The organism is Rhizobium oryziradicis, from assembly GCF_001939045.1.
In the GTDB taxonomy this organism is placed as follows: Bacteria; Pseudomonadota; Alphaproteobacteria; order Rhizobiales; family Rhizobiaceae; genus Allorhizobium; species Allorhizobium oryziradicis.
Window position 1 is genome coordinate 630,488 of sequence record NZ_MKIM01000027.1, and the last position, 57,671, is coordinate 688,158.

Here is a 57,671-nt window from a genome sequence, read left to right on the forward strand (position 1 = left end):
AACGCAAAAAAGGCGACATCATTGATGTCGCCTTTCTTCTTCGATCAGGTTTCCCTGATCACCCGCGAGCCTTGGGAGGATAGCTCAAGCGGGTCCCGTATCTTTAAAAATGGAGTGTTTGTGCGTTCAGATCGCAGAGCGAACAGATGTGTTGCGCACTGTGCCGGGGCGGCCTGCGCCAGCAAGAATATCGCGAGACAGCGACGACACACCGTTCAGCCCAATCTGGCGGCCGTGCGGCATGGCGCGGGTCGGAGATGTTGTGCGGATAGGGCTGGTCATCGTTTTTCTCTTGATTTCATTTTGATTGATATGTTGCGCTGCTTCTAACGTGTTGCATTGCATTATCCTAGAGGTTTGATGGAATGGTAGCTATGCATTCAGTGCATACTTAAAAACAAGTCTGGTCTATTTTTGGTCAAAAATCTGTCACAATCTGTCATCGCTCTCGGCTGAGGCATAGATGTTATGCAAATTTCTCAATGGGCTGTTCGCAACCGGCACTTCAATGGAATTGGCGCGTGGATTTTCGTGCAGTCTGTTATAGGCTGTTTTCAGTTTTGATTGTGTCGAGCAGGTATCATGTTTCAATCTTTTGACGTCACCTCCACCCCGCAGTTTGGCAAGGCGCGGGTCGCTGCCTTGCGTGAGCGGTTTGCAGCCCTTGGCATTGACGGGTTTCTTGTGCCACGCGCTGACGAGTATCAGGGCGAATACGTGCCTGCCTGTGCCGAGCGCATCTCATGGCTGACGGGCTTTACCGGTTCTGCTGGCGAGGTGTTGGTAACCGCCCAGCAGGCAGTGGTGTTTGTCGATGGTCGCTATGTGACACAAGTGCGCCAACAGGTGGATCTCGAGGTATTCACCCCCGGTGATCTGATTGATGAACCACCGGCAAAATGGATTCCGGCCCATGCGCCCAAGGGTTTCCGTCTTGGTCTTGATCCATGGATGCACACAGCGGCACAGGTGACACGGCTTGAAAAGGCGGTCGCGTCTCTTGGCGGCACGTTGGTTATGGTCGCGGAAAACCCGCTCGACGCCGTCTGGACAGATCAGCCAGAGCCACCGCTTGGGGCTGTCAGTATTCAGCCTCTGTCAGCGGCAGGTGTTGAAGCCTCGGATAAAATTGCAAAAATTGCGCAGGACTTGCGCAACAATAAACAGGATGCCGTGCTGATTACCGATCCGTCGTCAGTGGCGTGGATTTTCAATATCCGTGGCGAGGATGTGCCGCACACCCCCCATCCCTTGGCGCGGGCGATTATTCACGCGAACGGCAAGGTTGATCTGTTTCTGGATAAGCGCAAGACAAATCTGGAGGTTGCGGCCTATCTGGCCCCTCTCGCCACACAGCACGACCCCAAGGACTTCATTGCTGTTTTGGGTACCCTTGCCAAGAGCGGGGCATCGATTGTTATGGACCCGGATTTGGCCCCATCCGCGCTTCATCTTCTGGTATCGAGCCAGGGCGGCAAGGTGGTGGATGGGAGCGATCCGGCCAAACTGGGCCGGGCTGTGAAGAACATGGTGGAGTTGAACGGCTCGGCAGCAGCCCATCTGCAAGATGGCGTGGCTGTGGTGGAGTTTCTGAGCTGGCTGGATCAGCAGCCAGCGGGCAGCGTGACGGAGATTGGTGCCACCAAGGCGTTGGAAGCGGCGAGAGCGCGGGTGGGTGAGCGCATGCAAAACCCCTTGCGCGATATTTCGTTTGATACCATTGCCGGTGCCGGTGAGCATGCCGCGATCATGCATTATCGGGTGACAACGGACAGTGACCGCCCGCTCAACGCCAGCGAAATGTTTCTGATTGATTCCGGTGCGCAATATGTCAACGGCACCACGGATATTACCCGCACCGTGGCCGTGGGCACCATTGGGCCGGAAGAGAAACGCTTCTTCACGCTCGTTTTGAAGGGCATGATTGCCATCAGCACGGCAAAATTCCCCAAGGGTGCGCGCGGATGCGATCTTGATCCCTTGGCACGCATTGCCTTGTGGAAGGCCGGTGCCGATTTTGCCCACGGTACGGGCCACGGTGTCGGCTCCTTCCTGTCGGTGCACGAAGGACCGCAGCGGATTTCACGCCTGTCGACGCAAGAATTGCTGCCTGGCATGATTCTGTCGAATGAACCGGGTTATTACCGCCCCGGCTTTTTTGGCATCCGCATTGAAAATCTGGTGTATGTGCGCGATCTGGAACCCGTTGAGGGCGGAGATCAGGACATGATGAGCTTTGAAACGCTCACCTTTGTGCCGATTGATCGTCAATTGATTGTCGAGGCGTTGTTGACCCGCGAGGAAGTGCGTTGGCTGGATGACTATCACGCCCGCACGCGCGAAGAACTCATGCCACTGTTGGCAGATGAAGATGCCCGCCAATGGCTGATCAAGGCTACTGAGCCGCTTAACCGCGCGTAATACGCTTGCGCAACGTCAGGCATTGTCTGGCGTTGCGCGGTGATTACCGCAGCGTTTACCTTATATGTAGAGGCACACGACGCATCAAAACGTTTGTGTCGTGTATTCCGATGTCAGGAATTATGCAGGCATCAACGCGGGTGCAGGCTGCGCTCTTTGCTTTCACGCATCGCTTCATCAAGGGCAATTTCCAGCAAATAGCTCAGCATGTCATAGCGTCCTTGTGTGGATGCTTTGATCAGCATTTGCAGATCCTCGGCGATCTGGTGAATTGGATCGGACGCATTTTCCGCATCCTTTCCGCCTTGGATAACGGCCAGTTTATGGCTCTGATGATTCATCGTGCATGCCCCTTCCATCAGTCTCAAACAGTAGATTTTCAACTGTTTGATTCTACTTTAGGTTTTTAATATTAAGTGTAGCTGATTAACAATGTAACCCTCTAAATGGAGGGCTATCGCGCTTTGATGGGTGATTAGGGCGCTTTATCACACTGCGTTGCAACAATGACACGTCAACAGGACACGTAAAAAGTGAACATGTCTAAAGAAACAGGTGGCGCAGCAGCACTGCCATGCCCCAGCCGCATAAGAGCATGGGAATGAGCGAAAACCGCAAACCCACCAAAAGCCCAACCACCATGGCGATTTTAACTTCCAGTCCGCCTGCATAAAAGGCGGGGGCGACCAAGGTTGTGAGAACGGCAGCAGGCACGGCATTGAGGGCGGCATCGACGCGCGGCGGAATGGATTTGAGGCGGCTGATGATGAGGTGGCCGCCAGCGCGTGTGGCATAGGTGGCAACGGCTGCTGCCAGAATAATCATCATCATATGGGTGTCGATGTTCAACATTATTCGACAACCTCCGCTGCAGTTGGAATGCCTGTGGGCTTTTGCGGTGGGAGCAGGGCGGCGGTGATAATGCCCGCCAGCGCACCGAGGCTGACATGCCAGGGTGAACCAACAATCTGGATGGCGACAATGGAGGCGACAGCGCTGACCGCAACTGTGATGACAAAATTGGGCCTGCGGCGAAAGCCGAGCACGCTGCCCATGAAGTAAACCGGCAACAACACATCAAGGCCCAGATTTTTGGGATCGCCCACCATGCTGCTGAACACGGCTCCAATGGCGCTAAAACCAACCCATGGAAAGTAGATCGCCAGCGCAAAACCCATATACCAGCCGAATGAAACGGTTTTGCCATTTTCGCTATGCTTGATGGTTTCGGCAAATTGCGGGTCTGTCATAAAGAAGAAGGCGATGGCTTTCTGTGTGCTGCTGAACGCCTTGAAATAAGGCCCGATTGCTGCCGAATAGAGAATATGGCGAAAGTTGACAGCAAAGACCGACAGCACAATCAGCCATGCGGGCACATTATGACCAAACAGCTCAATGCCCACCAATTGGCTGGCACCTGCGAAAATGGTGGCGCTGGTGAGCGCGGCCTCAAGCACAGTCTGTCCATTGGCCGCTGCCACCGCACCAAACAGGGCCGCAAACGGCAAGGATGAAAGTGTCACGGGCAAGCTCTGGCGTGCGCCGCTGAAAAAGTCTGACATGGCGTGGTCCTGAAGTATTTTCGTGGTGGCTTATGACACCTGACGTTGATAGGCAAACCAATTAAGATGATGTTTCGGCTGAATTTCGCTGAACGGCAGGCAGCCTTTCAACGTCAAATTATCCGGAGGCTGCACGCAGCGCTTGAACAAAAGGAACGCCGTTTATGACAAAACCGATGTTTTCCAAAGAGGAACTGGCCATCATGGTTGCCCGTGTTCAACAGCATTTGTTAGCTGAACACGATTTGCAACTTGGTCGTTTTGAAGCGGAAAGCCTGATTGATTTCATGGCAGGCACCGTTGGGGTGCAGTGCTACAATCGCGGCCTGCATGATGCGCAGGCGCTGATGGCGGAGCAAATGGAACGGTTTAACGATGGCATCTTCCAGCTTGAACGGGTGATGCCGAAATAGACGACCCCGTTGCGCCTGCTGGTTCAGCTCTTCGCGCGGGGCTTAAACGTGTGTTCTGGTCCGGGAAAGCGTCGAGCCTTGACCTCTGCGGCATAGGTTTCCACAGCCGTGGAGATCACGCCCGCCAATTCGGCATAATGTTTGACAAAGCGCGGCTTGAACTCATTAAACAGCCCCAGCATGTCATCGGACACGAGGATCTGACCATCGCAGGCGGGCGATGCGCCAATGCCAATGGTGGGAACCGTGAGGCTTTCAGAAATTTCCCGCGCCAAGGGCTCAACCGTGCCTTCAACGACAATGGCAAAGGCACCTGCGTCTGCAATGGCTTTGGCATCGCGGCGGATGGTTTGCGCTTCTGCATCGCTATGGCCCTTGGAGCGATAGCCGCCAGATGTGTTGACCTGCTGCGGCATAAGACCAACATGGCCGAGGACCGGCACGCCGCGCTGAGTGAGAAACTGCACGGTTTCTGCCATTTCCATCCCGCCTTCCAGCTTGATGCCATCGCAGCCGGTTTCTTTCATCAACCTTGCAGCATTGCGAAACGCCTGCTCCTTGGATTCCTGATAGGAACCAAACGGCATATCCACAATGACGCAGGCGTGCGTGACTCCGCGTAATACCGCTTGCCCATGGGCAATCATCATCTCCATGGTAACGCCCACGGTGCTGTCCAAACCATACAGCACCATGCCGAGGCTATCGCCCACCAACAGCAGATCGCAATGGCTATCGAGCAGCCGCGCCATCGGCGTTGTGTAGGCGGTCAGAGACACAATTGGTTGTTGACCCTTGAGTGCGGCAACGTCGTTGGGTGTCAGGCGCTTTTGGCGGGTTGGCGTGCTCATTCGTCATTGTCTTTCTTATGGAGCATCAAAAGTGATGACGCGATTATCCAGCAATTTTGTTGTGCCAAGCCGCACATAGAGCAGCACCAGAAATGGCTGGTCGAGTCTGTCCAGCTTTTCCAGCGTGTCTGGATGGCGCACCGCCACCACGTAGGCATGGGCCAGAGGTTGCTGGGCAATAAAAGCGGTGATTGCCGCTTCCATCGCTTCAGGATCGGTTATGCCAGCGCGATGAAGCCGCGCTGCTTCATCCAGCGCCTGGGGTACGATAACGGCTGCTGCGCGCTCAGAGGCGCTGAGATAGACATTGCGCGATGAGCAGGCCAGCCCATCGGCCTCGCGCACGGTGGCAACCGGAACAATGCGCACGCTTTGCGCCAAATCCTCAACCATGCGGCGGATAATGGCCACTTGCTGATAGTCTTTTTCGCCAAAATAGGCCGCATCCGGCTGCACGATGTTGAAAAGCTTGGTCACGACGGTGGCAACACCAGCAAAATGGCCGGGGCGTGCTTCGCCCTCCAGCTCGCTTCCCAGCTTTGGCAGGTCCACCACGGTGTCCATGGGCCGGGGATACATATCCTCAACACCGGGCGCAAAGAGATAGTCCACGCCTGCAGCCACCAGCATGGCACTATCGCGGGCCAAGTCGCGTGGATAGGCGGCCAGATCTTCGTTTTTGCCAAATTGCAGCGGGTTTACAAAGATGGAAACAACCGTGATGGCGTTCTCGGCACGGGCCTTGGCCACCAGCGTCAGATGCCCCTCGTGCAGATAGCCCATGGTGGGCACAAAGCCGATTGTGCCGCCCTCACGCCGGTGGGTCGCAAGCTTTTGCCGCAGCGCGGCAATGCTGGTGATGGTTTCCATATCGGTTCCTCCCGATCATTATCACGCGCTGACATAATCGTTGAGGAACCGTAAATCAATCTCCCAAGGGTTTCTGTGTCTCATATCGACGATTGGCGAGCGTTAGCCCACAATTGTGCTGCTGGTGATAACGTGAACGCCATGGGATTGCATTTCTGCAATGGCCGCTTCCACCGTTTGCGGATCAATGCCGAGGCTTGCGTCTTGAACAAAGCGCGTCGTCACACCGGGCAGCAGTTCGATTGCATCGAGAGCCGAAAACTTCACGCAAAAATCGGTCGCCAAGCCGGCAATATCCAGCTGGGTCACGCCTTTTTCAAAAAGATAAGTGTGAAGGCCGGTGCTGCTGGTTTGGTCATTGTCGCGAAAGGCCGAGTAGCTGTCCACGTCAGGATTTTCACCTTTTTTCTGAATATAATCAATGCGGCTGATATCGAGGTTGGGGTGAAAATCGGCATCATGCGTGCCTTGCACACAATGGTCCGGCCACATCACTTGCTGCTTGCCAGACAGCATGCCCATTTCAAAAGGCTGTTTGCCGGGATGCATTGAGGCAAAGCTGCCGTGGTTGGCAGGGTGCCAATCCTGTGATGCCACAATTAGATCGTAATGGCCGCTTGCCATCAGCGCATTGACCACCGGCACAATCGTATCGCCAGCCGGTACAGGCAGGTTTCCGCCCGGGCAAAAGCCGTTTTGGATATCAATCAGCAAGAGGGCTTTCGTCATGCAATGGGTCTCCTTTGTCATGGCATCAACATGGCAATGAAGCACGGTGCAGGCAAGGGCAAAGCGTAAAAACCGGCTTTTTGAGCCTTTATCAATATAGCTCTGATTTTTATGGAACCTTTGCGCCGCCACTGCGTTGGTCCAAGGTGTATGCCTCATTTTGAGGCATGATTTTCAATCTGCATGATGTGTGAAGTGGGGCAACCTTGCTTTGGATATTGTGCGGAGCATTTGCGCGTTGCAATGAAGCCAGAGGGCAATTTCACGCCACTATCCTTCGTTGGCAGCGCATATCATGGGATTTTATCAATGGTTCTTATCCTCACAGCGATCGTCTTTGCCGCGATGGGGCTGGTGTTGGGCGGTGGCGGTGCATATCTGCTGTCGCTGGGCGGTAGCCCGTTTTTTGTGGTAGCGGGTGTTTTCTTTTTGCTCACAGCCCTGCTCCTGGTGATGCGCAAGGCCAGCGCGCTTGCCGTGTATGGCCTGTTTATTCTGGGCTGCCTTGGTTGGGCAATTTGGGATGTCGGGTTTGATTGGTGGCAGTTGGCATCGCGCGGCGGCCTTGTGATCGTCCTTGGCTTCTTGCTGCTTTTGCCCGCCGTGCGCCGCAAGCTTGGACCATTGCATCGACGCGAAAGCGGCATTGCGGCCAGCGTGTGGCCGGTGGCGTTGCCAGTTTTGGTGTCGCTTTGCGTGGCTGGCTATTCCATGACCCACGACCCTTACGACAAATCCGGCACGCTGCCGATGGAGGTTACCGACGCGAACCCCGCCTATGGCGGCACGATGCAGGATGGCGAGTGGCACCAATATGGCCGCACACCCTTTGGTCAGCGCTATTCGCCACTGACGCAGATTACGCCTGACAATGTCGCCACCTTGAAAACCGCATGGACGTTTGAGACTGGCGACGTGAAACAGCCCGGCGATGTCGGCGAAACCACCTATCAGGTGACACCTTTGAAGGTGGGAGACACGCTTTATCTCTGCACGCCCCACAATTGGGCCATTGCCATTGATGCTGCAACCGGCAAGCAAAAATGGAAATACGACCCCAATGTGGGCCTTAACCCCGATCGCCAGCACCAGACCTGCCGTGGCGTGACCTATTATGCCGATCCGCAGGCGACAGCGGGCGCGCCTTGCGCCACCCGCGTTTACCTGCCAACATCCGATGCGCGCCTGATTGCGCTGGATGCTGCCGATGGCAAGGTGTGTGAAAGCTTTGCCGACAAGGGCACGCTGCACCTTGAACAGGGCATGAAATACAATCCGGCTGGCTATTATTATTCCACCTCGCCACCGGTTATCGCGGCTGGCAAGATCATCATCGGCGGTGCCGTCAACGATAACTATTCCACGATGGAGCAATCCGGCGTTATTCGCGCCTTCGATGTGCACACCGGTGCTCTGATCTGGAATTGGGATAGCGGCAACCCGGACCAAACCACGCCCCTGCCAGCAGGCCAAACCTATACGGTCAATTCGCCCAACAGCTGGTCGGTGTTCTCGGTGGATGAGCAACTTGGCCTCGTCTATCTGCCGATGGGCAATCAGGTGCCCGACCAATTGGGCATGAACCGCAGCGCCAATGTGGAGAAATATTCTTCCTCAGTTGTTGCGCTGGACATCAACACCGGCAAAGACCGCTGGGTGCAGCAATTTGTGCACCATGACCTTTGGGACATGGATGTGCCAGCCCAACCCGTGCTGCTCGATTTGAAGCGCGACGGTGCAATAATTCCAGCGCTGGTGGCTCCCACCAAGCAGGGCGATATCTATGTGCTGGACCGCCGCACTGGCCAGCCGATCATTCCGGTGAAAGAACTGCCAGCGCCCGGCGGCACCATTCCCGAAGATCATGCATCGCCAACCCAGCCGATTTCGGAGCTGACCTTCCGCCCCGAAAAGCTGCAAGAGCGCAATATGTGGGGCATCACCCTGCTGGACCAGCTCGCCTGCCGCATTCAATTCCACGAGTTGCGCTATGACGGCCAATATACGCCGCCATCGCTCCAAGGCTCGATCATCTATCCCGGCAATTTCGGCACCTTCAATTGGGGCTCCGTTGCGGTTGATCCAGAGCGTGGCCTGATGTTTGGCATGCCAACCTATCTGGCCTTCACCTCTCAGCTGGTGCCACGCGATCAGGTGCCACCGAAAAAGCAGGATGATAAGGGGTCGGAGCAGGGCCTGAACCGCAATGATGGCGCACCCTATGCCGTGAAAATGGGTCCGTTCCTGTCGCCAATTGGCATTCCGTGTCAGGCTCCGCCATGGGGCACGGTTGCGGGCGTTGATCTCAACACTGGCAAGATTGCCTATCAGCATCGCAACGGCACAGTCCGGGATATGACCCCGCTGCCACTGCCTTTTGCCGTGGGTGTGCCGGGCATTGGTGGTCCAATGATTACCAAGAGCGGCGTGGTTTTCTTAGGTGCTGCTGTTGATAATTACGTGCGCGCCTATGATCTCGCCACCGGCAAAGTGCTGTGGAAAGGCCGCCTGCCTGCAGGCGGACAGGCAACGCCGATGAGCTATGACCTGAATGGCAAGCAATATGTGGTGCAGGTGGCCGGTGGCCATGGCTCGATTGGCACCAAGCCCGGCGATTATGTTATTGCCTATACGCTGCCATAGCAAAATATCGCTAAATTATTGATATAAAAACAGATCCCTCCGGTATTACGCCGGGGGGATCTTCTTTTGATACAGGTTGAAAAAATCCAACACGGCCACGGCAACCAAACTTTAACCATGATGGGGTTAAAACGAATCACTCACGTAAAGGATGGTTCGAATGCCCAACACTGCCGCCCAACTCCAGCCCACCCCATCATCGCTCGCGTTTTTTCCGCTGGCGAGCCGTCGTGATCTGGTGCGCAGTGCAGCTGTGACCCTCGACCGCCTTCAGGGCGACAACGCCACCGTTTTTTGGCGCACCACCTGCCGCCAGCTCGGTGCCGAACTTCTCGACCTTGGCTGCCCGGAAGAAGACATGCGCGCTGAGATCATGGAATTTCAAGACGCCGTGCAAATGGAACTGATGTGGCTGCATCAGGGCGATGAAGCCAAGGCGTAATCTGCCGCAAGCTTGATCCTTTTGACCTAGCGTAGCACTTTTTCTAAAGCGGAAATAAACGCGTCTTGATTATCCAGCATCATGTTGTGACCGGCATCGGGAATGGTGATGATGGGAATGTCGGCTGCAACAATTCTATCTTTGTCATGTGGAGCAGGAGATCGTTCTCCCTGGATAAATGCGTGTGGCATTGGTAAGTTGATAAAGCGGTCTGATAGATCGGTTGGCATGTTTTTACCAAGCGACTGTTCGCTGCGATACATAGCGACAGGATCTGCGAGACGCATGGTTACTGACCAAATGTTTCCGATGTTTTTCAACGTGCTTGCAAAACCCTCTGCAATATAAAGATCTTCGCTATACGCATCGATCCGTGGGCGCGGTGTTGGCAAAAGATTGGCCTCGCAAACGACCAGACGCCCAACCAAGTCCGGTCGGGTAGAGGCCAGCATGATTGCGATTGCCCCTCCCATGCTATGGGCGATCACATCAGCCTTGGAAATTTCCAGCTTATCCATAAAGCTAGCTAACGCGGCTGCCTGTTCGCTTAATGAATAGCCAAAATCCTGCTGGCGATCACTGATGCCGAAACCCAGCAAATCAATAAGCAGTGTGCGTTGTCCTGCAATCTTTGGATCGGTTGCTACAGATGTGTAATAAGCCAGCGAAGAGCTTCCTAATCCGTGCACGAAAATACGAACCGGCTCATTACCTGGCAATTCGACATAGCCAATGCGCGAACCGTCATTCAGAACTTCAACATGTTTCATAGTCTTCAAGCCCGCTCGACAAACCCGTCCAGCACGCGCTTTTGCCCGGCGCGGTCAAAATCAATCGTCAACTTGTTGCCCTCCACAGCCGACACATTGCCATTGCCGAATTTGATGTGGAACACGCGATCGCCAACGGCAAATTTTGATGGCTCAGAGGCGGTGGATTTGGCCACCAACTGGCCGTCGATGGTTTTGCCGCGTGGGCCGCTTTCACCGTAGCCGATGCGCTCGACCGCGTGGCCGGAGCGGCTGCCCCAGTTTTCGCGGGTCGCGTCGGTTTTGTTGGCTTGGGCGCGTTTCCAGCCGGGGGTGGAATAGTTGTTCTGAAACGGTTCCTGCTTGTCAAAGCGCGATTGGCCATAGCCACCGCCGCGGCCATAGCCGCCATAGCTGGACTCGGCTTCGGCCACTTCCACATGGGCGGGTGGCAGCTCATCCAAAAAGCGCGAGGGCAGGGTGGATTGCCAGAGGCCGTGAATGCGGCGATTGGAGACGAACCACAGGTGGCAGCGGCGCTTGGCGCGGGTGATACCGACATAGGCAAGGCGGCGTTCTTCCTCCAAGCCAGCGCGGCCGCTTTCATCGAGGGCGCGCTGGTGTGGAAACAGGCCTTCTTCCCAGCCGGGCAGAAACACCGTTTCAAACTCCAGCCCTTTGGCCGAATGCAGCGTCATGATGGAGATGGCGTCCATATTTTCGTTTTGCTCAACATCCATCACCAGCGAGACATGTTCCAGAAAGCCGCGCAGGCTTTCAAAACTTTCCATCGAGCGGATCAGTTCTTTCAGGTTGTCGAGCCTGCCGGGAGCTTCCGCCGATTTGTCGTTTTGCCACATGGCGGTGTAGCCGCTCTCGTCGAGAATTTTTTCGGCGAGTTCGGTGTGCGGTGTGTTGTCGAGCATGTCCTGCCAGCGGCTGAAATCAGCCACCACGTCCAGCAGCGATTTACGTGCCTTGGGCTTCAACTCATCGGTCAGCACAATGTCGCTGGCTGCCTGCAACATCGGAATATTGCGGGCGCGGGCATAGTCATGCAAATTGCGAATGGTGGTATCGCCCAAGCCACGTTTGGGCGTGTTGACGATGCGCTCAAACGCCAGATCATCCGCAGCCTGACACACTACCCGGAAATAGGCCATGGCATCGCGGATTTCCAAACGCTCATAAAAGCGCGGGCCGCCGATAACCCGATAATTAATGCCCAGCGTTACAAACCGGTCTTCAAACTCGCGCATTTGAAAGGATGCGCGCACCAGAATGGCCATGTCGTTGAGCAGGTGCTGATTGCGCTGCAGCTGCTCGATTTCCTCGCCAACGGCGCGGGCTTCCTCTTCCGAATCCCAAGCCGCGTGCACCACCACTTTTTCGTCATTGGGGTCTACGCGGTCTGTAAACAGCGTCTTACCCAGACGGCCTTCGTTGTGGGCAATCAAATGACCAGCAGCCCCAAGGATATGCTCGGTGGAGCGATAATTACGCTCCAGCTTGATGACTTTTGCGCCGGGAAAATCCTTCTCGAATCGCAAAATGTTATCAACCTCGGCACCACGCCAGCCATAAATCGACTGGTCGTCGTCACCAACGCAACAGATGTTGACCGTGCCGTTGACGGTTTTGCCCTCTGCGTTTTTGCTGCTTGGCCGCTGCGCCAGCAAACGCAGCCACATATATTGTGCCGTATTGGTATCTTGATACTCGTCCACCAGAATATAGCGAAAGCGCTGGTGGTAATCACGCAGCACATCGGGATTGGCGCGAAACATGCGGATGGGATGCAGCAGCAGATCGCCAAAATCACAGGCGTTCAGGCTTTTCAGCCTGTTTTGATAGGCGGCGTAAAGCTCGCGGCCCCGGCCATTGGCAAAGGCGCGGGCATCACCCTCGGGGATTTGCGATGGGTCCAGCCCCTTGTTTTTCCAGCCATCGATCATGGCGGCAAATTGTTTGGCGGGCCAGCGCTTGTCGTCCAGCCCTTCGGCCTGAATGATCTGCTTGATCAGCCGCACCACATCATCGGTATCGAGAATGGTGAAATCAGACGATAGCCCCACCAGCTCGGCATGGCGGCGCAAGAGCTTGACGCCAATGGAGTGGAAGGTGCCAAGCCATGGCATGCCCTCAACAGCACCGCCCACCAGAACGCCAATACGCTCCTTCATTTCGCGGGCGGCTTTGTTGGTAAAGGTCACGGCCAGGATCTGGCTGGGGAAGGCGCGGTTTGTGGCCAGCACATGGGCGATGCGGGTGGTGAGCACGCGGGTCTTGCCGGTTCCTGCACCGGCCAGCACCAGCACGGGACCATCCAGCGTTTCCACGGCTTCGCGCTGCTCGGGGTTTAACCCTGAGAGATAATCGGGTGCACGGGCCTGATCGCGGGCAGCAATGGCGCGGGCCGCAATGCCCATGGTGCCTGGAGCGTCAACAGGGCGCGCCGCATCCATATCTACCTTGCCATCGGACTTGCCAATTGCAGGCTTTCGAGGCGCGGGTTCTTCATCAAAGAAGGGTATATCATCAAAACCGGTGTTCATACCGCTCAATGTAGTGATTCGGGGCCGAAAGGCTAGTCGGATGTTCCGGTTTTATTCTTATTTTCAAGAGAAGTTTTGAAATCGCCCTGCGTTTTCGCCCTGTTTCGCCTTTGAAACGTGTTTTGCGCGGTTGTGGGTGAGTGTTCCAATGGCTTTCCCTGCATCTATCTTTTTCTTCGATCTTCCTGCTCAATCACAGAATTGTTACTGCCCTGTTCCAGTATAAAATTGTCACAAAACCTTTGTGAAAGAGGCGTAGGTCGATCCCGGACAATAAAACTTGTGACGACAACAGGGATTGCTTCAATGACTCTGATCAGAAAAATCACCATGGGTGCGACAGTTGCAGCACTGAGCCTGACATTTGCCAGCGCAACATTTGCCGCTGACATTGCCGGCGCGGGCTCCAGCTTTATTTACCCTGTTTTCGCCAAATGGGGTGAAGCCTACAAAGCGAAAACCGGTATCAACCTGAATTATCAGTCGATTGGCTCCGGCGGCGGCATCAAGCAGGTTGAAGCCAAGACTGTTACCTTCGGCGCAACCGACAAGCCTTTGAGCGATGAAGAACTTGAAAAGAACGGCCTGACCCAGTTTCCGATGATCATGGGCGGCATTGTGCCTATGTATAATGTTGAAGGCGTCAAGCCCGGCGAACTGGTGCTGGATGGCAAGGCACTTGAAGAAATCTACATGGGCAAGATCACCAAGTGGAATGATCCTGCGATTGCTGCGCTGAACAAGGGCATCAAGCTCCCTGAGCAGGCCATTGTTGTTGTTCACCGCGCTGACGGCTCTGGCACCACCTTTAACTTCACCGATTACCTCAGCAAGATTTCGCCTGAGTGGAAGAGCAAGATTGGTTCGGACACCGCTGTTGAATGGCCGGTTGGCGTTGGTGCCAAGGGTTCTGAAGGTGTTGCCAACACTGTCAAGCAGACGGCTGGCTCTATCGGCTACAATGAATATGCCTATGTGATCCAGAACCACCTCGGCTATGCCAAGATGGTCAATGCGGCTGGCAAGACTGTTGAGCCTTCGCTGGATAGCTTTGCCTCTGCGGCTGCAAATGCCGATTGGGCAAAGGCCAAGAACTTCCACGTGGTCATCACCAATCAGCCTGGCGACAAGAGCTGGCCGATTGCTGCCTCCACATGGGTTCTGATCCACAAGACCCCTGTTGATAAGGCTGCAACCGAAGCTGCTTTGAAGTTCTTCGCCTGGGCTTACAAGGATGGCACTGCTGAAGCCAAGGCTTTGCAATATGTTGCCATTCCAAAGTCGGTTGTAACCCTGATTGAAAAGTCCTGGGAAGAAAACATCAAGGCTGACGGCAAGCCTGTTTTTAAGGCCATGTAATCTTTTGGCTTCCTGTTGAACGTCCTGTGGCAGCGGGTGTGTAGGCGCCCGCTGCTTCTTGCTTAAATATTCTCTGTTCTGGGGTATCAGATGTCGATTGAGGGCCAGTCACTAGGGCACGATGGGGGTGCAGGGGCAAAGAGTCAGCGCATTCAGGATATTATTTTCATCAGAGTGACGTGGCTGTGTGCCATGCTGGTGATGGTGGTTTTGCTGGGCGTTTTTCTGTCGCTGTTCATCGATTCCATGCCAACCTGGCGCGAGTTTGGTCTCAGCTTCATCTGGAACGAGCGCTGGAGCCCTGCCAAGGATATTTATGGTGCGGCAGCGCCAATTTTTGGTACGCTGATCACATCGGTGATTGCTCTGGTCATCGGGGTGCCGATCAGCTTTGGCATTGCCATTTTCCTCAATGAAATTTGCCCGGTGGTTTTGCAAAGGCCCATCGGTGTTGCCATCGAGTTGTTGGCAGGCATTCCCAGCATTATTTACGGGCTGTGGGGCTTTTTTGTTCTTGCTCCGATCATGCAGACCTCGGTGCAGCCCTTTTTGCTGGACACGCTCGGCCATGTGCCGGGGCTCGATATTTTGTTCAGCGGTGCGCCTTACGGCATTGGTATGCTGACGGCGGGCGTTGTGCTGGCCATCATGATCCTGCCTTTCATCACCTCCATTACCCGCGATGTGTTCAGCACCGTGCCGGTGCTTTTGCGTGAATCCGCCTACGGCATGGGCATGACCACGTGGGAAGTGGTGTTCAACATCATCATTCCCTACACGCGCCGGGGCCTTATTGGCGGCGTTATGCTTGGTCTTGGTCGCGCCTTGGGCGAGACCATGGCGGTGACCTTTGTGATCGGCAATTCGCACCGTATTGCCGCCTCGCTACTGGCACCGGCCACCACGATTTCGGCATCAATTGCCAATGAATTCAGCGAGGCGACATCGGATCTCTACTCTTCCAGCCTGATTGCGCTGGGGCTGATCTTGTTCTTCATCACCTTCGGGGTGCTGGCGATTGCAAAGTGGCTTATTGGCCGCAGCGAAACCTATTGAGGAGCATGGCATGTCGATCATTTCACGGCGTTATCTTGTTAACCGCATCGCCATGACCCTTTCGGTCATCTCGGCGGTGATTGGTTTGGGTTTTCTGGCCTCCATTTTGTGGACCTTGCTCTATAATGGCCTTGGTGCCATCAACCTTGATATCTTTACCCAGATGACACCGCCGCCCGGCTCTAAAGGCGGTCTGGCCAATGCTATCTACGGCTCATTCATGATGACGCTGATTGCCACGGTGATTGCAACGCCCGTGGGCATTCTGGCGGGAACCTATCTGGCCGAATATGGCCGTGGCTCGAAGATCGCGGCCGTTGCCATCTTCATCAACGATATTTTGCTGGCGGCACCATCGATTATTGTCGGCCTGTTTATCTATGCGCTGCTGGTTGTGCCGTTCAAGCATTTCTCCGGCTATTCCGGCGCAATTGCTTTGGCGGTGATTGCCATTCCGGTCATCAACCGCACCACGCAGGATATGCTGGCGCTGGTGCCCGATGCCGTGCGTGAAGCGGCGGCAGCCCTTGGTGCGCCGCGCTGGAAGGTGATGACCGCTGTTGTCTGGCGCAGTGCCCGCAGCGGCATTTTGACCGGGGTTTTGCTGGCGGTGGCCCGTATCAGTGGCGAGACGGCACCCTTGCTGTTTACCGCTCTCAACAACCAATTCTGGACGGCTGATCTCAGCCAGCCGATTGCCAATCTGCCGGTGGTGATTTTCCAATTTGCCATGAGCCCTTACGATGACTGGCAGCGCCTTGCCTGGGGCGGTGCGCTGATTATCACGGTCACAATTTTGGTGCTGAACATTGTCGCACGGAGCCTGGCTTCCGGATCACTCTTTTCGAGGGAGAAATAAAATGAGCACATATAGTGCGGGAATCGAGATGGCGTCTGCGAAAGCCCATTCTGAAGCGTTCAACCCCTCTGATATTGGTCGCAAGATCAAGCTTGAGGCCAAGGGTGTGTCCTTCTCCTATAAGCCTGGCCATCAGGTTTTGAAAAACGTTAATTTGCCCCTGCGTGACAACACCGTCACCGCCTTCATCGGCCCATCGGGCTGTGGCAAATCCACGCTTTTGCGGGTGTTCAACCGTATGTATGATCTTTACCCCGGCCAGAAGGCAACGGGCGAGGTCTTGCTGGATGGTCGCGATATTTTGAAGCCTTCCGAGGATTTGAACCGCTTGCGCTCCAAAATCGGCATGGTGTTTCAAAAGCCCACGCCCTTTCCCATGACGATTTATGAAAACATCGCTTTTGGCATTCGCCTGTCGGAGAAAATCTCCAAGGCCGAGATGAACGAGCGGGTGGAATCGGCCCTGCAAGAGGCAGCCCTTTGGAGCGAAGTGAAAGACAAGCTGCACCAGAGCGGCCTTGGCCTTTCCGGCGGTCAGCAGCAGCGTTTGTGCATTGCCCGTGCCATTGCCGTGAAGCCTTCGGTGCTGTTGCTGGATGAGCCGACATCGGCGCTTGATCCGATTTCGACCAGCAAGCTGGAAGAGTTGATCGAGGTGCTGCGCGCCAACTATTGCATTGCTATCGTTACCCACAATCTGCATCAGGCGGCGCGCATTTCGCAATATACGGCCTTTATGTATCTGGGCGAGATGGTGGAATTTGACACCACCGAGAAGATTTTCAGCGCCCCGAAAGAGCAGAAAACCAGCGACTATGTGACGGGTCGTTTCGGCTAAAACATGCCTTTCAAAATGACGCCTGCGCTTTGAGACGGCGTCGTGACCCGCGACGATGGGTGACGCCGCTGCCAGCAGGCATCATCCGCATCGCACTGGACAAGTTGCAGCTGCGGGGGCATATCTGCGCCTTGAAACAATAGGTGTTTGATAGGCAGGACTTGATATGAGCAGGAAGGATGTTGTGGCGGGGCCGCGCAACGAAGACGGCATTGCAGCGGTTATTGGCCTTCTCAAGCAGCGCTTTGGCGAGAAGTTTCAAACCGGCCAGTCCTTTCGTGAGCAGCACGCCCACACCACAACTTATATTCCGGCGCAATTGCCCGATGGCGTTGTTTTTGTCGAAAGCACCGAGGATGTGCAGGCGGTGGTCAAGCTCTGTGCGGCCCACAAGGTGCCGATGATTGCCTTTGGTGTTGGCTCTTCGCTGGAAGGGCAGGTCAATGCCGCATCGGGCGGTATTTCCATCGATTGCAGCCGGATGGACAAGGTGCTTGAGGTGAATGCCGAAGACCTCGATTGCACCGTGCAACCGGGTGTGACGCGCGAGGCCCTCAACACGTATTTGCGTGATACGGGCCTGTTTTTTCCCATTGATCCGGGTGCCAATGCCTCCCTTGGCGGCATGGCCGCCACACGGGCATCGGGCACCAATGCGGTGCGCTATGGCACGATGAAAGACAATGTGCTGGCGCTGACAGCCGTGACTGCTGATGGCGAAGAAATTCGCACCGCCCATCGCGCCCGCAAATCTTCGGCGGGTTATGATTTGACCCGGCTGTTTGTCGGCTCTGAAGGCACGCTTGGCATTATCACCTCTATCACGCTGAAGTTGCAGGGTATTCCTGAGAGTATTGGCGGTGGCATCTGCACCTTTGTGGATGTGAAATCGGCGTGTGATGCGGTGATCATGACCATTCAAATGGGCATTCCTGTTGCCCGTATTGAGCTTTTGGATGCCATGCAGGTGCGTGCTTGCAACGCCTATTCCAACCTCAGCTTGCCAGAGAAACCAACGTTGTTTCTGGAATTCCACGGCTCCGAGCAGACGGTTGCCTTGCAGACAGCGCAATTTGCTGAGATTGCCTCGGAATTTGGAGCCGATGGCCTGCGTTTTACCTCCGATCCGCAAGAGCGCAATCAGATTTGGAAAGCCCGCCATAATGCCTATTGGGCGGGCCGGGCGCTGGCACCGCATTTGAACGGCTTGTCCACCGATGTGTGTGTGCCAATCTCAAGGCTTGCCGATTGTGTGGCGGCAACCCAGGCCGATATTGCTGAAACCGGCATTCTTGCCCCGATTGTTGGCCACGTTGGTGATGGCAATTTCCATCTTCTGATCCTGTTCGATGATAAAAACGACGCCGATGTTGAAAAAGTGGAAGCCTTCATGGCGCGCTTGACCGAGCGCGCGCTTTCCATGGATGGCACCTGCACCGGCGAACATGGCGTGGGGCAGGGCAAGATGGGCTATATGCAAGCCGAGCTTGGCGGTGCGCTGGAGCTGATGCGGCAGGTGAAACGCGGGCTTGATCCCGATAACCTGTTCAATCCGGGCAAGATTTTCCGTATGTAGCGTCATGCACCGCACGAACTGCTTGTTCCGTATGGCTAAGTGGCTAGAGTTTGTTAGGGAAAAGTGGAATCCGGTTTTCCCGAAGAGACAAACGAAAACAAAGAATGTTAGAGTCTGTCTGGTTCAATCTGAACCTGACAGACTCTAGTGTAGGCTGTGATCATACTGGAGTTGGATTACGTGCTCAGCAGGCTTTTTATTGCTCTTGGCGGGTTGGTGGTGGTGGCGCTGTTTGCGGCGCTTCTGGCTCCGCTCTTCGTGAACTGGACGGATTTTCGCCATCAATTCGAAGATCAGGCCAGCCGAATCCTGGGCAAGAAGGTTGTTGTGCATGGCAGCTTGGAAGCGCGCCTTTTGCCGTTTCCCTCTGTGACCATGAATGACGTGACGGTTGGTCCCGGCGAAGATGGCAAGACGCTGGCCCATGTGGCGCGCTTTTCCATGGATGTTGAGCTGGCACCGTTTCTCTCTGGCGAAGCGCGCATTTTCGCCATGCGGATTGAAAAGCCCAAGGTGCGATTGCGGGTCTTGCCCAATGGTTCGCTGGATTGGCTGCTGGGCAGCCGCCCCAGCCTGCCGGCGCGCAATGTTGTTTTGGAAAATGTCACGGTCAGCGATGGTGTCATTGATGTGATTGATGAGCAAACCGGCCGCAACCGTGTTGTTCAAAACCTCAATGCGAATTTGAAAGCCGGATCGCTGGCAGGCCCGTGGACCATCGCTGGCAGCGCTGCGCTGGATGGGCAGATGGGGCGTTTTTCCCTTTCAAGCCTGCAGCCTGAAGCAGGACGTCAGGTCATTCCGCTGAAAATTCACTTGGCACCTACGGCAACGTCGGTGGATATTGATCTGTCGGGCGACCTTGATATGGCCGATAACCACCCGATGCTGAAAGGCACGTTTCTCGCAACCATCCGCGCGGCACAGCTGGGTGGCGAGGCAGGCAAAAAGAGCCGCAGTGAGGCCATCCTGCCAGAGCCGAGAATGCGGGGCAAATTCGAGCTTGCCAATGACCGTATCCGGGTGCCGGAATATCGGCTGGAGGTTGGCGCTCTGGATCAGCCCTATGTGATTACCGGAGAGGCAACGCTAGACAGCGGCAAGGCACCGGAATTTTTGCTGACCGCCGAAGGGCAGCAGATTGACGTTGATCGGCTGACCATGCCTGTCACCGCCGGTAAAACCGGGCGCAACGTAGAAAGTTCTGCGCGTCAGCGCATTCGCGCGCTGATTGCGCTGGCAGATCAAATCCCTATTCCGGATGTGCCGGGCCGGGCCAGCGTGAAGCTGCCTGCCATTGTCGCAGGCGATACTGTTTTGCGCGATATTACCTTGAATTTGCGCCCTGCCGGCAGCGGATGGACCGTGGAAAAGACCGTTGCGACCTTGCCGGGGCGCACGCAGGTGGAAGCCGCTGGTCGGCTTCAGCTGAAAGGGGCCGCCTCTTTCGCGGGTTCGTTGCTGATTGCCTCCAACCAGCCCTCGGGCCTTGCGACATGGCTTTCGGGCAATGTGGACCCTGCCATTCGCAAATTGCGGGCGGTTGGGTTATCCGCCAATGTCAATCTGACAGCGGATGTGCAGCAATTTGACAAGCTGGAACTTGCCATTGGCTCCGCCAGTCTGCGCGGGCGGCTGGAGCGCCATTCCGGTGACAATCAGGAGCCAAGCCTGTCTTTTGATGTGTCAGGTGATGCCTTTGATTATGATGCGGTCAAGGCTTTGGCCTCGCTGGTGTCTGGCGATACCAGCGGTGACTCTGTGCTCAATCAGCAGATTTCCGGGAAGATCAAAGTGGGTGCTTTTTCCGCGCTGGGCGTCACGGCACAGGATGTGGATGGCTTGTTCACCTATGACAATGGCGGGTTTTCTATTCGCACACTGGATATCGGCAATCTTGCCGGTGCCAGTATCAAGGCAACGGGTGAAGCCTCCGGCTCGCTTGCTGACTATAATGGCAAAGCGCAGATTGTTTTGAATGCGGGCAATATGGCGGGTTTCCTGACGATGTTGCAGCAGCAATTGCCTGTGCATCCGCTGTTGAACCGGCTTGCCAAAAGCGGCGACTGGTATGGCAATAGCAATCTCGTGCTGGATGCACGCTTTGGTGATGTGCAATATGGCGGTGTGCAACTGGATCTGCATGGTCAAGCCAATGGCACAAAGCTCAATGTAGCGCTGCGCCAAAGCAATCTGTTTGATGTGTTTGGCGATGCGCAAAAGACGCTGTCAGTGCAGGCGGATAATCCTGATCCATCCATTCTTCTCGGTCAGTTAGGATTCGAACCCCTGCCACTCCCCGTGGACGGCGCTGCGAGTCTCGATCTTGATCTCAAAGAGGAGGGCGACGCCCCGGCGACAGGGAAAATGAACCTGACGGTGGGGTCTACCCATCTGGCAGCCGACGGCACGGTCAATCTGGACTCTGCAATTTTCCTCGAAGGGCAGGGGAATGTGACGCTGACCAGCGATGACATTGCGCCCTTGTTGATGATGAATGCTGTGAGCCTGCCGGGTATTGTCGATGGATTGCCGCTCTCGCTGTCGACTAAAGTGGAGCACAAAGGGCAAAACACTGCGCTATCGGCGCTGACGGGACAGATTGCCGGAGATGCCATTGGCGCAAACCTGACATTGGAGCCGACCACGGACGCCTTCAAGCTTACGGGTGATGTGAAACTGGCGCGCGCCAATCTGAATTGGTTGGCCACCAGCATGATTGGTCCGGTTCATGACCCGCTCAAGGGTGGGTTTTCCACGGAAAAGCTATCAAGCCCGATTTGGGGCCAGATGCAGATGGCGCTGGATATGCATGCCGATAGCCTTGGCCTTTCTGCTCTGCCCGATGCCCAAAATTTTGCAGCAAAACTCACGCTTGAGGACGGTGGCCTGACACTGGATGGTGCATCTGCGGACTGGTTGGGCGGCAAGGCCGATATGCGCCTATCGCTGTCGAACAATCAGGATACGGCGTTTTTGCGCAGTAAATTGACGCTGAAAGGCAGCCACCTTGCCACTATTTGGCCTGGTGCCGGGCTGGGCGGCAATGCCGATGTGGATTTTACGGCTGAGGGCAGCGGCAAAAATGCCAAAGAGTTGATGTCATCCGTCAATGGATCGGGTCAGATTGCGCTCTCAGCGCTGGTTCTGCCAAAGCTTGATCTGAGCAGTCTTCCGGCGTTGAGTGCAGCCTTTGCAAGCGCCAAAGGCGAGGTCACGGCGGCACAGGTGGCAGATACACTCAAGCCGCTCTTGGCCCGTGCTCCCGCGGATATCGGTGAGATTGCTTCTCCCTTCACGCTGACCGAGGGCAAGATGCGTTTTCAGGGTCTCAAAGTGCAAACACCAAAAGCCGATCTGAGTGCGGAGGCGGTGGTGGATGTTCCTGGCGCGACGCTGGATGGGGCGTTGACGGTGGCATTCCATGCCGATGATGCTGCAAGCGTTGGCAGCACACCCACCGTCCGGGTTCTTGTCGATGGGCCGGTGGGTGCGCCTGCAATATCGCTCGATGCCAATGAAATGGCCAGCTATTTGTCCATGCAGGCCTTTGAGCGTGAGCGCCGCCGCGTGGAAACCTTGCAATCCAATGTGTTGGAAAAGCAGCGCCTGCGGCGCGAAGTCGCCTATTATACGGCCCTGGCTGTGGCCAGACAGGCCGCAAAAGAGAAAGCCGAACTGGAGCGCAAGAAGGCAGAAGAGGCGGCAACCCCGTCATTCAATATTGGCGATCCTGTTCCACCCGCACCGCATGATCCGGTTGGCACGATTATTCAACAGCAGGGCGCGCCGAGCGCGAATTAAAACGAAATGATAGCCTGCCGTCTGTGGCGGCAAGTGGTTCAGCCTGTCGGTTTCAATCTGAACCTGACAGGCACTATGAAGCAAGCGTGCCCTTGAGCCAGTCCAGCACATACAGCCTGAGAGCCGAGGAGAGATTGCAATCGGGACGGCGGTTGCTGTCGATTTCTGCAATCAAGCTGGCAATCGGCATTTGGCGATGGTCGGCAATGGTGCGTATTTCCTGCCAGAAGGCATCTTCCAGCGAAAAACTGGTGCGATGACCATGCAGCGAAATCGAATGCTTCCTGATCATCGGCTTCTGCTTCAGGTGAGGTTGGAACAATCAATCAGATTTTGCGGGCAAGCGACGGATGCTTGACGATTTCACACATCGGTCTGGTCTGTGGCGGGTTTTGAGGACCGCTCAAGGCGCGATTGATCCAGCGCCTTTTCCGCTTTTTTGTTCAATGCCGATGTGAGGTTTTTTTCAGCCTTGGTGCGCCCGAAGGTCAGGCGGTTTTGATCCGCCGACTTTTCCTTCTCAACGCGCGCCTTGGCTTTTTTAAACTGACGCAGGTTTACAACGTCACCGGACATTGGCCATCAACCTAATGCTTCTTGCGGAAGGCATCGAGGGAAACCACAGAGCCTTCCTTCTTTTCGCCCTCAAGCTTTTCCTCATCCGAGCCATCAGCCTTTTCGGCGGTGCTGACAGGATAAGCGGTGATTTCAGCCGACATATCGGATTCTTCCACCAGAGGAACATCAAATTCCAGCTCGAAATTGACCGAAGGATCGTAGAAACCGCGAATGGCATTGAAGGGAATAACCAGCTTTTCCGGGGTGTCGGAGAAGGAAAGGCCCACTTCAAACTGGCTTTCTGTCACCTTCAAATCCCAGAACTGGTGCTGCACAACAATGGTCATCTGCTCGGCATATTTTGCCTTCAGCGCCTGCGAGATGCGCACGCCCGGCGCACCTGTGAGAAAGGTGATGAAAAAGTGATGGTCACCCGGCAACCGGCCCGTCGCAGCCACTTCTGTCAGCACTTTGCGGATGACACCGCGCAGCGCATCTTGAGCCAGAATATCGTAACGGATGTGGTCCTGCCCCATATGGTCCTGTCTTTCTTCTTCGTCCGGTCATGGCGCAACAAGATGCGCGCGTCGTATGGTTATAAGCTAAGCTTGCGTTCGGGCAAAGGCCGAATCTTGGCTATAGCTATAACAGTATAAACCAATTTTGAAGAGGCGGGGGAATTTTGAAGCAGGAAGTAGGTGAAGGCTTCTGTTGCCAGGTGCCTTCGGACCCCGCCATACGGGGCTAACCGTATGGACTTAAGTTCGGATTTCCGGAACCGCCATTAGGCAGCTACAGCATAACCCTGAGCGTTGTTGTCATTTGCAACTACACTTGTGACCCGATGACGGTGGTATCATGCCGAGCAAAAGTTCGATCTTTACGCCCTTGTCGATCCTATTTCACCCCCATCAAAAGCCGGTCATAACGACTGGCCGGTTTTTGGTGGAGGCGCCGGGTACCGCCCCCGGGTCCAATAGGTTTATTACACCGACAGTTTATTGCCATAGCCGATGCAAGCACCGGCAAGGGGTATATAGGTGCTTTAACGAGCAATGAAAAGAGTTTCCTGCGCTGTTTTTATAATTCTGTTTTATCCCCGCAGTAGAATCATAAAAAACCGTTTAAAAGCCCGGGAGAGCGCCGTTGTCGCTTTGCGTGAACGCATTTCATCATTAGACCTGTGCGCAATGATGCGCCATGCAGTGGCCAAGGATTTTGAACGAAGAGGTGCAATCTCATGAAGCAATATCACGATCTTTTGCAGCATGTGATGGATAAGGGCAGCGACCGTGGTGATCGCACCGGCACCGGCACGCGCTCTGTTTTTGGCTATCAGATGCGCTTTGATCTGACTGAAGGTTTCCCGGTTTTGACCACCAAGAAGCTGCATTTGCGCTCGATCATCCATGAACTGCTGTGGTTTTTGAAAGGTGATACCAACATCGCCTATCTCAAGGACAACGGAGTCAGCATCTGGGATGAATGGGCCGATGAAAATGGCGATCTCGGCCCAGTCTATGGATCGCAGTGGCGCTCCTGGCCAACCGCAGATGGTCAGCATATCGATCAGATTGCCAATGTCATCACCAGTATCAAGGCCAATCCCAACTCTCGCCGCCATATCGTCACGGCATGGAATCCTGCGGAAGTCGACGATATGGCGCTACCGCCCTGCCATTGCCTGTTTCAATTTTATGTGGTTGATGGAAAACTGTCTTGCCAGCTTTATCAGCGCTCGGCCGATATTTTTCTGGGCGTGCCATTTTCTTCCGGCATCGATTCGGTATCTTCGACCGTAACCCATTGTAACTCCACAATTCATTGACGAGGACAGCAGTGTACCGGTCCCATCGGTCATTAGCTTCAGTGTTTGAGGCCGCGAAGTCGTTTGCCTGAAGCATAAGGGTTCCCGTACTCACGTTCTCTCGATACGAAGTCGGAGCCACATCGCCGCTTACTATGGCCAAGAAATCCTGGTGTCGATGAAGAGTCTTTAGCCGTTATCGCTCCAATCAGTGGGTGCGTAAAAATACGCAGTAAAATCAAAAGTTGTTTATCAATCGTGTTTTTCAATCCTAGACCGGTTGTTTTGGCCGTTCTTGGACGTCACGATCGCGCACAGAACTAAAGGTAGGATTCATGGCCCGACATCCCGAATATCAGTATCTCGATATCGTCGAGAATGTGCTCACAAAAGGCGACAAACGTATCGATCGAACAGGGGTTGGGACCCTAGCAGCGTTCGGCGCAATGATGCGGTTCGATATGTCAGATGGCACATTCCCGGTCTACACCACCAAGCGCGTGTTTTGGAAGACTGCGGTAAAGGAGATGCTTTGGTTCATCTCTGGCCAGACGAACATCAGGTCTCTCTTGCAGGAAAACGTTCGGATCTGGACCGATTGGCCCCTGGAGAAGTACCGCAAGGCCACTGGTCAGCAGATCTCCCAGGAAGATTTCGAGGCACGCATTGTCAATGACGAGCAGTTCGCGCTCGAGTGGGGTGATCTTGGTCCAGTCTACGGGAAGCAGTGGCGGCGTTGGGTCGGACCAGATGGGCGGGAGTACGACCAGATCGCGACTGTGATCGAGACGCTTCGCACGAACCCGACGAGCCGGAGAATGCTATTCCATGCATGGAACGTTGCAGATCTCGACCGTATGGCATTGAATCCGTGTCACAACTTCTACCAATTCTTTGTAAGCGGAATGGGTTTAGAGACAGATCAGGGCGAGCCACTCCGCCCTAAGCTTTCGCTTATGGTCGGAACCAGGAGCAACGATTTGGGTCTTGGAAATCCATTTAACGTCTGCCAGCAGGCGGCCCTGCTAGCGATGGTGGCACAGCAAGTTGACATGGTTCCGAATGAACTTATTTGGGTCGGTGGCGACGTGCATCTGTATCTCAATCATCTCGAACTTGCAGAGACGATATTGAAGCGTGAGCCTAGACCATTCCCCAAACTCCGTCTCACGCGACGGCCGGAAAGCATCGATGGCTACAAGATCGAGGATTTCGAAGTTACGGGATATGATCCGCATCCGGCGATCGCAGCTCCCGTCGCGGTCTAGCAAAGTTACATAAGTCGATCTGGCTCAACCTGACTGCACAGCGAGCGTCGCATTAAGCGACGCCGAACCCTTTGTCGCGCGGATTCTTGCCATGCCTGAACAAACTATATCGACCAGGACGTCTCAGGGGCATCAAGTAGCTCGCTTACTTCCAGAGCAAGACATCGTTGGCTGTGATGATTGTCTTGACGAACCCGCTTCTCCCGTTGGCCAGGTTTCATGGTCTAAATTTGCCGATGAAATCGCAGATGCTTTGGCCCGAGATCGGGAGGTTGGGCAGCTTCGGCGGAACCCAAAAGGAGGCATCGATTACGTCTTTTACTTGGCCCAGGCCGTTGCCAGTATACGTGGCACAGATGTCAGCGTCGCTGCTCCACCTGCGCCGCAGATAGCCTCTCCCCCATCACTTTCAGATCCCGGGTCTTTAGTGGACGGCAATTCCACACCCGATGCAGAGCTCGTCGTCACGAAACGGGTCCCTTCGATTCCCACCAGCCAGGAGGCTCCGGGTGAAGCCGATCTGTTGAAAAGGCACTCGACCTTCATCCCACAAAGCGCGTTCGGTCGGGCGTTCGCGTGCTTGAGCTCTCTGCTGACTGGAAACGGGCTGCCTCGCGATGAAGAGGGCAATCTCGATGAAGAGGCGCTAGAAAATACGATGGGGATCATGCGCGGCAGTCTGGGAGCGTATCGCGCGATGGTCGATGATTTCGATGCCGTTGACAAAGGACGTAATCGGCCAAATATAAACTTGGTTCGAAAGAAGGCTTCTCGAAGGAAGCTGAGGTCATCGGTCTCCGCTGCGGGTGTTGAAAGCCGGAACTCCCCCCAAACCGAGCTATCCGCCGATCCCCCGGACATGTTTTACCCGATGGAGATAGCTGGTGTCTGCCGCACGGTAACAGACACGGCAAAGTCAATCGACCAGAACACGGAAAGGCAGGGTCAACATCAAATCAGTGAACTTGCGTCAGTGTCGTTTGCTATGCATTCGGCACTCCAGAAGCATCAGCTTTACGAGCGAGGATCTCGACGACACCGTCTAGTCGAAGCGCTTAACGACTATTTCGACAGCGGAGGGACAGTGCCGGTCCATCGTCGATCGCTATGGAACCGGCTTAGTGTGTCCGAAGTAGACGTCACGCGCGCCGAACGAGTAATTGTGCAGGACTATGAGGCAGTGAGTGCGGCACCTTCCGTTAAGGTAGAGTTGGCGGGCTCAGCATCCGCGATTGTCGCAATATATCCGGGGTTAGATAAACATCAGCACTATGAACGTGGTTCCACCGAAAGTCTTCTGGTCGAAATTCTGAACCAAGACTTGCTCGAAGGGGGTATTACAAGAAGCCGTGGAGGAAAAATCGATCGGCGGCGCTTGACGCGGAAGTTCGATTTCTCAGTCACCGCTATGACCTACTATCTGGATATTCTCCGCGATTATGAAACGGCGACCGGCGGACTGCAGAACAGCGTCGAGGCGCGAATTCCAGAGATCGAGGCATGGCTCGCCCGGTCACTGGCCGACGGGACACTGCAGGTACGCGACGGCAAGGTCGAGCGCAAGTCACTTGCACTTCGATTTAAATTCTCCCAGAATAAAACTGTTTTTATTCGAAACCCCCGCCTGTTAGCGCTCGTCGAGAAGTACGATGCGATCATCACACAGACTGGCTATCTGCCGAGTTCTCTGAAACACGAGATTGAACAGGTCCGCACCGCAATTGCCAATGGGGTACCACTTCATATCACGGGGATGTCATACGACCGCACTGCGCTTGCCTCCATCACCGGAATATCTTTTGGTCGCATCTTGTCCACCCCCTTTATTGAAGTGATTGCGGAAGCAGACAGACAACTGGTTTGCTCGCTCGAGCGGGACCCGCTCTGCAGTATGTTCGCAGGAAGACTCTTCTCTTTTCGGGAATTGCTGGAACTCGGCTGGTCAGAGGCGTTTCTTACAAAATTGAATAGTTCATTTTTGAAAGCGTTCAAAACTTCGAAGAAGGATGTCGCCAAGTCGGCGTTCCTGGCATTGTTGGAGTTGCTTCGCTTCCTCGCGACGTCACCGGACCCAGACTGTCAAGCGGTTAAGGCTGGGCTGAACACAGGAAGGATCACAGCGGTCGAACCGAAGCGCTGGACACGCGCAACGCAAGGCTACGCGGACAGCGTTAGCGAACGTGCGGACTTGAACGGAGCCGCTGCCGCCGCCAAGCTCAAGGCTGCCAACAAAGTCATCCGCCATCTCGCAAATGACCGAGCTTTTCCGGAGCTGGATCTGCCACTTAAAGCCACCGGAGGCAGATCACAACATAGGCGCACTATTGCCCAGCCTTCGGCATCGGACGGGGTGGACGATTACTTGGCTTTTGCAACGTTGATGCTGGATGAGGGCTCGAGGCTGCGTGGCATCGACATTGAAAACGAGGTGGAGGCGGGCTTTTTGAAGTCCCTACGCGGCGAGCTCGCCAGCCGTGCGCTGAAACCCGGAGACACGCCTGCCACGGTGATCCTGCAGGTTCTTAAGCGAAGGTTGGCGTTAATAGAAGACGCTGTTGCCGCAGTATATATCCGGTGGATGGAGCACTGGGAACGCGGGCAAACATTGATTGCAGCAGGAAGGGATTTCGGGGATGAGTGGAAGATTCGGTTAGTCCCCGAGACCGGTAATAGCGGGAACCGTCGAAGTCTAATGCGGGAAGCGTTTCCGCTTGACAATCCCGAGCGGGCGCTTGCGAACCTGACTCGCCTCATATCCGATCGCTTCGGAGGGATCTACCCCAAGACGGACAGTATTCTGGGACAATTCTTTGCGAAGAGAGCGCTTGAGTTCGGCGGAAAGCCCAACATCGAGGCGCTCATCACCCCGCATCGTGATGCTGTTGGAGCCGTCCTACTCCTCTACCTAATCAGATCGGGGGCGAACGTAGCAGTAGGACGCAGCCTTTTCGTCGACGCAACGGAGCCCTCGGAGATCACTGGTTGCGTCCATGTGAACGGCCAGAAAGCGAGGGCGCGAGGCAAGCCTATCCATGCGCACCTCGACAAGAGGTCCCATGCTGCCCGAGGTATCGAATGGGTTTTGTCCGCTGGAGCAGAGCTGCGCTCGGCACTCAATGCCGATGAAGCGCGCCTACTGTTTGTAGCCAATTTCGGATCTGGACCCAAGTTGATTGAGGAATGGGCAGTCAGAGATCTATTTAAAAAGATCGTCGCTGACGTCCCGGAACTCGCAGATCTCGACCTTACGCCTTCGATGTTACGGCCGACCGTCCTCTTGATCGCCGCACTGGAGGGAGGGGCTAGCGCTCGCGTGGCCGCGGGTCTGGGGCAGCATGGTCTGAATGTTGGTCAGGGCTACACCGATCATCCGCCCACGCGCTTCATGCGCGACGAAGAAATGCGTTCCTTTATGGATGCTTGGGAGACGTTAACTGTGTATGCCGAAGACGATGCGCAAGCTCTGCTTGGATTCTCGAAAGCGGAGGTGGAGAGAAAAGTCGCCGATTTGAGGGAGACTGGCCTTGGAACTCTTTGCAAAGATCTCCATGGCCGGCCCGGCAGCAACGGCGCTTCGTGCACACAGCTCGATTGCTGGAACAACTGCCCTCAGCTAATCGTGATCGCTCGAGCGAATGATTTAGCGCTGATGATTATATGGAGGGCGTCGTTACTCGAGGCACAGGCGGTATGGGTAAGAGATAGGCCCGAGCGCTGGTATTTTGTTTGGTATCCGTGGCTTCTGTTCATCGATACTGTTGAGAGCAAGATATTGGCAACAACGATGGCGCGGATCTGGCGTCAAGCTCTGGTTCTCGCCGAGCAGGTGATGGCTCATCCCAACTTCAGGCACCGGAGGCCCTTCTGATGGCACAAAAAGTCGCGGGCCTTACGACTACTGCCAAACCACGGCAAATACTGAAGCGGACCGCAAAATGGCTCAGTGCGGCTTACGAAGCGGATAAGTGGCAAATCATAGACACCATTGGCGAAGGTGACGGGGAAGCGATTGACTTTTGTGTCAGATTACCGAATGGCCGCCTTCTTACCGAAGAGCACGAACTGTATGCGACAGTAAAGGAGTTTGTATTCTGGATCCGAGAGGGCGGCTACACCAACATCTATGATGCTCAGAGGCACAAGCAGTATGCGCTGGCAGCTATCCAGCTTGCCTGGGGTTTAATTGCCAGAGGCTACTCATCGTTTGCCAAGCTCACGAGTGACCAGGTTGACGAGATTTGCGTTGCAAGCGCAGCCGGACACGATGGGATCACGTCCGCCTCGGTCTTGGTGCGTGGCCTCCTTGAGCAATTCCAGAGCTGGGCTGATGTCCCAGCTATCTTCGCCCAGAACAAGGTCTTTGATCTTGCCAACATTTCGCACGCACTTCATATCCCCAACAGGTGGCATAAGAAGGCGTCTGAGCAGGAGGTTGCCTACGCTTCCGCCAGGCTGAACGGTAAGACACTCCCGCGCTCCGGCACCAAGACGGTGACGGTGCAGAATGTACAAATAGTCACTACGGTTTTTGAGGCGCTGTTCGCGCTTCGTCATTACATGGCGGCTCTTTCGCTGTCATTCAATCCCTTCCCGGAGAGCGCGTCTGGGCGTGCGAACGCACTCGGGGCAACTACGGAGCCGACCCCTATCGCTCCCGTCGAACTCGTCCTCCGCTTTCTGTCCGAAAGCGCTAACTATATCCAACGAAACGCAGCAGGCGCAACATCACGCTACCGCGCCGCCTGGCTCTCCAGGGATACAGAAGCTTGGAACCCCGAGAAAGCTCGAGCAGCTAAGTCCCAAATCAAGTTGATTTCCGCTGCGGCATTCGTCCTTATCGCGGGATTCACGGCTAGACGTCTAAAGGAAATTCTGAAGCTCAAACGAAGCTGTCTGAAGGGCAGTGACGCCCAAGGGTGGTGGTTGAATGTCTATATCGAGAAGTCGGAACGAAAGTGGACATGGATCCCCATTCCAAGAATTGTCGCGCGCGCAGTCGAGACTCTCCGTTCGTTCGATGTAGATGACCCAGATGAAGATCAAAGGTTATTCACCCTGAATGATCCAGCCACCGGCAAAAGGATCAAGCTGGATCCGGCTATTCAATCGATCGCGCGCACGCTTGGTGCCGCTAAATACTCTGACAAGCATGGTCAAGTACTCGAGTGGAAATGGACACCGCGTCAATTCCGGCGCTTCTTCGCGGTGATGTATATCTACCGGTGGCAGGGTAAGAAAGAAACCTTAGCACATCACCTGAGGCAATACGATCTGGAAACCGCGAACGACTACCTCCATCTTGATCCCGAAGCTGCGATGATCTGGTTGAAGGAGATCACTGCGTACAAGGTCTTCGTTGCGGAGCGAGTAGCAGCGAACGACGACGAATTCGTAGGCGCGATGGGCGACCGCTTTCGCAAGTTTGTGAAACGTGTCCAACGGAAGCTCGACGAGACTGTAATGGTCGTGTCCGAGCAGAGAGCCGCGATTATTCTGCGATTGATGGCCAAACAGCACATCGTCCTGACTGTGAAACCCTGGGCCACTTGTTGTTGCCCGCATACAGAGCAGGGATGCGAACGCGCGGCCTGTCGGCAAGCGGCTGGTTTCGAAAAAGGAGACGTCGGGCCCGACTTCCGTGCGGCAGCACCATCCGTATGCCCATCCTGCCCGTGGGCTCTGATCTCCCAAGGAAACGTCAGCTATATCGAGTCGGAGATCGAGGAACTGACCGAAACTGCGACACAAGCTACGGGCGTCTTCGCGGAACTAGCGTCTGAAAAGGTTGTAGTGCTCTCGAGGTACCGCGATTCACTCAAACGATGACTGAGGGGATGAGGATGGAGCAAAGTCTCTCAACGCGCGTCGCTGCCCGTATCGAGCTGATGGAGGGTTGGGTAAAGAATGGGATCCCGACAAACGTGAAGGATATTCCATCGTCCCTCAACGGTTGGCGGACGTGGCACAGGCCGGACCTCGGGATTCTCAGGATTGGTTCCAAGACCAGCTTCACTAAGACCGATCCCGGGATCGGTATCCAGGTCGTCAGGATCGACGCGCTTATGTCGACGCTGAACCAGAGGCTGGGGGTCGGCAGACGAGGTGGAAAGCCGACTAAACAGACCAAGAGAAGCTATAAGCCTGAGAAAATTCGAAGGCTCGAGGCGGAGCGGGAGCGGGATGCTCTAAAAACTGAACTCGTCGTAGTTTCCGGGCAATGGCATGAGGCGCGAAGCGATCTGGAGCGCAGGACAAAAGAACTTGAGAGCGTCAGGGTTATCAACGCAGACCTTCGGAGAACGATCAGAGAACGAGAACATCGAATTGAGCACCTGCTCGGAGAATTACGAAGCGCAGGATTGAGAGAGATGTGATATGGCAGACAATCTTATTGAGCGGCTACGGATGCTTATTGAAGCCGATTTTCATGGCATGAAGCCGCCGGTTACGCGCAAAGGCGTCCTGCGCGAATGGATCGCCGATCTCCTTGGGTGCAGCGCGCCGACGCTAAGCTCGAACTTCAGGCTCAGGAGGATGATCAAGGAATGGGAGGAGGAAAACCTGGACGGCCGGTGCAAGGTTCCCTCCGGCGTTGAAGTCGCTAACGACAATGTGGTTTTGATGGCGCGTCGAAAGCGGACCGCGCGGATAATTCTCGCAATTGCGAAAATCCACGGTCATCTCTGGGAAATTCCTACGATTATCTGGAATGGCGTTCAGCAGGTGGTAAATGACTGGTTCCGGTACCTCGTGGTGAAATTGAAACGGGATATTTCGTCAGTTGAGGAGACTGCGAAGCACATGCGTCAGTTTCTCAATTACTGCCGGAAGAACCGCATCAAGCTCGAGGCAGTTGATGACGACGTCCTGATCGACTGGCGGAGCGAGCTGACTGCCGCGGGAATCAGGACACCGAGGCGCAACACTTTGTTGCGCACCGTTCACTCTTTCTACAAATGGACTGCGGAACAGAAGATCTTCAAGTACATCGTGCAGATCGCCCGTCCCAGTGCATATCCTGAAGCTATGCTGGATTACTCATTCCCGATCTCTTCGCAAGAAGAGATGATCATCACTCGCAAGGGAAGGACGCGATTTCATTGGGTGTGGCCCTTCCTCGAACACGGGGAGGGGGCGAAGTATGGGCGCAGACCGACACCCACGTTTGAAGAGATTGATCGCGCCACCAGTTTCACCGACACGCAGGTGCACGGAGTGCGGAATGTCTTGATGATGATCTGGGCATTTCGTACAGGCGCGAGGGTCAGTGAAATTCTATCCATGCGCCTGAAAGATCTACCTTGGACTGATGAGCAGCAAGCCGAGATGATCGAAAAGGGACAGTGGGTCGTCAAACTTAGGAAACGTAAGCGCAGGCCGGGCGGGGGCTTTCTATATGTACCGCAGGAGGTAATTTTCGACACGATCGACTACATTGAGACGGAAAGGGCGCTGATCCTGAAGAAGAGGGGCAAGAAAGGGCTGGATCGAATCTTTTTATCAGAGCGCGGTACCCCAATCGTTGCGGACAGCGTTTCCAGAATATGTACGGCTTTGTTCAGGGCGGCGCAAGTTCTTAACGCTGGCATCCACCTGCTGCGAGCCAGGTTTGCGCATAACACCGTAGAGGTCGTCCTCCAGAACCTCGAAGAGTTTGGAGTTTCCCTCGATTCCTCCTCCGGGTGGCATGAGACAGCATTGATCATCGCCGCTCAGATGATGGGCCACAGTTCACCGCGTTCTCTTGAGCCCTATCTGCACGACATCGTGTTCCGCCGAGCTGAAGCAGCCCGTCTCGGTCTTGCTCCTACAGCCGATACCAGACCCGCGTCGGAGCGACCGGACCTGATGGGTACCGTGGCCGAAGCGACCAGACTGTTGCAAAATGGCGAGGAGCGCGAGGCGGGTAGACTTCTGCGGCGCGTGACTGGCGAGATCGATAGGCGCCGTCTTTGGCAGGACTTCGCAATGGCAGCGTGAGAGGATAGAAGTGGGGAATTCTCGTCTGCAGCGAGCACGCTGATGGCGAACTCGGGATGGGTGCTCTCTTCGGAGGCCCTTTCAGTGCGCGCGGTCCCTATTTACCTTATGCTGATCCGTTCGTAGCGGCTCGACCAACCGTTGTGGAGGACGATTCCCCGCCGATCATCTACGGATGGCTATTGAGGAGCAGAGCGAAGCTGACTGCGGTCCGTGGCCATCGTCGGCCAGCATGTGTATTCCTGACGGTGACATGATAACGCGTCTCACGACGTCAAGATTGACCAAATGATGCCCCACTTCGGGTCCGAACAGACAACAGGGTTGTCTGTCTCGACCTTTACTAACGCTCGGACGAGTGCGAGATTGGTTACCGCCCGGTCCTGATGTTCTGCGCTCGTTACCTCGACATACCGCATGTTTGGTCACTGTACAGCCTCCGCGATTGCCGCTACATCGGCTGCGTTGTCTTCTGTCATTTAACAAACGGCTTCACGTAGATTGGCGGTAAGCGGTGTTGCGATCACACGCTTGCAGGATAATTCCAAGGCAGGAGTTCCACGATCTGGCTCTGCTTGTGGCCGGTGACGATGGCGGTGAGTGTTGTGTTCAGATAGAGCAAGGGATCGACGGCATTTAGCTTGCAGGTCTCAATCAGCGTAAGCGCTGTGTCGCCCGCACTTTGTCCATCATGCTTTTTCTTTTCGAAGGCTTGCACCATGAGTAGACGGCAAGTTCTCGCAAATGGGAAGATTTTGGCTTACGCAAAACTCCCTGATCTCCAACGTCGCAACAGTAGGCCAAACAAGTGTCGCCTGGTTCGGGATTTTCGGTAACCGCTGTTCCACCCCCACGTTGCTCGCTACTGCTTGTTCTCCACCAGCTTGCGCCGAGCAATAGGCGGTATTTAGCTCTTCGATCTCAGTTTCTACTGGCTCGGCGTAATTCCTTCCAAAAAATGATTGAGGATATACTTGTCGAACCGTGACAAGCTCTGGATCGCAAAGAGGCGCTCCAAGCCGATGGCATTAAATTTGACGATGGCGTCCCTGACATTCAAAGCGCTGTCAGCCAGATCAATCACCCCGCTATCCTGAAGCTTCCTCGATATCATCCTTGGAAGACCGTACTCCTCGAGATGATATACGGTTCCCGGACGGAAGGCTCTGCTTAGTCGCGCGATGAAACGGGACACATCGACATTTGGATTGATTATGATCTTGTACAACTCGCTCGCATCGCTGACGAGGGCCGAGAGCTTGAAGGTCACTGTCCTTTCAATCTGGAAAAACTCGTCGATCGTAATTCCTTGGGCGTTGAGGTTGGCAAGCAGTCGAGGAAGTGGGGTGCTCCAGTTCCTGTGTATCGCCTTTGTGACAACAATGATCTTACTGAACTGGGCCTCCCATCCCGTTTTCTTGAAGTCGATGAGCTTGTAGAGGATGTGCTCCCAGCGGTCGGGATCGTTCGAGTTGAGGTAGGCGAAACCGTTCCAGTTTTCGGGGTTGAACTTCATGTCCATCGCCAATGACAGGAGGAACGTGGAATCACTATCCTGAAGCACGTTATCTCGTTGAATCCTTGCCCATTCATCTCGACCGACTATGTCAATCATTGACCTCTTAAACTCGATAACTCGCTCCAGTTGTTCTGAGGTGAGGCGTGAGGCGTCTCGATCCTCGTCAAGATCACCGAGAATCTGCTCGGGAAACTCGATGGATAGCTGGGTCTCTTCGTCTTCCGGCGGTGGCTCGAGCAGATAGATGTCGCCAACGAAATGCTTGAACATGCGGCCGCCACGGCCGATGATGTTTTTGTAAGTGAAGTCTTTCAGCTTCGTCGTGCCGACCCGATTGCGCCAGATGACCACGTTCTGCGCTGAGGTGTTTACTCCTTCGATAATCGATGAGGTTGAAACGATGTGATCCAGCCCGCGCTCTTGCTCGAAAAGCTTGACCTGAATTTGGGTTAGGCACCGATGCATACTGCCATTGTGGACACCCAGTCCACGATCAATGACGTCAGGTAGTTGCCATTCCTTTCGGTAATTCGTTCTAAGCCAGTTCGCGAAGTGTCGGGTCAGGGGACGCTCCACGGGCGTCATTCGCGTCTTAACGAGGTCGCATACCTTCCTGATGTCGACGTAGGTTCCCGCGTAAATAAGAGACTTCGCTTTCCGAGGCCCGATAATCTCGATGAGTTTATCACCCTTCTTTCCTTCGTCGCCGTCTATTTCTCGATAAAGATCGTGCTTGTTCAGATATACAGTGTTGAAGTTCAGGAGTTCAACGAACTCCATGTCGTCGGTGAAGACGCTACGGCCAAGGGTTTTGACATTGGGAGCTAGATAGTAGCGCTGATCCGCTTTGGCAGACAGTTTCATGATCGCCTTGACAAGTGCGGGTGATCGAGTCTTGTCGTGTTTCGCGCTCGCTTTGTAGAACTCGTCGACGACCAACAGGTCTATCCTATCGAGCTTATTGAGATAGCCAAAGGCTCGTTCCTGGGGAAAAATGAGGATGTTGCTGTCACCCAATGGTGTATCCGGCGCGGTTATTACTGCATAGTTGCGTCCGAATTTGCGGAATATGCGTCTGCGTGTTTCGTCCATCAGCGCGATTGTCGGAACAATGATGACAACCGTTTTAGGCTGCCGCGCTGCGATAAATGCATCGATTATGAAACTCTTGCCAAAACTCGTCGGAGCGCTGACCGCGAGATCTGTTCCTTCTAGGAGCTTCTTTAGGATGTAGGATTGCTCCCTGTGAAGGGTCGCTTTTGTCCCGCCTACATCGACCGCGAAAGCCTCGGCGAGAAACCTTTGATCCCAACTACCGCGAGTCACCTCCATATAAGGGAAAAGTCCGGTCGCGCGTATCATATGATTGACGAGCTCGGGGAATTCCCTTTTGCCTTCGCCCATCGACGCTAGCAGCCTGATGAGCAGGTTGCGGGCCGCGACTTCATCGCCGCGCTGTATATGTGCATTGATTTCTTGGCATGTTGTGAATACTTCCATCACGCCTGCTCCTTGTAGAAGGAGACGTTCTTCGTGAACGCGTCGACGATAATTTGCTTATCCGGAACTGGGAAAAGTATCAGATGAAACTTGATTTCTTTGTATTTATAAACGCCGCTGGATTTTCCGATTTGTTTGGAAAAGTAAGCCTCCGCTCTTTCCCTGTGGTGTTCGATCAGCTCGTCCTTGTACGCTTTCGACATTTCGGTTTTGCCCGAAGTGATGGAGCATTCATGCAGGAGCATGATGGGAACGTGAATGCGCGAACGTAGCTCATCTATGGAGGACCGAGCATCCAATACCGATTTTATTCTCGCGACCAATGCCGGGTCAATTGAAAGCAGATCAAGGTCCGCAATGTTGGTGATGATAGTATTTTCTTTTTTCAGCTTAGAGGTCGACAACATCTCGAACACTGAACTGACAACTGCGTTCAAACGAGCGTCCGCTATCGACTTGTAGAATTTCGCCTCCCCGAACCAGAGCTGAAAGTCGGTACCGTCGATAACAATGTGGACGCTATCGGCACCTTTCGCATTGTCTTGGGAGTTCTGTTTATAGAAAATCTTTGGAACTACTGGCAAAGCGTTGAAGTGGTGCCGCATGACGCCGTAGAGGAAAATCTCGGCTATCTCGCTTCCCTGACCCGCGATATCGTTATCACTCAGTCTTAGATTTTTCGCCGCGGCGAGTAACGCGCTGTGGCTCTGGTCTTGCAGTGCCATCCTCTCGCGCTGTGAGAGCGCCGTCTGCGCCACGTTGTCCCAGAGGTAACTCTGAAACTTCTTAAAGCGCCATGATCCATCCTCGAAATCATTGAAGAAGGAAAGGTAACGCTTGTTGAGGGCCGCTTTCAAGTCAGCCACAGTTGTGACGTCTGCTAAAGCCTCGTCGATCAAAGTTTCGAAACTGAATTTTGTCAAAGTGTCACGGTCCGATGTGCTTATCGGTGAACATCTCAGCAGACGCTCACTTTTAAGCAAGTTAAAGTTGTTTCTGTACACAGAAAAAACTCTCGATGTCATCTTCCCGCTCGCTCGGGGCCATTCAGCGGGACATCACTACAGCCGAACCTAGAAATTCTCAGAGAAAATGCCGGCAATGGGCCGGCGGAGGAAATGATTGCCGCTTCGAGCCCTCCAATTGGCCATTTGGACCGACTTTTCGTTTTCCTAAAAGCTGACGGTCCATCCCACCAGCCGCAAGACGGAAACCGGGTGGAAGCGTACTGACAGAATCCTAGCGATCCTACCATCGCTTGCGCGGTCAGTAACCTTCACGGGAAGGCGCGCCATGTTTGCGTGGTAGAACGAGATTTGTGTAAGCCCCGCGTCGTCCGTGACTCCGGTAAAGTCAGTCCACTCATCCCTAAGATCGTCGCACAGCAAAATCGGATCGGCAGACGCAATGTGATCGACAATCGCCCCAAAGCTTGACCTGGCATCGAGGGCAGTCTGTCCAGCAGCGAATTCCCCTTTTTCGCTGGTAACTGGGGTTCAATGAGGCACTGGTGATTATGGCTGGTGGCATTTGCCACCGAAGTTCGAAGTTTTGTTCGGTTCGTTGATCGTCTTCGGGAGGTGGTCATCGATTATCGCCGTTTCGGCTACCGCGCTGCAACGAAACCTTCATCCTTAACGCGGGCAAGCAGCTTCATTGCGTGGAGTGCTTGGGAATCTGTCGGGAGGCGTTGTGGAATTGTCGCGCATATCTGAACGACCTGCAGATCCTTTGGCGTCAGACGCTTCTTCGCCCGTCCCCATTCCAGTACTTTAGACCAATAAGCGCCACCAAGCGTAACTGCTTCGCTCTGTGCATTGATGCCATTGGTCAGGGCTCTTTCCGAACGAGCATCGCGCATATTCGTTCGCGCGCTTTCGATCAAGACGAGGCAGCTTTCGAGGCTTTCGCCATATTGGAGTTGCTCGGATTTCAGACGATTCCAGCAAGCCTGCTGCTTCGCCCATTCCGACATGTTGCGAACGCCTGCAGGTGGGTGGGTGATCACATGATGGGCCGCAGCAGCCGCGGTCAGTAGAGCATCAACCAGTGCGTCCGGAACGATCTGGCGGCGCCAGATCGTGTCGAGATCGAGCACTTCCTTCTCGTTATTCGCATCATGGAACAGCTTGGCCATGGCGTACGTCACGACGTTCGCGCGATACCCGCCTTCGTACCATGGCTGCTTGGGGACTTCTGTTTCAAGTTTTCTGAAAATCAGGGCCTTCGAGATCAGGCGCTTGTACCAAAGGTCATCGTATTTTGCGTCACTCTTTGACCAACTATCGCCGATCTCCCTCGCGAATTCTGCAAAGTTCTTCTGTGCGCCGCGCGACACGATGTGGGGCTGTCCCGATGCTGAGAACACGAACTTGGCCAAGTCCGTTTTCGAGAAAAGTCTGGCCTTGGGAAATTCGAGGTCGAATTTCTTCTGCTGTGGCGGTTTGAGCTTTGCCCGCTCATTGATGTACTGGCCGCGCGATCGTTCGTAAAACCATTTGCTGTCATGCCGCTCGTTATCGGGTGCGGCGAAGATCGCACCGCGCGAAATCTGCTCCATGCGCACATGGAACGGATGATTGGAGAAGAAGTCTGCTGCGTTGACCTTGTTCTGGGTGTTGGCAAATTCGGAGATTTTCGGGACGATCTCTTCCGATCTGTCCGGCGGGACTACGGTCAGCTTCATCTGCACAAACACCCGCTCAAGCTGGTCCTTCGCCGACCTGAGCGAAGCGTGGATCGACCCCGTTGTCTGTGCACCGTTCACGATTTGCAGATTATTGATCGATGAGATCGCGAAGCCAGCGGACGTTCGAACGCAGGTCACCTCATCGGCAGTGGCGGAGAGGCCGTTATTGTAGGGGAAGAACAGTTCCGGAGCGTCCTTGATCGTCTTCTGGATACCCTTATTGGTCTTCGCGCGTGCCTGGAGGAAAGATCGGACGTTCGCCTCCAGCAGCCGGGCACCCCATCTATCGTAGATGTTCGCGAGCTGGTGGCCGGGAACTATCATCAGGTAGCTCTCGAGGGCTGCGTCGTCTTGGGAGGCTTTCAGGGCGGGGAGAGCGCCACCGAAGTCCTTTTCGAAATCGATGAGCATATCGGCGCGAGACTGACCCAAGCGCTCGTAACGTTCGAAGCGAGCGAGGTCCCATACCGAGTAGGTTATGGGGATTTGTTCCTTGTTATCCAGCTTTACCGTGTCATCGCGCCCGACATATCGCCTGTTCGAAACCAGGATAAGTTTGACTTTCGACACATGCTGCCACGTGGCAATTATCAGATCGGATACTTGGAAGGCGGGATTGACCTCATTGAGACCATCCCGGAATTTTTCGGAGCGTGCTTTGCCAAGGAACCGGATCAATGGATTGAGGAGAGGCGCGAGTTCGCTTTTTCCAAATGTCCGGACCTCGTCGGAATCGACAAAATCGCATATTATGAGCCCAAGGGTGCCGTCATTGTCTCGTGGGTCGCCGGAATATCCATCAATGCGGATCTTTTTCCCGCCGTCGGTATCCTGAAAAAAGGCCCGGTCGGCAGCTTCCAGTTCGCCAGCTTCCGTCAGCCTTTCAGCCATTCTGTCGAAGAATGCCTCGATCATGAGGATGCCGCTTGTGTCGGCTTCGCGACGGACGTCTGCCATCAGGTTCTGATGATATTCCTCAAGCTCGCTCATCAGGCCCTTCCTCAAACAGCGTTGCACGTACAGTTGCCCAGTCCGTATTGAAGGGCGCACAGGCATCAAGAGAGAGGGAATAGCTCAAGTTCGACACTCCAAGAGGAACTGGCACCGCCAGCCTGGGGAAGGGATCCTCCACCGCGAAAAATTCGGCCTCGGATGCCTGCCAATGCCAAGCTGAGTAGTCATGCATCGGATCATATCCGGCATCTGCCAGTCGAAGATCAAACTGCGGGATAACGGATGGTGCAGTGCGCTCCAGTATTCTCGCCAACGCGGCCACATGGTCGGCAAGCGTCAAACCGTTCGGTGATTGAACCTTGTCGACCGTTAGAACGGCGAGCCAGAGCCTGCGGCCTTCAACCTCGGCAAGTTGATATTCGTTTGAGATCTTGACGAAAGGCTGCGCGGCTCCACGCCGCGCCTTTACCTCGATACAATCAGACCTCAGCTCGAAATCTTTCGGTGCCCCCGAAGGACCTGTCCACGTCTCGATTGCGGCCTTTGCTCCCATATTCTCAACGAGGAGCTTGAGTATCTTCAGTTCGCCGATGAGGCCCTTCTGCGCTTCTTCAGGGAGGAGGTCGTCCTTTCCGCCGCGAAGAAGGTGATGCCAGCGAAATGTACGTCCGATCGCCCTTTGGAGAGCCGCCGCTTCGTCTTCTGCCGTTTCCGCAGCCGTAACAACGTCCCGGCAGAGAGTTTCGAACAGTTCCACTTGGGCGGCATCGTTGAGACGGATGTATAGGATTGGCCCGCCCGGTAGTGTCTGGAAGTGAATGTCGAGGCTTCGGAGCATCGGCAGGTCGGGCAGCGGACTTGGCAACTGGGAAAGCTGCAACACCAAAGCTGCCTCTGATCGCGTGAGAACGGCCCAGAAAAAATTCCAGCGACCCGATGCGTTCACCCGTCTTGTATCGATCTTTCCTGCCTCCAGTCCGGCCCAAGGGGTATTACTCAGCATCACCTGGGACCTCCTGCTCGACTTCTTCCTCTCCAAACATTTCCCGCATGCGTATGGTGTTGACGACGTAGTCGACCGTCCCTCCTTGGATATTCGAAGGAGGGAAGTAGATGCCCCATGCGAGCACATCCTCAGGAAGCCGTTGCTTGAGCTCTTCATCTCCAACCTCCGGCCGGACGAAACGGAGGATCATCAGGGGGCGTCGCCCTTCAATTTCGAAAAAGATCCGCGGAGGAAGCGTACCCGACGCAGGCTTGCCATGGGCGGCAATGTAATTGTCCTTGGCGGCGCTGATTTGATCTTCCGTCAGGCCTTCACGCTCATCACCCGGCGAGCCAACACGACGGCTCGTTCCGCTGATTGCAAGTGTTCCAGTCTTCAAGTTATCCAGCCCTACAGCACGGTTGAACGGCTTCATCCGGAGGCCGTCGAGATCTAGCGAGTCGACGCTATCCTCTTTCTGCGCGCTTGCGAATAGAACGTCCCATTCCTTTAGTTCGGTTGCCGAACGCGCCTCGATGTAATCACCCATCAAACGTGGATCGGTAAGCGGATCCGCGGTGTCCGTGCGGAATATGTTCAGAAAGTTGCGGATCAGTTCGACACTGACACCCTTGAAAAGATGCCCACGGGGCCTTTCCTCGAGCGATACTCCGGAGGCCTTGATTGCCTTCGCCAGTGCGGTGCCCGCCGATCTGTTTCTCGCAAGCTGACCGACGTCGTTCTTGATGCGTGTTGTTTCTACGAGCCGGCCAGCCAATCCGACCCTTACGGGTATCTCCTTGCCGCTGCCCATCTTGTTGCGCGCGGTGACTATCAGGGTCTCTGGATGACTACGGACAGCTAGACCGAATTGCTCGGGCGTCGCCTTCACCAGTTCCATGCGCTTGAGCTGCGCCTGCAGATCTTCCATGGCCTCTTGGATGTGCGAGTACCAGCCGACCCCATCTGCTGGAATCCATAGCCTGCAAAGGTCCTCATACCCTGGCCTGTAACCAAACCACCGACCCATTTGCATCAGCGTGTCGTACATCATGGAGTTTCGAAGGAAATAGCTCGTCGTCAGTCCTTCAAGTGTAAGGCCGCGTGAAAGCGAGAATCCCCCAACTGCGATCACTGTGACGCCATGCTCGCTACCCTTCTCATAAACAAGCGCTTCCGAACGCTTCGAAGCATTCACCTCGATGACGCGCGCAGCAATCAATACTTCGTGTAGTCGGGCTTGGATCGCAGGCCAGCCCGCGTTCTCCAGATCTGCGTACTCTGTTTCCCAGATACGATGAAGGGCGGCGATTTCCGGGTTTGCGAGTGCAGCCCTGCCTTTGCCGGCGTCGACTGTCACGGCATCCCGGATACGACCGACAATGTCACTGATCCGCGACCGCAATTTCCCCTGGACGTCTGTGAACCGCGAGACATTCACCAGCATCGAGGCATGGGATGCCTGCTGCCCTCTGATGTTGCGGATGGCGCGCGCGACCAGAAATGCCCGCACCGCATCAATGAGGCTTTCGGGCAGAGTATCGACCGAATGGTTGATCTTGTGCTTTATAGGAAAGATGTCCTCATTGTCGGCAATGAGCCGAACATGCTTAATACGTGCGTCAATGAATACCTTCTGTGCGCCAAAGTAGTTTGAAGGCGCATCAAGGCCGATGATGAAGTGTCGGGGAAATAGGTCCTGCTTGAATGTCTCGTCGTCGGTGTCGGGATCGATCAGGATGTTCGCAAACGGGGTCGCCGTGTAACCAACGTAACAGCTTCTGTGGAAAAGTGACAGCAGTTCCCGGATCTGACCGTTGATTCGCGTAATCTCTTCCTTGCTGTAGGCAGTGTTGATAGAAGCGTTGTCAGCTTCATCGTCGATCAGCAGCATCGGCTGCTGCACCATCTGCGAGCCTTGGCTGACTGAATGCTCCTTCAGCCACTCCAGCAGATTTTTCAGCGTACTCGAATTCTTCTTGATTACCAATACAACGGGAACATTGTACTGGCCTATCTGGCTGGTATTGGTCGTCGCTGTCGCCTTGTTGAAGTCGCGCAAGGTGTTGGTGAGAGAGACCGGGAACTCTCGCTGATCGAAGGTGCCAACACCGATGATCTTCTGCCGCTGAGTCTTGTTCGCATGCGCAAGGCGACCGGTGTCCCGGCCAATGAATCCTTCGTCGATCCGCACCTGCGTCTGATTGCGAAGATTGTTATGGATCCCGGCGATTACAACGATTAGCCGGTATCCGGCGTCAGCCGCCTTGCAGATGAGCCCGGTGTAGTTCGCTGTCTTCCCGCTCTGGACATGGCCCACCACCATTCCCCGGCGACCCCAAGGATTCAGGTTCCGTGGGTTTCCAAGCCTATCGAGCACGCGATCCGTGACTTCGTCGGTGGCGTCGATGACAGACTTGGGCAGACCCTGGAGGCTAAGTAGCTGGCGATACCGGCCCCAGTAGAAGTTCCCGATCTCGCCGTTGATCTTCGCATCATGAAGCCACGGACGGAAATCTTCCGCGTCAACGATCGCGCCCAGCCCCATGCTGATGCCGTGTTTCTCTTCGATGAGGCGGGCAAGATCTTCAGCTTCGTCGGCGCTCACCTTCCCGGAAAACATCGGGGTATCGCGCAGTTGCGCGATAATGTCTCTGATCGACTGCGCTGTATGGGGACCCTGTTGCGAAGCCATGAACATTGCGGTCATGCCTTCAAGGCTGCTCAGTATCTGGTTCATTTAGCTCGATTAGCCTCTATAATGGCGTCTATGATAAGCTGGGTGTCGGACCATGCGGTCCGAAATGGATCGACATCTCTCATCAAGGCGATGATATCCTTGAGTTCCTTTTTGGCAGCCAGAAGGACGGAAAGGGTCGCCTGCACTGCTTGAGTGAGCGTGTCCTCGTCCACATGGTCCGGCACGACGTCCTCGGCGACAGCCGCCATATCCGCATGTAGCGTCTCAACTGGCAAAGAAGCGCCAACGAGACTGATGCAATTGAAGAAACCTCGGCGAAGATGTTCAGGGAGCTCTTCGGCATACCCGGCGAAGATTGGATGTTCGATGTTCGGCCTGTAGCGTATATGTCCATCGGACTGAATTCTGTGCCACAGAGGTAATCGGTTGTGGTCGACCAGCTTCTGCCCGCGTTTCCGGTAGGTGCGTTTGGAACCTTCCTGAATGCGTTCGATCACTTTCTTCAATCGGTCGCGAACCGTTGGAGGAAGCTGAGCCGAACACTTTTTGACATCGATTTTCCAGTCGCTGTCCATACTGTTGGAAATGTCGATTCTTACCCGCGACAACTTCGTTAGTTCGGACTGGCGGCAAAGACCGAACCACGTACCATGCAAGATCAGGCGTTCGCCTCGATACACGTAGAAGCCCTGAGATTTCAAATGTCCCTCTGGCCCGCCGAGGTCATCCCAATCCGGGGTGCTCATCTGTTTGTGGTGAGGAATTGTGAAACTCTGGATCTCGACATCGCCCTGCGGAAGGCTGATGATTTCCTCCGGATCGGCGATGGTGGCAGAGTTCTTGCGTGCGAATGGATCCAGTGGGCGAAGCTGTCGACCGTTCAGAAGTATCCTGATTGGTTTTGGGGCTTCCAAGAAACGGTGGAATACCAGTCGCAGGTGGCGCTCGGTTTCCGCCAAACGTTGATTTATTGTCTCTGCTCGTTTCGCAACGTTTAGCTTGTAGCCGCCGGTCAAACGGTCAAGCTTTTCCCAGAGTACCAAGGTTCCAGTTTTGCCGAGCTGATCAGCACAACGGATTGCCTTTATATCGTCCAGAAGCTGAACCGACCACTCGTTGCGGCGAGCGACATCATCCAAGTCCCAAACGGCAGCCGACGTGATCCCATTGGTGCGGGTAACGACCGTCAACCTGCGGCATTGCGAAAAACTTGCACTCTTGAGGCCGAGCCCGAAGCGACCAAGATCGGTTTTTTCCCGAGTATCGAGGGGATTCCGGCTACCAGGACGCATAGCTGCCACCAACTCGTCCTCGGTCATTCCTATGCCGTCATCAGCGATCGCGATGAACGGTTCTTCCGAGTATGTCTCCGTCAGTATATGGATTCGGTGGGTGCCCGCGGTGATCGAGTTGTCGACGATGTCGGAGAGCGCGGTCTCAAGCGAATAGCCGATGTCCCTCAAGCTTTCGATCAATGCTGCAGCACACGGTGTCGCGTCTGCTCTTCTAGCTACGAATCCTTGCTGCATTCACGAATCCTAGTAAGTCCTTGAACCACCTTCGCGCGAAATGTGGAGGATCGCAATACTTAGAATAATATTATGAGTTTGTGGAGGTAAGCGATGCGTAAACAAGATGTGCGATTTGTCGGGCCAAGAAGGGCGGCACCGCGTTTCCGACTTGAACGTATTGCTGGGTGCGATTGCCCATGAACAAGTAGTCGTCCGGGAACGTCTGAAGACGTGCGGCCTCCCGCACGGTCAGGCTACGGCACTGAGCCGGGTCGGGATGGATGAAATAGTGGCCGTCCTTAGAAATGTGGCTGGTGACGGTCGTTGATGCTTCGCTAGCAAGCTGAACGCGGAAGCGGTCGGCAAATATTCCGGTGTCCCAATTGCGATGGTTTGGGCGGAGTACTTCTGGAAACTCGGAGGCTTTTGGGCTGTACCCATGCACCTTTCCGAAGACGGCGGCAAAGAGGTATCGACCAAGATCTGAAGCCATATGCCCGCGCGTGCCATGCTGGGCGATGGAAAGCAGTTCCGGACGCTCAAGCCATCGGAGCAATTCGTCGTTTGACTTTCCGTAGCCGCTTGGAAGCTTTGCTGACGAGCGGGCCAGCGGCAATCCACGCTGAAATTCGTCTATAAGGTCCCGGAGCACCTGCTGTAAGGCAACATCAGTACTTGAGGTTAAGAGCTCGGCAGAGTCGAGCACGTAATTGCTCCACCTCTCAAAACTGTCTCCGGAATCGCTGATCCCGCTGCGTATCCGCCCGAGGTTAGCGATGGCGTCCTGTACCGTCCTGTGTTTTTCGCTGATAGGGATGCTTGCCGCCGAAGCGTGTGATGCCAAATCGGCTCGGATGCCAATGATAATTACGCGGTGCCGTCGCTGCGGCACTCCAAATTCCTCTGCTTTTACGACAAAGTCGGAGGGCTTCGTCGCTTGGCGAAGCTTAGCATTGCCGTTTTCTACACGTACAGCGAATAGCTCGTAGATGTGGCCATGCCTAGTACCCAACGAGGACAAGTCCTCCATCAACATTTCGAAAACGAGGCGGCTTTCTACCTTGGACGACAACATGCCCTTTACGTTTTCCATCACGAACGCTGATGGTCGGAGGCGTTCCAGAACCCGTATGTATTCCCGAAAAAGATAATGACGCTCGTCTTGTTCCGGCACATAGTCGCGTTTGCCGTTCGCCCGAGCCCGTCCGACCAACGAATATGCTTGGCAAGGCGGCCCACCAATGAGAATTGTGTCATCGAACTTTTGAAGTCCGGCGACCGCCTCATCTATCGCTTCGGACGCGGCGGTCGTTCCAAGTTCGAGCTGCCTAGCTTCTCTCGATGCGTGATCCCAGGCACCGTTACCAACCAAGGCCCAATCCGGCTCTCCTACCACGCCCGCATGAAAGTTTATGAACTCGGCCGGGAGTTTCCCATGCTCGGCACGAAACGCTCTCAAAAAGGCGCGCAGCCGCAAGGTTTTATGCGCGGCGGCATCCTTTTCTACTGAGATTCCGATACTAAATGGATTATGCTGCTGGTCAACCAACAGAGATGAAAACCCTTCACCTAGCCCACCTGGTCCAGCGAAGAGGTCAGTGACACCGAAAGTGGTAGGCAAGAACGACTCCTGATCGAAGATGGTTTCATCGGTGTATACTATGTGTAGCAGCAATTGCCAGGATACAAATGACTGATATTGTTGACCCTGAGACACGATCGCGAATGATGGCCGGGATCAAGGGAAAGAACACGAAGCCTGAGCTCGTTCTGCGTCGTGCACTTCATGCGCTTGGCTTGCGCTTTCGGCTTCACAATCGCAAAATCAAGGGCATGCCTGATCTCGCCTTTCCGAAGTTCAAGGCGGTAGTCTTCGTGCATGGCTGCTTCTGGCATCGACATGCCGGCTGCAAATACGCAACAACGCCATCTACTCGACCAGAGTTCTGGCAAACCAAGTTTGCTGCCAATGTCGCCCGTGACGCTGCTGTGAAAACTGCGCTGCTTGAATCGGGCTTTCGCATGGCGACGGTTTGGGAATGTGCGCTGCGTAAACCATGGCAAGTTCAAGCAACAGCAGACTTGGTGGCTGACTGGCTTGCCTCGGCCTCCGCGGAAATCGAGATCGGCGAAGTACAAGCGGGAAGGTCACTATTTTCGAGCATCGCTTTCCCCTAGCTCACTTCCGAAACCGATGTAGATAGCTCACTACCAAGCGGGAGGGGGCGACCTCGGAGGCACATTGGAGTCTACCCGATCACGCGAGGGCAAAAGGATTTGGAGGCGCTCATCCATCCAAGGCCCATAGACCAAGAGGGTTGCGTTTGGATACTCCGTGGATTGACATCACGGATCAGGGCAGACCGGACAACGTGGGAACGTAACATCGGCAACCTTCGAGATGGGAAGGTAATCATCATCGAAACAAATTCGATCATGCTCCTTCCCGTTACCACGGATCCGCTAGCAAGGCCGCCGAAGCTCTTGGCGAACGACGAGGCAACTTGGCTCAGGTCGTGGCGCGATAACTGGGCCGAGAGCGATCAGCCGGAACAGGTGCTTGGCCTGCTGCCGGTTTCTTGGACACTGAGTTAAGGTGTTCGACATAAAACCGGAGAGCAGGCCAGCTCCAACAGTTCTGCATCCGACTCAGTCGACTTTGATGGTCGGTATTTCCTGATCGTAGTTTGCAAGTTTGAGCTGACCTGTCGGCAATTCCTTCTATGCTGTGATGGCCGCACGTTACTGGTCTCTATCCGCGCAATCTGTGACCGTAAAATTCGGACTTGCTCGATCGCCATTCCTGCGAGATCGACGAATTTCTCGGATGCTAGACGCGCTTCGCCGAGCAGGCGGGCCAAAGAAGTTACACGCTGATAGGCTTCACTCAACGGAGCCGCCTTTTGCAATGCATCCCGGTGGAAGCCATCACCGTGGCCAGGCTTGATTCCCTTTAGTAGGGTGTGAGCAATTCATTCGAAATGGCGACAGCGTCCACGTTGTATTGATCAGGCCTGAGTATGCTCCAAGGATTTCTGGAGGTTGATCTGGATGGCATCCTGATTAGCCTTGAGACTCAAGTGCACCTGATACGGGGATGTTGGCAAGCGGGGTGTACGCTGTTGCCAAGCTGGTGCACTTGTCCACGTCTTCGGAAGCACGCTTCTTCAGTGTTTCACCTGAGACGCAATCCTGCGCCCGCCATCGTCGGCGTCGGTCGGTTCGTCCTTATCGCGTCGTGGCATGCCGGACTCCAATTCTAACAGTCGTTAGACATTTCGAGCGCACCCTTCATCGTGGCTAGGAGATGTCTCCACGCGATGCGGCTTGAATTAGACCTGCTCCGCGAGGAGTGGACGGTCGCTTTCCAACAGCACGTGCGTGTCAGCATGTGAGACCTCGGGAAAGCTTATTGTTGCTGCCTTGCTTGCTCGCGCGCTTTCCGTAATCCCTCGACGACCCGTTCCAGCTTTCGGATCGAACCACCAGCCCAGACTTTCGCTAAGGCATCCAATTCGAATCCTTCGAGCGGCGTCGCCCAGCGCGGATCGTAACCCGTTTGGAGATATCGCCGCGCGAGAATTCGTGGGGCGAGGAGCGACAAATGATCGGCTTCCGGGTATGGAAAGCGAAGTGTTTGGCACCGGTCGCGCAAGGCCCCTGGGATCGGCTCAATCGAGTTCGTGGTCATCAGCCAGGACACGTGCGACAGATCACAGGAGGCCTGTACGTAGGGATCATGCCAACAGCGAGATGTCACCGGTTCGTACAGGCCGATCAACACGTCGTGCACATTGCCATTGTTGCGACTGGTGCCGATCTTATCGATCTCGTCGAGAATTATGATCGGTCCGGCGCAACGGTGTCGACGCACGGCCATAATCGCAAGGCTTGGTTCGCCCGATGACCACCTGCTGGCAGTCCCGCCGATGGCGCTATCGCTCGAGCCACCACAAGAGATAACTTCAAAGGGTGCGCCGAGTTCCTTACTCAATCTTTTGGCAAATTCGGACTTACCGCCTCCGGGCTCTCCAAGCAGGATGATAGGACTCAGATAGACATTGGTCCTGCCATCAAGGCCCTCTAGCACATTGTCAATAACCGCGAGTGCATAGGGAAATTCCGCGATCAAGCCCGGATCGCTTGCGCTTCTTGAGTAATCGGGACAGGCGGTCGGAATATTCGCGGATGTCTTCGGCCAAGTCTTCGCGGAAGAAGACCATCCCTCGGGGCAACTCCTCGGCGGTAGGCAAATGCAATCCAGAAATTGCTGCCTGCTGTCGGCGTTGGAAATGACGGTCTTGTAATGGCAGTTTTTCTGTCACTGGACACCTATCTGAAGCCTAGTCAGGCATTGGTGCGAAGTCTCATGGTGTTCCAGTTTCGCCCGGCCGCCCCAAGCGGTACCAACGGTTGAGCGTACGCGCGATGCCTACCTCCGTGTCCATGTATATGAGCTGACTGGTCGTGATTTCTCGACTGTCTCCCAGCGATGGGTGTCCAAAGACGTATCCTGAAAGGCAGGCCGTCCTGCGTGAATACATCTGATGGGCTTCGAGGATGGGAGCGGTGTGGAGTGACAGTGTGTGGGTGATTCCAGCCTCAACAGAACGCAGATCAACGAAAAGTCGATGCGCATCTTCCGAATTTAAGTAAGCGAACTTCATCGATAAATCCTTTTCAAGTGATTCGTGGCCAATAGGCGGCTAATAGATTTAGCGAAATATTCGCTATTTTTAGCGTTTATTTCGCTTTTAATAGCGACTCATTCGCTATTGTCAACATTTGTTTGCGAAGCGGGGCTTTCGGTGGCACCACGGCGTCATGAGACCGCCATCACGAATGCTTTCTGTCGCGCGACTTGCCCTTGGCCAAACTCAGGCCGAGGTGGCTGAGGATTCGGGCATAAGCCCGCGCACGATCTACATGATCGAAAAGGGTGCAGCCGGTATTGCAAGCGTTGAAAAACTTGTCCGCCACTACGGTAGGCGCGGGGTGATTTTTCTCGCACCCAATGGGACCGAAGGCTGGGGCATTCGTGCCAATTTTGTCGCGGGTTCTTATGATGATGAGCGACCAGAGTGACGGACTGGCATTATCGATGCAGTCGGGCACTCAAAGCCCCGTCCTTCGGTCGGGGTCCAAAGCCGGCTTTGCCGGAATTGACGGCCTATCGGCCGGCTTCTTAAATTCATTTTGACGACATAGCCTCGTCCGCTGCGAATTTGGGCTCCGCTCCTCGGCCATGTCTTCTAAGCGGAATGCGCGCTATTCGATCGCCTAGGGGCGATCGGCACGCATACTTCTTGTGAAGAAGAGTTGTGAAGTGGCGAAAGGCACCGAGTTCGTGACTGAGACGTAGACTGCATCTTCGTTTCTGTGCGACTATTACGCATCCTTAAATTTTAAAGTACCACGGGCTCTATAGTGTACCGAATATCAAAAAAAACTAGCGATGTCGGAAAACCATTCAATATTGCATCTTATGCGCTGCTGACGATGATGGTGGCTCAGGTGACAGGCCTGAAGCCCGGTGATTTTATTCACACGCTGGGCGATGCCCATCTGTATGCCAACCATTTTGAACAAGCGACATTGCAGCTTTCACGGGTGCCCAAGGCATTGCCGGTGATGAACATCAACCCGGATGTTGCTGATATCTTTGGCTTTACCTTTGATGATTTCAGCCTTGAGGGTTACAACGCTGATCCAAGCATCAAGGCTCCGATTGCGGTGTGAGCCGCTTTCAGTAAACGGAGTGTTCACGCTGATTTTATGAAAGTTAGGGTGACATTGTGTCGCAGCTATGTTGAAAGCGTTTTCACATCACTCTTTGAGAAGGTTCTCCCAATATGTTTAATCAATTGTCTAAATGGTCTCCCATCATGTTGAGCGTCCTGCGCATTATCGTAGGTCTGATGTTTTTGGAGCACGGCATGGGCAAGCTGCTTGGTTGGCCCGTGTCCAACATGCACCCTGCTGCAATGACATTGCCCTGGTTTGCTGGCTGCATTGAGCTTGTCGGCGGCTTCCTGATCACAGTTGGCTTGTTCACACGTCCTGCCGCTTTCATCGCCTCTGGCATGAGCGCTGTTGGCTATTTCCTTGTTCATGCACCCAAGGACTTTTTCCCGATGAACAATGGCGGTGAGGCGATCATCTTTTTCTGCTTTGTCTTTTTGTACTTCGTTTTTGCAGGCCCAGGCCCGCTGAGCGTCGATTCTGCACTTGGCAAGAAATAAGTCTGCCCGTCACGTTTGCAGCCGATTTTGGCCGCTGTGTTTTGCACAGCGGCTTTTTTTATGCTCCTTCGCGCTGTAGGACAGATTGGCACCTGACGAAATGAAAGAGAAAGCCATGCCAAACCCAAAGATCGTTCTTGTTGTGGCCATGTCGCAAAACAATGTCATTGGCCGCGATGGAGATATGCCGTGGAAGCTCTCCACTGATTTGAAGCGTTTCAAGGCTTTGACCATGGGCAAGCCTCTGGTTTTGGGGCGCAAGACATTTGAGTCTTTCGGCTCGAAACCTCTTCCCGGTCGCCCGCATATTATTGTGTCGCGAACAGCGCGGATCGAGATGCCGAATGTTGAGACGGCAAGCAGCCTAGAAGCAGCCCTTGAGAGGGCGCGCGTGCAAGCGACAGCCTTGGGTGTCGATGAAATCTGTGTGATTGGCGGCGGCGAGATTTACCGTCAGGCACTGCCTGTTGCTGACGTTTTACATGTCACCCATGTGGAGGCAGAGATTGAGGGGGGCGACACTTACTTCCCCCATATCGATCCCGATCAGTTCGAGATGAAAGAGGAAACCAGCGTGCCGGCCGGTGAGCGCGACAGTTTTGCCACGCGTTATGTGGTTTATTGTCGCAAAAATCCGGTTTAAGTTCTTTATTTGCCATGGATTTGAAAGAAGTTGTCGCTTTGCGTTGAAAGCGTGGCACGCGATACCTATAACTGTCTTAATCCTTGTCCCCGCCTTTATCGGTGGCGTTGAGGGCCTCTTCATAATTCTTTAAACCGCAGGCGGGTTTAACAGGGTCTTATGCAGAGAGTAGCGGTTTTACAGCCACCTGTTTGCGTTTGAAAAAGCTTACGGTGCTGTAGGGGAGAATTCTCAAAAAAAGAGGTTTTGATGCCTTGGAGTAATCAGAACGGCGGCGGCCCGACGGGCGGCGGCGGTGGAAATAATCAAGGACCATGGGGTCAGGGGCCTAACAAGCCACGTGGCAATGGCGGCGGTGGCGGAAAACAGCCACCGGATCTGGAGGATATGATCCGCCGGGGCCAAGATCAGTTTAAAAACCTGATGCCCGGCGGCTTGAACATCGGTATGGGGCTGGTTTTGGCACTCGTGGCCGGTGGTTTTTGGCTGACACAAGCCATTTACACGGTGCAGCCGGATGAGCGCGGCGTGGAAATGCGCTTTGGTAAGCCGAAGGATGAGATTGCTGGCCCCGGTTTGCATTTTCATTTTTGGCCGCTGGAAACGGTTGAAAAGGTCAAGGTTACAGAGCAGCAGCAGAACATTGGTGCCAAGGTTGCCAGCAATTCTTCGGCTGGCCTGATGCTGACCGGTGATCAAAATATCGTCAACGTGCAGTTCTCGGTGCTGTTTACGGTGAGCGATCCGAAGGCTTATCTGTTCAATCTCGAATCACCACCGCAGACGTTGCAGCAGGTTGCTGAAAGCGCCATGCGTGAGGTGGTTGGCCGGCGTCCTGCGCAAGATATTTTCCGCGATGCCCGTCAGGAAATTGCCAATGATGTGCGCAACATCATTCAAGGCACCATGGATAAATATGGCGCTGGCATTTCGATCAATTCTGTTGCGATTGAAGATGCAGCACCGCCGCGTGAAGTGGCGGATGCCTTTGATGAAGTGCAGCGTGCCGAACAGGACGAAGATCGTTTTGTTGAGGAAGCCAACCAATACGCCAATAAGGTTCTGGGTTCTGCCCGTGGTCAGTCGGCGCAGATTCGTGAAGAAGCGGCAGCTTACAAGGATCGTGTGGTCAAGGAAGCCGAGGGTGAAGCCCAGCGCTTTATCTCGATCTATGACCAATATGTTCTTGCACCAGATGTGACGCGCAAGCGGCTCTATATCGAAACCATGGAGCAGGTTCTGAAAAAATCGAACAAGGTTATCATGGATAATAATGGCCAGGGTGCTGTGCCTTATCTTCCCTTGAACGAGATTGGCCGTATGGGTGCACAATCTGGCCCAGCCCAATCCAGCCAGGGAGGCAAATAAGATGTCAAATCGTATGCTTTCCATGCTGATTGGTTTGGCCGTTGTGCTGCTCCTTGTCTACTCGTCGATGTTTGTGGTCAACCAGCGCCAGCAGGCTGTGGTCATCCGCTTTGGTCAGATCAAGGAAGTTTACAGCGAGCCGGGTCTTTACTTCAAAATGCCGTTTGCGTTTGCGGGTGCTGACCGGGTGCAATTCGTGTCTGATCAGGCGTTGCGCTTTGATCTCGACAATATCCGTGTTCAGGTCAAGGGCGGTAAATTCTACGAGGTTGACGCATTCCTGATTTACAAGATCACCGACGCCCGCCGCTTTATCGGGATTATTGCCGGTGGTAACCGCGATGATGCCGAAGCACGGTTGAGAACCCGTCTTGATGCCTCGTTGCGTCGTGTTTATGGTTTGCGTGGCTTTGAATCGGCGCTGTCGGAAGCACGGTCTGCGATGATGCAGGAAGTGGCGGCTGATCTGAAAACGGATGCCGAAAACCTCGGTATTACCATTGATGATGTTCGTATTCGCCGCACCGATCTGACACAGGAAGTGTCGCGTGAGACTTTTGCGCGGATGCGGTCTGAGCGTCTGGCCGAGGCCGAGTTGATCCGTGCCCGTGGTAACGAGCAAGGTCAACGCCGTCGCGCCATTGCCGATCGTCAGGTGGTGGAGCTGAAGGCAGATGCCCAGCGTGATTCTGAAATCCTGCGTGGTCAGGGCGATGCAGAGCGCAACAAGGTGTTTGCGGATGCCTATAAGCGTGATCCGGCCTTCTTCGAATTCTACCGTTCGATGGCGGCCTATGAAGATGCGCTTGGCAACAAGGGAACCTCCATGGTGCTGTCGCCAAATTCGGAGTTCTTCAAGTTCTTTGAGCAGTCCAAGGGCGCACCCGACGCAAAGCTTGCGGCACCTGCTGCCAGCAATTGATCATCACGCCTTGAAAATTAAGCGAGAGGGCCGGTTTATTCCGGCCCTTTTTCGTTTTCCCTTGCTTTTTTCACGTCCAATCATGTCTTGGCCACAACCACAATATAGCGTGAACAAGTGTTGGAAGGGCGTTTCGGTTTTCGCCATTGCGCCCTATGATGCTGAGAGGATTTTGCTGAATGCGAGGATGCCCATGATCAAGCGCCGCGGAACACCCACGCGACTTCTGATGTCTGCCGTTGTCGGAAGTGCCGTGTGCTTTGGCGGGCTGATTGCAGATCGCACGGCCGCTCTGGCACAGATGCCAGGCCCCGCGCCCGTGGCCGATATCGCGCAAGGCTTGCTGGGGGCGGTGGTGAATATTGCCACCTCGCAAAATGTCGATGACGACGAAGCAGGGCCGGTGCCACAGGTGCCAAAGGGCTCGCCCTTCGAAGATTTGTTTGAGGATTTCTACAAGAAACGTCAGGGCAAGACGGGCAACCACAAGGTCAATTCGCTCGGCTCCGGCTTTGTGATTGATCCGGCTGGTTACATTGTCACCAACAATCATGTGATCGAAAACGCTGATGATATTGAAGTTATCTTCTCGGATGGCTCCAAGCTCAAAGCGAAGCTGGTGGGCACCGATACCAAAACCGACCTATCCTTGCTGAAAGTGGAGCCAACTGAGCCGCTGACGGCGGTGAAATTTGGTGATTCGCGCAAAATGCGGATTGGCGATTGGGTGATGGCCATTGGCAATCCCTTCGGCCTCGGTGGTTCCGTAACGCTCGGGATTATCTCGGCGCGTGGTCGCAATATCAATGCCGGACCATACGATAATTTTATCCAGACCGATGCCGCGATCAACAAGGGCAATTCCGGCGGTCCGCTGTTCAACATGGCGGGTGAGGTGATTGGTATCAACACCGCGATTATTTCGCCCAGCGGCGGCTCGATTGGCATCGGTTTTGCCGTGCCGACCGAGCTTGCGGAAAATGTGATTGCCCAACTCAGACAGTATGGCGAAACCCGTCGTGGTTGGCTGGGCGTACGCATTCAGCCCGTACCGGATGATCTTGCAAAACAGGCAGGTATCAAGACCGGGCGCGGCGCTTTGATCAGCAGCGTGATTGATGGCGGACCGGTGGCAAAAGGTCCGGTGAAAATGGGCGATGTGATCATCAGCTTCAACGGCAAGGAGATTTTGGAAAGCCGGGATCTGGTGCGTACCGTGGCCGAAAGCCCGATTGATCAGGATCTGGACGTTGTGGTGTTTCGGGATGGCCAGCGCCAGACCTTGAAGGTGAAGCTTGCAAGGCTGCCGGATGAAAAAGTGGCGGAAGCCAAGGACACCGGTGCCAAGGAGACCGAACAGGCCGATCCGCAAGGAGAAGATGGCGCGGTTGATGATGACGCCACCACGGCGGTTTTGGGCATGACCGTGACCAACCTTGACGACGACAAACGGGCAGCCAACAGCATTGCTGAAAGCGTCGAAGGCCTGCTGATCACCAATGTTGAGAAAGACTCGCCCGCCGATCTGAAAGGCATGAAGGTGGGCGAGGTGATTGTGGAAGTGGCGCAGGAATTTGTCGATACGCCTGATGCGCTTTTGGAAAAAATCCTCAAGCTGAAATCCGATGGCCGCCGCAGCGCTTACTTCATGGTTGCCAATCCCAGAGGGGATTTACGCTTCGTATCGGTGCCGCTGGAATAGGCCGTGCGCTTTCCACGGGCTTGAATTGTTGAGTCGATTCAGGCCGCTACATCGCAATGCTTAAAAACTGATTCCAGTACTTCAAGCGCTTTCTCGGCGGCTAAATTCCTCGGCCGTTAACCGATACAGCACATGGCGCTGCAAATGCGGATGGCTGGGTGGTACGCGCGGATGGATGAAGCTGCCCGCGATATCCTGTGTCATTCCCAGCCTTTTCATCACGGCTGTTGAGCGATGGTTGTTTTCAACCGCAAAGGAAACAATCTCGTCCAGGCCCTTGATGCGGAATCCATAATCCAGCAAGGCTTTGGCGGCTTCGGTGATATAGCCATGGCCCCAGAAGCGGGTGGCCAGCCGCCAGCCGATTTCAATTGTACCGTCCGGCAAGATGCCCGGCAGCATGGCATCGGTCAGACCACAAAAGCCCATGGGCTCTCCGGTCTCTTTCAGCTCAAGGGCAAAGAAGCAAAGTCCGGTATCGCGGATCAGACCATTGATCTTATCCATCATCGCATCGGCTTCTTCATGGGAACGCCGAAAGGGAAAAAACTCCATCACCTTCGGGTCGCGGTTGATCTCTCGAAACAGGTCGCGG

At 54.7% G+C, this 57,671-nt stretch carries 44 protein-coding genes, 1 other RNA gene and 3 pseudogenes (1 of these 48 cut by a window edge); 24 read left to right on the top strand and 24 right to left on the bottom strand.

The annotated features are described in order from the left end of the window. Window positions 1-126: 126 nt before the first annotated feature. Complete coding sequence (locus BJF95_RS24095; RefSeq protein ID WP_175577258.1) at window positions 127-282, bottom strand: hypothetical protein; 156 nt, start codon at window positions 280-282, stop codon at window positions 127-129. 300 nt (window positions 283-582) lie between these two features. Between BJF95_RS24095 and BJF95_RS13995 the strand changes: the two genes are divergently transcribed. Continuing rightward, window positions 583-2,421: an aminopeptidase P family protein gene (locus BJF95_RS13995; RefSeq protein ID WP_075640037.1), complete on the top strand. Its 1,839-nt coding sequence runs from the start codon at window positions 583-585 to the stop codon at window positions 2,419-2,421. 131 nt (window positions 2,422-2,552) lie between these two features. On the opposite strand, the gene BJF95_RS14000 is transcribed toward BJF95_RS13995, so the two are convergent. From BJF95_RS14000 to BJF95_RS14010, 3 genes are all read right to left on the bottom strand, one after another. Beyond that, window positions 2,553-2,762 (bottom strand): hypothetical protein, encoded by a 210-nt coding sequence (locus BJF95_RS14000; protein WP_139317499.1) that lies wholly within the window; start codon window positions 2,760-2,762, stop codon window positions 2,553-2,555. Between the two features lie 202 nt (window positions 2,763-2,964). Further along, entirely contained in the window at window positions 2,965-3,270 is a 306-nt protein-coding gene (locus tag BJF95_RS14005; protein ID WP_175577269.1) for an AzlD family protein, read from the bottom strand. A gap of 2 nt (window positions 3,271-3,272) precedes the next feature. Continuing rightward, complete coding sequence (locus BJF95_RS14010; RefSeq protein ID WP_075640040.1) at window positions 3,273-3,983, bottom strand: AzlC family ABC transporter permease; 711 nt, start codon at window positions 3,981-3,983, stop codon at window positions 3,273-3,275. A gap of 164 nt (window positions 3,984-4,147) precedes the next feature. Here BJF95_RS14010 and BJF95_RS14015 point away from each other — a divergent pair, with 164 nt between their 5' ends. Next, entirely contained in the window at window positions 4,148-4,396 is a 249-nt protein-coding gene (locus tag BJF95_RS14015) for a DUF2164 domain-containing protein (RefSeq protein WP_075640041.1), read from the top strand. A 23-nt stretch (window positions 4,397-4,419) separates the two neighbouring features. On the opposite strand, the gene panB is transcribed toward BJF95_RS14015, so the two are convergent. The 3 genes from panB to pncA form a co-directional block, all read right to left on the bottom strand. Further along, window positions 4,420-5,247, bottom strand: coding sequence for a 3-methyl-2-oxobutanoate hydroxymethyltransferase (gene panB, locus BJF95_RS14020; protein ID WP_075640042.1), 828 nt, complete (start codon window positions 5,245-5,247; stop codon window positions 4,420-4,422). A gap of 15 nt (window positions 5,248-5,262) precedes the next feature. Then, the gene (gene panC / locus BJF95_RS14025; RefSeq protein ID WP_075640043.1) at window positions 5,263-6,117 is read right to left on the bottom strand and encodes a pantoate--beta-alanine ligase; all 855 of its coding nucleotides are present in this window, start codon (window positions 6,115-6,117) and stop codon (window positions 5,263-5,265) included. Window positions 6,118-6,219: 102 nt separating this feature from the next. After that, window positions 6,220-6,846, bottom strand: a complete 627-nt coding sequence (gene pncA, locus BJF95_RS14030) for a bifunctional nicotinamidase/pyrazinamidase (protein ID WP_075640354.1) — start codon at window positions 6,844-6,846, stop codon at window positions 6,220-6,222. 309 nt (window positions 6,847-7,155) lie between these two features. Between pncA and BJF95_RS14035 the strand changes: the two genes are divergently transcribed. Then, the gene (locus tag BJF95_RS14035) at window positions 7,156-9,489 is read left to right on the top strand and encodes a glucose/quinate/shikimate family membrane-bound PQQ-dependent dehydrogenase (protein ID WP_075640355.1); all 2,334 of its coding nucleotides are present in this window, start codon (window positions 7,156-7,158) and stop codon (window positions 9,487-9,489) included. Between the two features lie 160 nt (window positions 9,490-9,649). Continuing rightward, on the top strand, window positions 9,650-9,931 hold the full coding sequence (locus tag BJF95_RS14040; protein ID WP_075640044.1) for a DUF6074 family protein: 282 nt from the start codon (window positions 9,650-9,652) through the stop codon (window positions 9,929-9,931). Between the two features lie 26 nt (window positions 9,932-9,957). On the opposite strand, the gene BJF95_RS14045 is transcribed toward BJF95_RS14040, so the two are convergent. Next, window positions 9,958-10,701 (bottom strand): alpha/beta fold hydrolase, encoded by a 744-nt coding sequence (locus tag BJF95_RS14045; RefSeq protein ID WP_075640045.1) that lies wholly within the window; start codon window positions 10,699-10,701, stop codon window positions 9,958-9,960. 5 nt (window positions 10,702-10,706) lie between these two features. Next, the gene (locus BJF95_RS14050) at window positions 10,707-13,235 is read right to left on the bottom strand and encodes an ATP-dependent helicase (RefSeq protein ID WP_075640046.1); all 2,529 of its coding nucleotides are present in this window, start codon (window positions 13,233-13,235) and stop codon (window positions 10,707-10,709) included. 306 nt (window positions 13,236-13,541) lie between these two features. On the opposite strand from BJF95_RS14050, the gene pstS reads away from it, so the two are divergent. From pstS to BJF95_RS14080, 6 genes are all read left to right on the top strand, one after another. After that, on the top strand, window positions 13,542-14,594 hold the full coding sequence (pstS, locus tag BJF95_RS14055; protein WP_075640047.1) for a phosphate ABC transporter substrate-binding protein PstS: 1,053 nt from the start codon (window positions 13,542-13,544) through the stop codon (window positions 14,592-14,594). 90 nt (window positions 14,595-14,684) lie between these two features. Next, window positions 14,685-15,650 carry a phosphate ABC transporter permease subunit PstC gene (gene pstC / locus BJF95_RS14060; protein WP_075640048.1) on the top strand — a complete coding sequence of 322 codons (966 nt, stop codon included), beginning with the start codon at window positions 14,685-14,687 and terminating at the stop codon, window positions 15,648-15,650. A 10-nt stretch (window positions 15,651-15,660) separates the two neighbouring features. Further along, on the top strand, window positions 15,661-16,509 hold the full coding sequence (pstA, locus tag BJF95_RS14065) for a phosphate ABC transporter permease PstA (protein ID WP_075640049.1): 849 nt from the start codon (window positions 15,661-15,663) through the stop codon (window positions 16,507-16,509). Between the two features lie 28 nt (window positions 16,510-16,537). Continuing rightward, the gene (gene pstB / locus BJF95_RS14070; protein WP_075640356.1) at window positions 16,538-17,347 is read left to right on the top strand and encodes a phosphate ABC transporter ATP-binding protein PstB; all 810 of its coding nucleotides are present in this window, start codon (window positions 16,538-16,540) and stop codon (window positions 17,345-17,347) included. 166 nt (window positions 17,348-17,513) lie between these two features. Then, window positions 17,514-18,923: an FAD-binding oxidoreductase gene (locus BJF95_RS14075; protein ID WP_075640050.1), complete on the top strand. Its 1,410-nt coding sequence runs from the start codon at window positions 17,514-17,516 to the stop codon at window positions 18,921-18,923. Between the two features lie 180 nt (window positions 18,924-19,103). Beyond that, a complete protein-coding gene (locus tag BJF95_RS14080) occupies window positions 19,104-22,727 on the top strand; it encodes an AsmA family protein (RefSeq protein WP_175577259.1) in 3,624 nt (1,207 codons plus the stop codon). A 73-nt stretch (window positions 22,728-22,800) separates the two neighbouring features. Here BJF95_RS14080 and BJF95_RS14085 read toward each other — a convergent pair whose 3' ends face one another. The 4 genes from BJF95_RS14085 to ssrA form a co-directional block, all read right to left on the bottom strand. Further along, window positions 22,801-23,019 (bottom strand): ribbon-helix-helix domain-containing protein, encoded by a 219-nt coding sequence (locus tag BJF95_RS14085; RefSeq protein WP_075640052.1) that lies wholly within the window; start codon window positions 23,017-23,019, stop codon window positions 22,801-22,803. Window positions 23,020-23,090: 71 nt separating this feature from the next. Continuing rightward, complete coding sequence (locus BJF95_RS14090; RefSeq protein WP_075640053.1) at window positions 23,091-23,303, bottom strand: DUF4169 family protein; 213 nt, start codon at window positions 23,301-23,303, stop codon at window positions 23,091-23,093. Window positions 23,304-23,314: 11 nt separating this feature from the next. Next, window positions 23,315-23,821 (bottom strand): SspB family protein, encoded by a 507-nt coding sequence (locus BJF95_RS14095; protein WP_075640054.1) that lies wholly within the window; start codon window positions 23,819-23,821, stop codon window positions 23,315-23,317. 161 nt (window positions 23,822-23,982) lie between these two features. Further along, window positions 23,983-24,351, bottom strand: a transfer-messenger RNA (tmRNA) gene (gene ssrA, locus BJF95_RS14100). Between the two features lie 174 nt (window positions 24,352-24,525). On the opposite strand from ssrA, the pseudogene BJF95_RS14105 reads away from it, so the two are divergent. From BJF95_RS14105 to BJF95_RS14130, 6 genes and pseudogenes are all read left to right on the top strand, one after another. Next, a pseudogene (locus BJF95_RS14105) lies at window positions 24,526-25,056 on the top strand (thymidylate synthase); the annotation flags it as partial. Window positions 25,057-25,427: 371 nt separating this feature from the next. Further along, window positions 25,428-26,360 (top strand): thymidylate synthase, encoded by a 933-nt coding sequence (gene thyA / locus BJF95_RS14110; RefSeq protein ID WP_075640056.1) that lies wholly within the window; start codon window positions 25,428-25,430, stop codon window positions 26,358-26,360. Between the two features lie 580 nt (window positions 26,361-26,940). After that, the gene (locus tag BJF95_RS14115) at window positions 26,941-30,228 is read left to right on the top strand and encodes a hypothetical protein (protein WP_139317500.1); all 3,288 of its coding nucleotides are present in this window, start codon (window positions 26,941-26,943) and stop codon (window positions 30,226-30,228) included. Further along, entirely contained in the window at window positions 30,228-32,186 is a 1,959-nt protein-coding gene (locus BJF95_RS14120; RefSeq protein ID WP_075640058.1) for a site-specific integrase, read from the top strand. Before BJF95_RS14115 ends, BJF95_RS14120 begins: the two co-directional genes overlap by 1 nt. Before the next feature lie 14 nt (window positions 32,187-32,200). Further along, window positions 32,201-32,734 carry a hypothetical protein gene (locus BJF95_RS14125; protein WP_139317501.1) on the top strand — a complete coding sequence of 178 codons (534 nt, stop codon included), beginning with the start codon at window positions 32,201-32,203 and terminating at the stop codon, window positions 32,732-32,734. A 1-nt stretch (window position 32,735) separates the two neighbouring features. After that, the gene (locus BJF95_RS14130; RefSeq protein WP_075640060.1) at window positions 32,736-34,340 is read left to right on the top strand and encodes a tyrosine-type recombinase/integrase; all 1,605 of its coding nucleotides are present in this window, start codon (window positions 32,736-32,738) and stop codon (window positions 34,338-34,340) included. 523 nt (window positions 34,341-34,863) lie between these two features. Here BJF95_RS14130 and BJF95_RS14135 read toward each other — a convergent pair. From BJF95_RS14135 to BJF95_RS14175, 8 genes and pseudogenes are all read right to left on the bottom strand, one after another. Continuing rightward, window positions 34,864-35,010 (bottom strand): annotated as a pseudogene (locus BJF95_RS14135) (transposase domain-containing protein); the annotation flags it as partial. A gap of 258 nt (window positions 35,011-35,268) precedes the next feature. Continuing rightward, window positions 35,269-37,359 (bottom strand): DEAD/DEAH box helicase, encoded by a 2,091-nt coding sequence (locus tag BJF95_RS14140; RefSeq protein ID WP_075640061.1) that lies wholly within the window; start codon window positions 37,357-37,359, stop codon window positions 35,269-35,271. Beyond that, on the bottom strand, window positions 37,359-38,225 hold the full coding sequence (locus BJF95_RS14145; RefSeq protein ID WP_245297326.1) for a HamA C-terminal domain-containing protein: 867 nt from the start codon (window positions 38,223-38,225) through the stop codon (window positions 37,359-37,361). Before BJF95_RS14145 ends, BJF95_RS14140 begins: the two co-directional genes overlap by 1 nt. Window positions 38,226-38,965: 740 nt before the next feature. Next, window positions 38,966-41,038 carry an AIPR family protein gene (locus BJF95_RS14155; protein ID WP_075640062.1) on the bottom strand — a complete coding sequence of 691 codons (2,073 nt, stop codon included), beginning with the start codon at window positions 41,036-41,038 and terminating at the stop codon, window positions 38,966-38,968. Beyond that, the gene (locus BJF95_RS14160) at window positions 41,025-42,005 is read right to left on the bottom strand and encodes a PD-(D/E)XK motif protein (protein WP_075640063.1); all 981 of its coding nucleotides are present in this window, start codon (window positions 42,003-42,005) and stop codon (window positions 41,025-41,027) included. The genes BJF95_RS14155 and BJF95_RS14160 overlap by 14 nt, the downstream gene beginning before the upstream one ends. Continuing rightward, window positions 41,995-44,727, bottom strand: a complete 2,733-nt coding sequence (locus BJF95_RS14165; protein ID WP_075640064.1) for a Z1 domain-containing protein — start codon at window positions 44,725-44,727, stop codon at window positions 41,995-41,997. Before BJF95_RS14165 ends, BJF95_RS14160 begins: the two co-directional genes overlap by 11 nt. Beyond that, complete coding sequence (locus BJF95_RS14170) at window positions 44,724-46,217, bottom strand: ATP-binding protein (RefSeq protein WP_075640065.1); 1,494 nt, start codon at window positions 46,215-46,217, stop codon at window positions 44,724-44,726. Before BJF95_RS14170 ends, BJF95_RS14165 begins: the two co-directional genes overlap by 4 nt. Before the next feature lie 70 nt (window positions 46,218-46,287). Then, the gene (locus tag BJF95_RS14175; protein ID WP_075640358.1) at window positions 46,288-47,820 is read right to left on the bottom strand and encodes a DNA cytosine methyltransferase; all 1,533 of its coding nucleotides are present in this window, start codon (window positions 47,818-47,820) and stop codon (window positions 46,288-46,290) included. 68 nt (window positions 47,821-47,888) lie between these two features. On the opposite strand from BJF95_RS14175, the gene BJF95_RS14180 reads away from it, so the two are divergent. Continuing rightward, window positions 47,889-48,377, top strand: coding sequence for a very short patch repair endonuclease (locus BJF95_RS14180; protein WP_075640066.1), 489 nt, complete (start codon window positions 47,889-47,891; stop codon window positions 48,375-48,377). 1,231 nt (window positions 48,378-49,608) lie between these two features. On the opposite strand, the gene BJF95_RS14190 is transcribed toward BJF95_RS14180, so the two are convergent. Further along, window positions 49,609-50,331, bottom strand: coding sequence for an AAA family ATPase (locus tag BJF95_RS14190; protein ID WP_175577260.1), 723 nt, complete (start codon window positions 50,329-50,331; stop codon window positions 49,609-49,611). Window positions 50,332-50,566: 235 nt separating this feature from the next. Beyond that, complete coding sequence (locus BJF95_RS24595) at window positions 50,567-50,866, bottom strand: DUF6634 family protein (RefSeq protein WP_075640069.1); 300 nt, start codon at window positions 50,864-50,866, stop codon at window positions 50,567-50,569. A gap of 175 nt (window positions 50,867-51,041) precedes the next feature. Between BJF95_RS24595 and BJF95_RS14200 the strand changes: the two genes are divergently transcribed. The 7 genes and pseudogenes from BJF95_RS14200 (at window position 51,042) to BJF95_RS14230 (ending at window position 57,076) form a co-directional block, all read left to right on the top strand. Further along, entirely contained in the window at window positions 51,042-51,284 is a 243-nt protein-coding gene (locus BJF95_RS14200) for a helix-turn-helix transcriptional regulator (protein WP_075640070.1), read from the top strand. Between the two features lie 375 nt (window positions 51,285-51,659). Continuing rightward, a pseudogene (gene thyA / locus BJF95_RS14205) lies at window positions 51,660-51,938 on the top strand (thymidylate synthase); the annotation flags it as partial. A gap of 113 nt (window positions 51,939-52,051) precedes the next feature. Next, on the top strand, window positions 52,052-52,441 hold the full coding sequence (locus BJF95_RS14210; RefSeq protein ID WP_075640072.1) for a DoxX family protein: 390 nt from the start codon (window positions 52,052-52,054) through the stop codon (window positions 52,439-52,441). A 115-nt stretch (window positions 52,442-52,556) separates the two neighbouring features. Continuing rightward, on the top strand, window positions 52,557-53,084 hold the full coding sequence (locus BJF95_RS14215) for a dihydrofolate reductase (RefSeq protein WP_075640073.1): 528 nt from the start codon (window positions 52,557-52,559) through the stop codon (window positions 53,082-53,084). Between the two features lie 249 nt (window positions 53,085-53,333). Beyond that, complete coding sequence (gene hflK / locus BJF95_RS14220) at window positions 53,334-54,452, top strand: FtsH protease activity modulator HflK (protein ID WP_075640074.1); 1,119 nt, start codon at window positions 53,334-53,336, stop codon at window positions 54,450-54,452. A gap of 1 nt (window position 54,453) precedes the next feature. Next, entirely contained in the window at window positions 54,454-55,374 is a 921-nt protein-coding gene (hflC, locus tag BJF95_RS14225; protein WP_075640075.1) for a protease modulator HflC, read from the top strand. A 193-nt stretch (window positions 55,375-55,567) separates the two neighbouring features. Beyond that, on the top strand, window positions 55,568-57,076 hold the full coding sequence (locus BJF95_RS14230; protein ID WP_075640359.1) for a Do family serine endopeptidase: 1,509 nt from the start codon (window positions 55,568-55,570) through the stop codon (window positions 57,074-57,076). A gap of 81 nt (window positions 57,077-57,157) precedes the next feature. On the opposite strand, the gene BJF95_RS14235 is transcribed toward BJF95_RS14230, so the two are convergent. Then, window positions 57,158-57,671, bottom strand: the 3' portion of a protein-coding gene (locus tag BJF95_RS14235; RefSeq protein WP_075640076.1) for a GNAT family N-acetyltransferase. It continues 53 nt past the right edge of the window; the window shows 514 of its 567 coding nt (coding positions 54-567); its start codon lies off the right edge, out of view; it ends in the stop codon at window positions 57,158-57,160.

What these genes read in the sequence shown, in the direction of transcription:
- BJF95_RS24095 (WP_175577258.1), bottom strand. Translation starts at nt 282, where the DNA reads ATGACCAGCCCTATCCGCACAACATCTCCGACCCGCGCCATGCCGCAC.
- BJF95_RS13995 (WP_075640037.1), top strand. Translation starts at nt 583, where the DNA reads ATGTTTCAATCTTTTGACGTCACCTCCACCCCGCAGTTTGGCAAGGCG.
- BJF95_RS14000 (WP_139317499.1), bottom strand. Translation starts at nt 2,762, where the DNA reads ATGAATCATCAGAGCCATAAACTGGCCGTTATCCAAGGCGGAAAGGAT.
- BJF95_RS14010 (WP_075640040.1), bottom strand. Translation starts at nt 3,983, where the DNA reads ATGTCAGACTTTTTCAGCGGCGCACGCCAGAGCTTGCCCGTGACACTT.
- BJF95_RS14015 (WP_075640041.1), top strand. Translation starts at nt 4,148, where the DNA reads ATGACAAAACCGATGTTTTCCAAAGAGGAACTGGCCATCATGGTTGCC.
- panB (WP_075640042.1), bottom strand. Translation starts at nt 5,247, where the DNA reads ATGAGCACGCCAACCCGCCAAAAGCGCCTGACACCCAACGACGTTGCC.
- panC (WP_075640043.1), bottom strand. Translation starts at nt 6,117, where the DNA reads ATGGAAACCATCACCAGCATTGCCGCGCTGCGGCAAAAGCTTGCGACC.
- pncA (WP_075640354.1), bottom strand. Translation starts at nt 6,846, where the DNA reads ATGACGAAAGCCCTCTTGCTGATTGATATCCAAAACGGCTTTTGCCCG.
- BJF95_RS14035 (WP_075640355.1), top strand. Translation starts at nt 7,156, where the DNA reads ATGGTTCTTATCCTCACAGCGATCGTCTTTGCCGCGATGGGGCTGGTG.
- BJF95_RS14040 (WP_075640044.1), top strand. Translation starts at nt 9,650, where the DNA reads ATGCCCAACACTGCCGCCCAACTCCAGCCCACCCCATCATCGCTCGCG.
- BJF95_RS14045 (WP_075640045.1), bottom strand. Translation starts at nt 10,701, where the DNA reads ATGAAACATGTTGAAGTTCTGAATGACGGTTCGCGCATTGGCTATGTC.
- BJF95_RS14050 (WP_075640046.1), bottom strand. Translation starts at nt 13,235, where the DNA reads ATGAACACCGGTTTTGATGATATACCCTTCTTTGATGAAGAACCCGCG.
- pstS (WP_075640047.1), top strand. Translation starts at nt 13,542, where the DNA reads ATGACTCTGATCAGAAAAATCACCATGGGTGCGACAGTTGCAGCACTG.
- pstC (WP_075640048.1), top strand. Translation starts at nt 14,685, where the DNA reads ATGTCGATTGAGGGCCAGTCACTAGGGCACGATGGGGGTGCAGGGGCA.
- pstA (WP_075640049.1), top strand. Translation starts at nt 15,661, where the DNA reads ATGTCGATCATTTCACGGCGTTATCTTGTTAACCGCATCGCCATGACC.
- pstB (WP_075640356.1), top strand. Translation starts at nt 16,538, where the DNA reads ATGGCGTCTGCGAAAGCCCATTCTGAAGCGTTCAACCCCTCTGATATT.
- BJF95_RS14075 (WP_075640050.1), top strand. Translation starts at nt 17,514, where the DNA reads ATGAGCAGGAAGGATGTTGTGGCGGGGCCGCGCAACGAAGACGGCATT.
- BJF95_RS14085 (WP_075640052.1), bottom strand. Translation starts at nt 23,019, where the DNA reads ATGATCAGGAAGCATTCGATTTCGCTGCATGGTCATCGCACCAGTTTT.
- BJF95_RS14090 (WP_075640053.1), bottom strand. Translation starts at nt 23,303, where the DNA reads ATGTCCGGTGACGTTGTAAACCTGCGTCAGTTTAAAAAAGCCAAGGCG.
- BJF95_RS14095 (WP_075640054.1), bottom strand. Translation starts at nt 23,821, where the DNA reads ATGGGGCAGGACCACATCCGTTACGATATTCTGGCTCAAGATGCGCTG.
- thyA (WP_075640056.1), top strand. Translation starts at nt 25,428, where the DNA reads ATGGCCCGACATCCCGAATATCAGTATCTCGATATCGTCGAGAATGTG.
- BJF95_RS14120 (WP_075640058.1), top strand. Translation starts at nt 30,228, where the DNA reads ATGGCACAAAAAGTCGCGGGCCTTACGACTACTGCCAAACCACGGCAA.
- BJF95_RS14125 (WP_139317501.1), top strand. Translation starts at nt 32,201, where the DNA reads ATGGAGCAAAGTCTCTCAACGCGCGTCGCTGCCCGTATCGAGCTGATG.
- BJF95_RS14130 (WP_075640060.1), top strand. Translation starts at nt 32,736, where the DNA reads ATGGCAGACAATCTTATTGAGCGGCTACGGATGCTTATTGAAGCCGAT.
- BJF95_RS14140 (WP_075640061.1), bottom strand. Translation starts at nt 37,359, where the DNA reads ATGGAAGTATTCACAACATGCCAAGAAATCAATGCACATATACAGCGC.
- BJF95_RS14155 (WP_075640062.1), bottom strand. Translation starts at nt 41,038, where the DNA reads ATGAGCGAGCTTGAGGAATATCATCAGAACCTGATGGCAGACGTCCGT.
- BJF95_RS14160 (WP_075640063.1), bottom strand. Translation starts at nt 42,005, where the DNA reads ATGCTGAGTAATACCCCTTGGGCCGGACTGGAGGCAGGAAAGATCGAT.
- BJF95_RS14165 (WP_075640064.1), bottom strand. Translation starts at nt 44,727, where the DNA reads ATGAACCAGATACTGAGCAGCCTTGAAGGCATGACCGCAATGTTCATG.
- BJF95_RS14170 (WP_075640065.1), bottom strand. Translation starts at nt 46,217, where the DNA reads ATGCAGCAAGGATTCGTAGCTAGAAGAGCAGACGCGACACCGTGTGCT.
- BJF95_RS14180 (WP_075640066.1), top strand. Translation starts at nt 47,889, where the DNA reads ATGACTGATATTGTTGACCCTGAGACACGATCGCGAATGATGGCCGGG.
- BJF95_RS24595 (WP_075640069.1), bottom strand. Translation starts at nt 50,866, where the DNA reads ATGAAGTTCGCTTACTTAAATTCGGAAGATGCGCATCGACTTTTCGTT.
- BJF95_RS14200 (WP_075640070.1), top strand. Translation starts at nt 51,042, where the DNA reads ATGCTTTCTGTCGCGCGACTTGCCCTTGGCCAAACTCAGGCCGAGGTG.
- BJF95_RS14210 (WP_075640072.1), top strand. Translation starts at nt 52,052, where the DNA reads ATGTTTAATCAATTGTCTAAATGGTCTCCCATCATGTTGAGCGTCCTG.
- BJF95_RS14215 (WP_075640073.1), top strand. Translation starts at nt 52,557, where the DNA reads ATGCCAAACCCAAAGATCGTTCTTGTTGTGGCCATGTCGCAAAACAAT.
- hflK (WP_075640074.1), top strand. Translation starts at nt 53,334, where the DNA reads ATGCCTTGGAGTAATCAGAACGGCGGCGGCCCGACGGGCGGCGGCGGT.
- hflC (WP_075640075.1), top strand. Translation starts at nt 54,454, where the DNA reads ATGTCAAATCGTATGCTTTCCATGCTGATTGGTTTGGCCGTTGTGCTG.
- BJF95_RS14230 (WP_075640359.1), top strand. Translation starts at nt 55,568, where the DNA reads ATGATCAAGCGCCGCGGAACACCCACGCGACTTCTGATGTCTGCCGTT.